This window comes from Brevibacillus soli, assembly GCF_044759095.2.
Lineage (GTDB): Bacteria > Bacillota > Bacilli > Brevibacillales > Brevibacillaceae > JBIYSM02.
In genome coordinates this window covers 1-57671 of record NZ_JBIYSM020000018.1, presented here as the reverse complement: position 1 = coordinate 57671, position 57671 = coordinate 1, and the positions used below count along the sequence as shown (strand labels likewise).

Annotated in this window: 49 protein-coding genes and 2 pseudogenes (1 of these 51 running past the window's edge); 11 read left to right on the top strand and 40 right to left on the bottom strand. The window is 54.5% G+C overall.

Features of this window, described 5'->3' with window-relative positions; translation table 11 throughout:
- From ACE99V_RS09525 to ACE99V_RS09490, 8 genes and pseudogenes are all read right to left on the bottom strand, one after another.
- Positions 1-169, bottom strand: the 5' end (the start) of a protein-coding gene (locus ACE99V_RS09525) for an alpha/beta hydrolase family protein (RefSeq protein ID WP_400490861.1). 671 nt of this gene lie to the left of the window's left edge; only the first 169 of its 840 coding nucleotides appear in the window; the start codon lies at positions 167-169; its stop codon lies off the left edge, out of view.
- A gap of 233 nt (positions 170-402) precedes the next feature.
- A complete protein-coding gene (locus ACE99V_RS09520) occupies positions 403-816 on the bottom strand; it encodes a S1 RNA-binding domain-containing protein (protein ID WP_400490843.1) in 414 nt (137 codons plus the stop codon).
- Positions 817-938: 122 nt separating this feature from the next.
- Positions 939-2078, bottom strand: a complete 1140-nt coding sequence (locus tag ACE99V_RS09515) for an acetate/propionate family kinase (RefSeq protein WP_400490860.1) — start codon at positions 2076-2078, stop codon at positions 939-941.
- 99 nt (positions 2079-2177) lie between these two features.
- Positions 2178-2675, bottom strand: a pseudogene (gene pduL, locus ACE99V_RS09510) (phosphate propanoyltransferase); the annotation flags it as partial.
- 40 nt (positions 2676-2715) lie between these two features.
- Positions 2716-3243, bottom strand: coding sequence for a VanZ family protein (locus tag ACE99V_RS09505; protein WP_400490842.1), 528 nt, complete (start codon positions 3241-3243; stop codon positions 2716-2718).
- Between the two features lie 66 nt (positions 3244-3309).
- Positions 3310-6561, bottom strand: coding sequence for an efflux RND transporter permease subunit (locus ACE99V_RS09500; protein ID WP_400490841.1), 3252 nt, complete (start codon positions 6559-6561; stop codon positions 3310-3312).
- Positions 6554-7795 (bottom strand): efflux RND transporter periplasmic adaptor subunit, encoded by a 1242-nt coding sequence (locus tag ACE99V_RS09495; protein ID WP_400490840.1) that lies wholly within the window; start codon positions 7793-7795, stop codon positions 6554-6556. The genes ACE99V_RS09500 and ACE99V_RS09495 overlap by 8 nt, the downstream gene beginning before the upstream one ends.
- A gap of 150 nt (positions 7796-7945) precedes the next feature.
- A pseudogene (locus ACE99V_RS09490) lies at positions 7946-8056 on the bottom strand (IS200/IS605 family element RNA-guided endonuclease TnpB); the annotation flags it as partial.
- Between the two features lie 281 nt (positions 8057-8337).
- Between ACE99V_RS09490 and ACE99V_RS09485 the strand changes: the two are divergent.
- The 3 genes from ACE99V_RS09485 to ACE99V_RS09475 all read left to right on the top strand — a co-directional run bounded on the left by ACE99V_RS09485 (position 8338) and on the right by ACE99V_RS09475 (position 10994).
- Positions 8338-9030: a CoA transferase subunit A gene (locus ACE99V_RS09485; protein WP_400490839.1), complete on the top strand. Its 693-nt coding sequence runs from the start codon at positions 8338-8340 to the stop codon at positions 9028-9030.
- A gap of 32 nt (positions 9031-9062) precedes the next feature.
- Positions 9063-9719, top strand: coding sequence for a CoA transferase subunit B (locus tag ACE99V_RS09480; protein ID WP_400490838.1), 657 nt, complete (start codon positions 9063-9065; stop codon positions 9717-9719).
- Positions 9720-10313: 594 nt separating this feature from the next.
- On the top strand, positions 10314-10994 hold the full coding sequence (locus ACE99V_RS09475) for an alpha/beta hydrolase (protein WP_400490837.1): 681 nt from the start codon (positions 10314-10316) through the stop codon (positions 10992-10994).
- On the opposite strand, the gene ACE99V_RS09470 is transcribed toward ACE99V_RS09475, so the two are convergent.
- Positions 10995-12182, bottom strand: coding sequence for an MFS transporter (locus tag ACE99V_RS09470; RefSeq protein WP_400490836.1), 1188 nt, complete (start codon positions 12180-12182; stop codon positions 10995-10997).
- A gap of 116 nt (positions 12183-12298) precedes the next feature.
- Between ACE99V_RS09470 and ACE99V_RS09465 the strand changes: the two genes are divergently transcribed.
- Complete coding sequence (locus ACE99V_RS09465; protein WP_400490835.1) at positions 12299-13186, top strand: LysR substrate-binding domain-containing protein; 888 nt, start codon at positions 12299-12301, stop codon at positions 13184-13186.
- Positions 13187-13234: 48 nt separating this feature from the next.
- Here the strand turns inward: ACE99V_RS09465 and purU are convergent, their stop codons facing one another.
- On the bottom strand, positions 13235-14134 hold the full coding sequence (purU, locus tag ACE99V_RS09460; protein ID WP_400490834.1) for a formyltetrahydrofolate deformylase: 900 nt from the start codon (positions 14132-14134) through the stop codon (positions 13235-13237).
- Positions 14135-14319: 185 nt separating this feature from the next.
- Here purU and ACE99V_RS09455 point away from each other — a divergent pair, with 185 nt between their 5' ends.
- Entirely contained in the window at positions 14320-14886 is a 567-nt protein-coding gene (locus ACE99V_RS09455) for an RNA polymerase sigma factor (protein WP_400490833.1), read from the top strand.
- Positions 14887-14889: 3 nt separating this feature from the next.
- The gene (locus ACE99V_RS09450) at positions 14890-15621 is read left to right on the top strand and encodes an anti-sigma factor (protein ID WP_400490832.1); all 732 of its coding nucleotides are present in this window, start codon (positions 14890-14892) and stop codon (positions 15619-15621) included.
- Positions 15622-15633: 12 nt separating this feature from the next.
- On the opposite strand, the gene ACE99V_RS09445 is transcribed toward ACE99V_RS09450, so the two are convergent.
- The 4 genes from ACE99V_RS09445 to ACE99V_RS09430 are packed head-to-tail and all read right to left on the bottom strand — an operon-like array spanning position 15634 to position 19423.
- Positions 15634-16314 (bottom strand): TetR/AcrR family transcriptional regulator, encoded by a 681-nt coding sequence (locus ACE99V_RS09445; protein WP_400490831.1) that lies wholly within the window; start codon positions 16312-16314, stop codon positions 15634-15636.
- 27 nt (positions 16315-16341) lie between these two features.
- Positions 16342-17481, bottom strand: coding sequence for an ABC transporter permease (locus ACE99V_RS09440; RefSeq protein WP_400490830.1), 1140 nt, complete (start codon positions 17479-17481; stop codon positions 16342-16344).
- On the bottom strand, positions 17478-18233 hold the full coding sequence (locus ACE99V_RS09435; protein ID WP_400490829.1) for an ABC transporter ATP-binding protein: 756 nt from the start codon (positions 18231-18233) through the stop codon (positions 17478-17480). The genes ACE99V_RS09440 and ACE99V_RS09435 overlap by 4 nt, the downstream gene beginning before the upstream one ends.
- Complete coding sequence (locus ACE99V_RS09430; RefSeq protein WP_400490828.1) at positions 18230-19423, bottom strand: HlyD family secretion protein; 1194 nt, start codon at positions 19421-19423, stop codon at positions 18230-18232. Before ACE99V_RS09430 ends, ACE99V_RS09435 begins: the two co-directional genes overlap by 4 nt.
- A 170-nt stretch (positions 19424-19593) precedes the next feature.
- Between ACE99V_RS09430 and ACE99V_RS09425 the strand changes: the two genes are divergently transcribed.
- Positions 19594-20634 (top strand): stalk domain-containing protein, encoded by a 1041-nt coding sequence (locus tag ACE99V_RS09425; RefSeq protein WP_400490827.1) that lies wholly within the window; start codon positions 19594-19596, stop codon positions 20632-20634.
- 84 nt (positions 20635-20718) lie between these two features.
- On the opposite strand, the gene pyrH is transcribed toward ACE99V_RS09425, so the two are convergent.
- Positions 20719-21468 carry a UMP kinase gene (gene pyrH, locus ACE99V_RS09420; protein ID WP_400490826.1) on the bottom strand — a complete coding sequence of 250 codons (750 nt, stop codon included), beginning with the start codon at positions 21466-21468 and terminating at the stop codon, positions 20719-20721.
- 341 nt (positions 21469-21809) lie between these two features.
- On the opposite strand from pyrH, the gene ACE99V_RS09415 reads away from it, so the two are divergent.
- A complete protein-coding gene (locus tag ACE99V_RS09415; RefSeq protein WP_400490825.1) occupies positions 21810-22232 on the top strand; it encodes a DUF4362 domain-containing protein in 423 nt (140 codons plus the stop codon).
- A gap of 53 nt (positions 22233-22285) precedes the next feature.
- Here the strand turns inward: ACE99V_RS09415 and bcaP are convergent, their stop codons facing one another.
- The 21 genes from bcaP to coxB form a co-directional block, all read right to left on the bottom strand.
- A complete protein-coding gene (gene bcaP, locus ACE99V_RS09410; protein ID WP_400490824.1) occupies positions 22286-23695 on the bottom strand; it encodes a branched-chain amino acid transporter BcaP in 1410 nt (469 codons plus the stop codon).
- A gap of 228 nt (positions 23696-23923) precedes the next feature.
- Positions 23924-24343, bottom strand: coding sequence for a VOC family protein (locus ACE99V_RS09405; RefSeq protein ID WP_400490823.1), 420 nt, complete (start codon positions 24341-24343; stop codon positions 23924-23926).
- 242 nt (positions 24344-24585) lie between these two features.
- On the bottom strand, positions 24586-28380 hold the full coding sequence (gene addA / locus ACE99V_RS09400; RefSeq protein ID WP_400490821.1) for a helicase-exonuclease AddAB subunit AddA: 3795 nt from the start codon (positions 28378-28380) through the stop codon (positions 24586-24588).
- On the bottom strand, positions 28377-31835 hold the full coding sequence (addB, locus tag ACE99V_RS09395) for a helicase-exonuclease AddAB subunit AddB (RefSeq protein ID WP_400490820.1): 3459 nt from the start codon (positions 31833-31835) through the stop codon (positions 28377-28379). Before addB ends, addA begins: the two co-directional genes overlap by 4 nt.
- A gap of 15 nt (positions 31836-31850) precedes the next feature.
- On the bottom strand, positions 31851-35501 hold the full coding sequence (locus tag ACE99V_RS09390; RefSeq protein ID WP_400490819.1) for an SbcC/MukB-like Walker B domain-containing protein: 3651 nt from the start codon (positions 35499-35501) through the stop codon (positions 31851-31853).
- Positions 35498-36745 (bottom strand): exonuclease SbcCD subunit D, encoded by a 1248-nt coding sequence (locus ACE99V_RS09385; RefSeq protein ID WP_400490818.1) that lies wholly within the window; start codon positions 36743-36745, stop codon positions 35498-35500. The genes ACE99V_RS09390 and ACE99V_RS09385 overlap by 4 nt, the downstream gene beginning before the upstream one ends.
- A gap of 245 nt (positions 36746-36990) precedes the next feature.
- Complete coding sequence (locus tag ACE99V_RS09380) at positions 36991-37905, bottom strand: COX15/CtaA family protein (protein WP_400490817.1); 915 nt, start codon at positions 37903-37905, stop codon at positions 36991-36993.
- Positions 37906-38009: 104 nt separating this feature from the next.
- Positions 38010-38945, bottom strand: coding sequence for a heme o synthase (gene cyoE / locus ACE99V_RS09375; RefSeq protein ID WP_400490816.1), 936 nt, complete (start codon positions 38943-38945; stop codon positions 38010-38012).
- A 282-nt stretch (positions 38946-39227) separates the two neighbouring features.
- The gene (locus tag ACE99V_RS09370; RefSeq protein ID WP_400490815.1) at positions 39228-39686 is read right to left on the bottom strand and encodes a DUF420 domain-containing protein; all 459 of its coding nucleotides are present in this window, start codon (positions 39684-39686) and stop codon (positions 39228-39230) included.
- Positions 39687-39729: 43 nt separating this feature from the next.
- Complete coding sequence (locus ACE99V_RS09365; protein ID WP_400490814.1) at positions 39730-40632, bottom strand: cytochrome c oxidase assembly protein; 903 nt, start codon at positions 40630-40632, stop codon at positions 39730-39732.
- Between the two features lie 124 nt (positions 40633-40756).
- Positions 40757-41497 (bottom strand): LutC/YkgG family protein, encoded by a 741-nt coding sequence (locus ACE99V_RS09360; RefSeq protein ID WP_400490813.1) that lies wholly within the window; start codon positions 41495-41497, stop codon positions 40757-40759.
- Positions 41494-42909 carry a LutB/LldF family L-lactate oxidation iron-sulfur protein gene (locus tag ACE99V_RS09355; RefSeq protein WP_400490812.1) on the bottom strand — a complete coding sequence of 472 codons (1416 nt, stop codon included), beginning with the start codon at positions 42907-42909 and terminating at the stop codon, positions 41494-41496. The genes ACE99V_RS09360 and ACE99V_RS09355 overlap by 4 nt, the downstream gene beginning before the upstream one ends.
- Complete coding sequence (locus ACE99V_RS09350) at positions 42906-43634, bottom strand: (Fe-S)-binding protein (protein ID WP_400490811.1); 729 nt, start codon at positions 43632-43634, stop codon at positions 42906-42908. The genes ACE99V_RS09355 and ACE99V_RS09350 overlap by 4 nt, the downstream gene beginning before the upstream one ends.
- A 66-nt stretch (positions 43635-43700) precedes the next feature.
- Complete coding sequence (locus ACE99V_RS09345) at positions 43701-44765, bottom strand: ABC transporter substrate-binding protein (RefSeq protein ID WP_400490810.1); 1065 nt, start codon at positions 44763-44765, stop codon at positions 43701-43703.
- A 35-nt stretch (positions 44766-44800) separates the two neighbouring features.
- Positions 44801-46159 carry an FAD-binding oxidoreductase gene (locus tag ACE99V_RS09340; RefSeq protein WP_400490809.1) on the bottom strand — a complete coding sequence of 453 codons (1359 nt, stop codon included), beginning with the start codon at positions 46157-46159 and terminating at the stop codon, positions 44801-44803.
- Positions 46160-46189: 30 nt separating this feature from the next.
- On the bottom strand, positions 46190-46984 hold the full coding sequence (locus ACE99V_RS09335; RefSeq protein ID WP_400490808.1) for an ABC transporter ATP-binding protein: 795 nt from the start codon (positions 46982-46984) through the stop codon (positions 46190-46192).
- Positions 46971-47933: an ABC transporter permease gene (locus ACE99V_RS09330; RefSeq protein ID WP_400490807.1), complete on the bottom strand. Its 963-nt coding sequence runs from the start codon at positions 47931-47933 to the stop codon at positions 46971-46973. The genes ACE99V_RS09335 and ACE99V_RS09330 overlap by 14 nt, the downstream gene beginning before the upstream one ends.
- A gap of 212 nt (positions 47934-48145) precedes the next feature.
- Entirely contained in the window at positions 48146-48463 is a 318-nt protein-coding gene (locus ACE99V_RS09325) for a cytochrome C oxidase subunit IV family protein (RefSeq protein WP_400490806.1), read from the bottom strand.
- Complete coding sequence (locus tag ACE99V_RS09320) at positions 48463-49092, bottom strand: cytochrome (ubi)quinol oxidase subunit III (protein ID WP_400490805.1); 630 nt, start codon at positions 49090-49092, stop codon at positions 48463-48465. Before ACE99V_RS09320 ends, ACE99V_RS09325 begins: the two co-directional genes overlap by 1 nt.
- On the bottom strand, positions 49092-50936 hold the full coding sequence (ctaD, locus tag ACE99V_RS09315; RefSeq protein WP_400490804.1) for a cytochrome c oxidase subunit I: 1845 nt from the start codon (positions 50934-50936) through the stop codon (positions 49092-49094). The genes ACE99V_RS09320 and ctaD overlap by 1 nt, the downstream gene beginning before the upstream one ends.
- A gap of 44 nt (positions 50937-50980) precedes the next feature.
- Positions 50981-51991 (bottom strand): cytochrome c oxidase subunit II, encoded by a 1011-nt coding sequence (coxB, locus tag ACE99V_RS09310; protein WP_400490803.1) that lies wholly within the window; start codon positions 51989-51991, stop codon positions 50981-50983.
- Between the two features lie 330 nt (positions 51992-52321).
- Here coxB and ACE99V_RS09305 point away from each other — a divergent pair, with 330 nt between their 5' ends.
- The gene (locus tag ACE99V_RS09305; RefSeq protein WP_400490859.1) at positions 52322-53182 is read left to right on the top strand and encodes an oxidoreductase; all 861 of its coding nucleotides are present in this window, start codon (positions 52322-52324) and stop codon (positions 53180-53182) included.
- Here ACE99V_RS09305 and ACE99V_RS09300 read toward each other — a convergent pair.
- Positions 53168-54112 (bottom strand): DMT family transporter, encoded by a 945-nt coding sequence (locus tag ACE99V_RS09300; RefSeq protein WP_400490802.1) that lies wholly within the window; start codon positions 54110-54112, stop codon positions 53168-53170. The genes ACE99V_RS09305 and ACE99V_RS09300 overlap by 15 nt on opposite strands.
- Positions 54113-54251: 139 nt before the next feature.
- Between ACE99V_RS09300 and ACE99V_RS09295 the strand changes: the two genes are divergently transcribed.
- Positions 54252-54416 (top strand): Spo0E family sporulation regulatory protein-aspartic acid phosphatase, encoded by a 165-nt coding sequence (locus ACE99V_RS09295; protein ID WP_400490801.1) that lies wholly within the window; start codon positions 54252-54254, stop codon positions 54414-54416.
- A 179-nt stretch (positions 54417-54595) separates the two neighbouring features.
- Complete coding sequence (locus ACE99V_RS09290) at positions 54596-54904, top strand: magnetosome magnetite crystal formation protein family (protein ID WP_400490800.1); 309 nt, start codon at positions 54596-54598, stop codon at positions 54902-54904.
- A 152-nt stretch (positions 54905-55056) separates the two neighbouring features.
- On the opposite strand, the gene ACE99V_RS09285 is transcribed toward ACE99V_RS09290, so the two are convergent.
- The 3 genes from ACE99V_RS09285 to ACE99V_RS09275 form a co-directional block, all read right to left on the bottom strand.
- The gene (locus tag ACE99V_RS09285) at positions 55057-56517 is read right to left on the bottom strand and encodes an MDR family MFS transporter (protein ID WP_400490799.1); all 1461 of its coding nucleotides are present in this window, start codon (positions 56515-56517) and stop codon (positions 55057-55059) included.
- A gap of 44 nt (positions 56518-56561) precedes the next feature.
- On the bottom strand, positions 56562-56783 hold the full coding sequence (locus ACE99V_RS09280) for a hypothetical protein (protein WP_400490798.1): 222 nt from the start codon (positions 56781-56783) through the stop codon (positions 56562-56564).
- 154 nt (positions 56784-56937) lie between these two features.
- Entirely contained in the window at positions 56938-57390 is a 453-nt protein-coding gene (locus tag ACE99V_RS09275; protein WP_400490797.1) for a hypothetical protein, read from the bottom strand.
- Between the last annotated feature and the right edge of the window lie 281 nt (positions 57391-57671).

The window sequence follows — 57671 nt, the reverse complement described above, 5'->3', positions numbered from 1 at the left end:
GGCAATACAAAAGAGCAGGGAGCGGTCCGCTTCTCTGCACCGGCACGGCCAAAGCCGCTTTCACGCGATATCCCTGGCTGTAATAGGTCACGGTATACAACGATACCCCGTCCGCAACGAAGGGTTCCGGTACAACATCAAGAAAGTAATGAGTCCATTCCATATCCATATCGCTCACTCTGCTCCCCCCTTTCCTTACGATTCCCCAACAACCTGTGGATTTTCAGACTAAGAAAACCCACCCGGCATTAGCTAACACTTCGCCGGGCGGGGCCCCGAACACTTTTCTAGCGACTGTATGGGATGTCCAAATTTATAAATTCTTATACACCAAAAAAGGAAGAAGAACCGGTTTGTTCCCGGTCACTTCTTCCTGAAGTTCATCCGCTCGTATGTGTAGGCTTAGTAGCCGCGTTTTGCCTGTTTTTTGTTAATGGTAGCGAGGTTCTCTTCGCTGTGCTTCAGCCATTTCTTCAGTTTGTCTTCGAAGGATGCTGCGCTGTCGCGTTTTCCGTATCCTCCACGGTCGCCACCGCGATTTCCACCGCCACGGCGCTCATCGCGCCCTTCACGCTCCGGCGCAGGCAGTGCGGCACGAACCGAAAGCGAGATCTTGCCTGCATCATCAATCGAGAGTACCTTTACTTTCACTTCGTCTCCCACGGAAAAGTGCTCGTTGATATCCTTCACGAAACCGTTCGCCACTTGGGAAATGTGTACAAGCCCCTGCTGGGTCTCGTTGATCGCTACGAACATCCCAAACGGTTTGATCGCTGTCACTTTTCCCTCGATGATGCTTCCCACTTGTACTGCCATTCAGTTTGCACTCCTTTTATCTTTTCACAAGAATGTCGAGAACCTCTACCAGAAGGCTCATTACATAAGTATAGCAGACAATACAAAATTATGAAAAGCCTAATCTTGCTAGTTTCAGCACCTCACGCCATCACTGGCTGCGGGGTGGAGAGGTAGAGTTGGAAGGCGTCCGTAGCCATCACCAGCTCTTCGTTGGTGGGGATGACCATTACCTTCACCGGCGAGTAAGGACTGTTGATGAACCCTTCTCCCTTGATGTTGAGGTTGGCCTCCCGATCGATGATGACACCGGCAAACTCCAAACCGTTGCACACCAGTTGACGAACCTCCGGACTGTTCTCTCCGACACCGGCAGTAAAGATGATGCCATCCACACCGTTCAGGCGGGCGAGATAAAGACCGATGTGCTTGTGCAAATGGGTGGTGAACAGTTCCAGCGCCAGCTGGCAGCGAAGGTTTCCTTCCTCAGCCTTGGCCATGACGTCCCGCAAGTCGTTGGAGACGCCGGAGACGCCCAACAGACCGCTTTTCTTGTTGAGGATCTCTATGGCGCCCGCCGTATCCGTCTTTTCGATTTCTTCAATGTACGGAATAATGGCGGGATCGATATTGCCGCTGCGGGTTCCCATGGACAAACCGGCCAACGGTGTCATGCCCATCGAGGTATCCAGCGACTCTCCAAAACGGATCGCCGTGATGCTTACCCCGCTGCCGATATGGCAGCTGATCAGGCGCAGCTTTTCCTTTGGCATCTCCATCATTTGCTGGGCGCGGTTCATCACGTAACGGTGAGAAGTGCCGTGAAACCCGTACTTGCGGATACCGTATTTCTCGTAGTATTCGTAGGGAAGCGCATACAGGTAGGAAGACGGCGGCATCGTTTGATGAAACGCCGTGTCAAATACGGCGACATGCATCACGTCAGGCCGAATGCTCTGAGCGATCTCAATCCCAAGCAAATTGATCGGATTATGCAGCGGCGCAAACCGCGAAAGTTCCCGAATCTGTTCCTTGACCCGGTCATCGATGGGAACGGAGTGTTTGAACGATTCTCCGCCATGTACGACGCGGTGTGAGATCATGTTGATTTCGAAGGAAGAGAGTTTGTCAAACACGGATCGAATCGTCGACTCGTACTGATCCCGCTTAATCTGCTGCAGGTAGTCGGATGTGAGGAGCTTCTTGGTTGGCATCTCGTACAGCTTGTATTTTACCGAGGAGCTGCCGCAATTGAGCACGAGCACGTTCTGCTTCTCCTGCAGGCGGAGGTGCTGATAGCTCTCTTCATTTTGCTCCACGATCACTTCCACTAACATGTCGTTTTTCAATCCGGCGGCGTTCGCTTCATCCGTGTCGATGTGGAACTCCAACCGATAATCCTTGTGCACGCGGCACAGGACGTTCTCCAAAATCAACGAGCGGGTTCCTTCCACTTCCACTTTCACGAGCTGTTTGTCCTTTACTCCGAAGCGCTTTGCGTCTTCCAGGGAAAAGTGAATGTGGCGAAAGGCGAGAATCACCCCTTCGTCAATCGCAACCTGCCCCCGCGGCCCCTGGATTGTGATGCCTTCGCTCCCTTTCAGGTCGCCGGAGTCGCGAATCGGCGGATCGACGCCCAACAGGTAGCTGTCCGTACGGGAGATTTCCACCTGTGTCTGCTTGCGGAGCGGACCCAAAATGCGAACGTTGCTGATTTTTCCTTTCGGGCCGATCAGCGTGACCGTTTCCTCCGCCGCAAATTGACCGTACTGTTTCAGTTCGCGCAGTTTGCGCAGTTGATAGCCGGGACCGAACAGCTGCTCCAGATGCTCTTGACTTAGATGAATATGCCGATTGGATACGCCGACAGGTACCTTCATGAAGAATCCACATCCCATCTCAACTATGGTTTTCTTCCTGTTAGGATGGTTGTCCCAGCCGTATTTTATCACGCTTTTTTCGAGGCCCCCGGCGCAGAATGCGTCGAAACACGATCAAGATCATCATGGTGACGATTCCTGTGGTATCGAGCAGTACATCGGTCAGCATGCCGGTGCGGTCAGGCGTGAACGTCTGATGCCACTCATCCAACAGCGCGGTCAACACACTGAGAAATCCGCTCCACGGAAGCGCCGTTGAGTAGGCAGTGAAACGGGCAAGCAAGCGGTAGAACATGAAGGCAAGAACAGCAAACGTGACAAAATGAGTCGCCTTGCGGATAAAAAACTCGATAAGCCCGGCCGCTCCGGAATCTTCGACGCTGATTTCCTTGTGGGCGTACTGAAACGAGACATGCTGCCACTTTTGCTCCAAAAAGTCGGCGTCGACGTAGCGGGAAATCGTCCCGCGCAAGTCCTGTTTGTAATAGGGCTGGGAAGAGGAATAAAACAAGCCGAGCAGCAGTCCCAGCAGTATCACTGTATCCAAAAACAGTCCCAGTCTCTTCATATCTGCGATCTCCTTCACATTCTGACTCGTCTATCATCATATCCCAAAAAGAAAGACGCCAACAGGTTAATTGTTGGCGTCGTTTGCCGAAGAGAAACGGCCAAGCGGGAGGAAGTCGTCATCGGACAAATCGCCGTGACGCGGTGTAGCCGCGGCGGCGTTGTTTCCCTGAAGTTCCTGGCGCTTTTGCTTCTCCCGTTTTTTCCATTCGCGAAGATCCTTGCGGCGCACCCGTTCATTTTCCCACCAGCTTACGATCCGCTGTCTTATCATCGGCAGCGAAAACTCGGACTGATACACTTTCTTCCGTTCGGCCGCCTGGTACATCGCCGGAACCAGAACGGTGACAACGTACCAACCGAGCAGCGCACCTGCCAAAAGTGCAGCGGCAAACGAAGCGTGAAAGTCGATTCCGTCTGCTGCGCCTGCCGCCAACGGCAAGCTGGCTGCGACCAGAGCCGCAAACAGAATAGATACACTGTGGATGCAAGCACCCGTGCCTCGACGCACTCCCTCTAGTATGGACGGCGACGTTTTCTGCGCGCGTACCAGCGAATCCAGATGCACCAGCGTTTGCTGGATGATCAACGCCGCCGCCGCAGCAATGCCGTAAAAACCCAGCACGTTGAGCGGGCGGTCCAGCGCCAAGAGACCAAGCAGGACGGCACCGGCCAGAGTGGGAAGCACGAGCAGCACGGTGGCACCGTCCCGGACCCGCCGCAGCAGGAGCACACTTGCAAGCATGACAGTAACCAGCACCACAGCGGCAACCACAACGCGGGTTCCCACATCTGTCTCATCCGACTCTTCCTTTTCCAGCTTGCGGACCTGATCCGCATTGAGAATGGTGTATCCATCCGGAATCGTCATACTCTTCTGCATGGTCAGCGGCAAATAGTAGTAAAGACTGCTAATTCTACCCGGCTGGGATACAGCGCTGCTCACCTTGAAAACGTATAGTCCGTCTTCCTTTTGATAGGTAGCCGGCGCGGTGCCGATGCGCCAGTCCACCAGATCGACCAGACGCACGGTTCCCTTTGGCGTGCGAATCAAGATGTTTTTCACCTGATCCGGGTGTTCCATCAGTGGTTCCGGATAGCGAACCACAATCGGCACGGTTCGGTCGCTCCAAAATGCGCTTCCGGCCTGCTGCTCACCCAGGTAGCTCTGCAGCTGGCTTTTCACGTCCGCTTCCGATACCTGGTAGCGGGCAAGCATTCCCGGCTTGGGCTTGATTGTTATGTACGTGCGGTCGTCGGTGGCACTGGATTTCTCGTCGGTGATGATCTCCCGCCCATCGTCGTCCCGCCATCTCAGATTGGTAAGGAAGCTGACCATCTGATTGGCAATGTCCCGGGTCGTATTGAGCGATGGTCCTTTGATCGTAAACTCCATGCGGGATCCCCTGTCTTCTCCTACCACGAGGGCAAACGGGTCAGTCCCCGGGATGTCCTGCAACTGTTTGTCCAGCTCCTTTTCCAGATCGGCCCTGCTGCGGGTCCAGTCGTATTTGTCCTTTAAAATGAGCTGGAAGATGAGTTCCTGTTTGGTGGCGACGGTGTAAAGGTCGGCGACTTCCGCCACCTTTCGCAGTTTCTCCTCGGCGGCTTTCGCGGCCTGCACGGCATCATCCACTGTACGATCCTGCAGCATCTTTAGGGAGATGGTCATTTCGTTGGAATTCGTCTTATTGTACGGATCTGCGATGACAAACGAGCTTAAGAGCGCGACGGTTAGCACCGAGATCGTCAGAATCATACCGTACGGCAGATACCCCTGTTCCGTGAGACGCTCCCACCGCTTTACCAAATAGGCGATCATTTTTCCGCGAGGCGATGGCTGCCTGTGCCGCAGCGGTTCCGTCAGCCACATCGCCGCCAGCGTCGGTGCAATGAAGCCGTAAACGAGCAGCAGCGCAAGCGTTCCCCAGCCGATGACCGGCAGTGCTTCATAAAGCGTCGGCTTGTCGGACCCTTTCAGGAAGTCCGTGCAGAGCACGCCTCCGTACAAAATGGAAAACACGACCACAGAGAGAAGCAGCGGCTTGATCAGCTGCTTTGCTTCCCGGTCAAAAGCGGTCAAAGAGTACTCCTCTACCCGCACCATCCGGTTAAACAGGGCGGTTCCTGCCCCAATAAACAAAAGGGCAAACAAAGTGATCGGTCCGAGCGAGGCTAGGTTCAGCGACGTGCCGCTCAACCATAATCCGCCGAGCAGCGCCCCTGTCGCCAGCACGACGGACAACAGGGCAATGACGGCAACTGCGGCGCTTCTCCACCAAACCCCCATCAAAACGGAGGAGACTACGGCAGCAAGACCGACCAGCACCCCCATGTCCCGCAGGGAAAAGGACAAAACAGCCTGCCGATCCGCAAACAGGTCGATGACGTAACGGGTCTGGGCAGCTTCATTCAGTTCCTCGATCGCCTGCATCACATCGGCCCTGACAGAGGGGATCTGTCCCGCTTCCTGGGCAAACACGCGGACGCCGACAGCCGGCTCCCCGCGGTAGACCGGAACCGCTTCCCCTTTGCTTCCGCGCAGATCGCGGATATCGGCCAGTACCTTTAATGCGACATATCCCTTGTCAGAGGCAATAAGCTGCTTGCCCAACTCCTGGGGGCTGGACGCCTGGCTTATCCACTGAAAGCCTGTCTGTTCCTTCCCTTCGCCGACGGTTCCCAGCTGTTCGACGGAGGAATCCCCCTGCAGCTGCCGAATTACGTCTCCTGGCGTCAAGGCATACGCCTGCAGCATGGACGGGCGAAACAGTACTTCCACCTTGTTTTGGACGCCCTCTGTGTCCATCTCTACGCGAGACACGCCCGGAATGTTGATCAGTTTTTCATAGACGGTGTACCTGGCTACGTCTGAAAGCGTCTGCAGATCGGTTCCATGCAAGAATAAATGGCCGATCTCATTGACTTTCAGGTTCTCCTGCTCCACCTGAACGGCGCCTGTGGGCAGCCGTTTCGACAATTCCGCCAATTTTTCCGAGAGGCGATCCTTATAATCGGAGCCGATTGATTCCTGTACGGTTACCGAGACCTGTGCGGAGCCGGTACGGGACGTCGAGGCGAGCTTTTCCACACCGCCCAGCTCGCGAACAGCCTCTTCCACCGGCCGGGTGACGGTTTCATCCACCCGTTCCGGAATCATCCCCGGAACAGAGACGCGGATGGTGTACAAGGGCACGTTTTGATTGGGAAAGGCCTGCACATCCATCTTGACCGCCGCTCCCGCGCCCAAGATAACGAAGAGCAGCGCCAGCAAACAGACGAGAGAACTGCGGAAAGAGCTTACGGTTTTGCTATTCATCCGCCACCTTCACCGCCTCGCCGTCGATCACGTAGGAAAGCCCCGTACGGACAATCTGTTCTCCGGCCTCCAAGCCTTCCACGACTTCGTAATACTGTCCGTAAAGTGCTCCAACCTTCACCGGTTCCTTTTTGAGCGTATTGTTGTCGATTTTCATCACGTAATAGGATTCTTCCGAAATGCCGACACTGGTTACCGGCACCAGCAGCGCATTGGCAGACTTTACCAGATACTGACAGATCACGGTCATCCCGCCCCTCCAGGTGGCGACATCTCCCTGTACGGCCACTTCCACGGGATAGGTTCCTGTCTGCTGATCCATGACGGGAGCCACAAAGTGTACCGTCCCTTCCGCCTGAGTACCGTCGGAAGAGCGCACGGTAACCGGTTTGCCCACCTGCCAGTTTCCGATCTGATCGCTTTCCACCTGCAGTTGCACCAGCCACTGTGTGGTATCGACCAACCGGATGACTTCGCTGCCTGGACCCGTCTGTTCCGATTCCGTCTGCGTGACGGCTGCGACTACACCTGTAAACGGCGCCGTCAACCTGGCGTCTTTCGCCTCCTGCTGTGCCCGCAGCAGTTGAACGGTAGCCTGCTTCACTTCAGCATTGGCCTCCTCCACGTCCAGTCTGTCGGCGCCTTCCAGAAGCTTGCCGTAACGCAGCTCCTGCTCCTGAAGATCCAGTTTCGTCTGTTTTTCCCGCAGTGCCAGTTGATCCAACTCATCCTTGGAGATGGCGCCGTTCTGGTACAGCAATTTTCCTTGCGCGTATTCCTCTGCAGCCTTGTTCGCGGTTTGTCTCGCTTTTTCCACCTGCAGCTTCTGCGTATTCACTTCGTGCTGATCAGCACCCTGCAGAGCTTTGGCACGGCGAATGTTGGCACTGGCGACCTGCCCTTGAGCGGCAGTGACTTCCTGCTGCCAAACGGATGTATCCAAGGAGGCCAACAGGGTGCCTGCCTGGACCACACTTCCTTTTTTCACGTATATCTTGTCAATCTTGCCGGAGCGCCCGAAGGAAAGCGACAGTTCCTTACGGGGCGCAACCACGCCGGAAATCTCCTGTATCAAGCCGTCCTGCTGGTTTTCCACGGTGAACGCACTGACCGATTTTACCTTGATCACGGTTTCTTCCTCTTTTTTCTTCAACTGTTCCACTTCGGCATCCAACTTCTCACAGCCTGTTGCCAGTAAAAGAGCGGCCAACGAGAGTCCGATCCATATTTTCATTCCATCAGCTCCTACGATAAGTCCATAATGATCATAAAAAAAGACAAATTGACAAAATATATTTTATACACAGAACTATCTAAATTTGTACTACTTTTCTTCGACACTCCCCATGCCTCCCCTAAAGGCGACCTTGTGCCGGCAGGGGATCCATTTCGCCTTATACTCCAGCATCGTACGAAAAGTTGCCCATGAAGCATCTGCAATCGATTTTGCCAACTTGTGGTTTCTGATCATGTTTTGCACTTGTAAGTCCTCCAAACTCCGATTACTTCGGACAAAATACAACGTGATAGTTACAGTCAAATGTGATATTTTGATAACTTTTGGCCAATCTTCTTAAAACCGCCATCTATGATTAATTATACCAGGTTCTAAATCGCGAAAGGCTTGTTTGTAACTCACACCGTTATAATGTTCAGAAGAGACGGATATTACCTACTGTTCCCACCCTTCTGCCTTTGATAAGATGTAGGTAAGATCGCTTTGACAGCGCTTTCACACGCGTATCCACATTAATCTTGATTGCGGGAGTGAACTTCATGGCAAAAATCTACACGTCTTATTCGGAAATTGTTGCGGACATCCATGACGGCGCCACCTTGCTCGTCGGCGGGTTTGGTCTGGTGGGGATTCCGGAGAATCTGATCATCGCCCTGCGCGACAAAGGCGTAAAAAACCTGACCGTAGTTTCCAACAACTGCGGTGTCGACGACTGGGGATTGGGGCTTTTGCTCCGCGAAAAGCAGATTAAAAAAATGGTCGCCTCGTACGTAGGTGAAAACAAGGAGTTTGAGCGACAATTCCTCTCGGGAGAGCTGGAAGTCGAACTGAATCCGCAAGGGACGCTGGCGGAGCGAATTCGCGCAGGCGGCGCAGGCATCCCAGCGTTTTACACGCCGGCCGGTGTGGGCACCCCGATTGCCGAAGGGCGCGAAACACGCGTTTTCGACGGCAAGGAGTACCTGCTGGAGCATGGCATCACGGGCGACTTTGCGCTGATCAAGGCGTGGAAGGCGGACAAGATGGGCAACCTTGTCTACCGCAAAACAGCCCGCAACTTCAACCCGATGATGGCCGCTGCCGGCAAGATCACCATTGTGGAAGTGGAGGAAATCGTCGAAACAGGCGAACTGGATCCCGATCACATCCATACGCCCAGCGTGTACGTACAACGTCTGATCCAGGCGCCGAAATTTGAAAAACGCATCGAACGACGTACGGTTCGTTCCTAATTCCATCATTCCATCGCAAGGAGGATCCACACATGTCTCTGACTCGTGAACAAGTCGCAATGCGCGCCGCTCAAGAAATTGAGGACGGCTTTTACGTAAACCTAGGGATCGGCATGCCTACGCTGGTGGCCAACTACATCCCGGAAGGAAAAACCGTCGTGCTCCAGTCGGAAAACGGTCTTTTGGGGATCGGTCCCTATCCGACCGAGGACGAGATCGACCCCGATCTGATCAACGCCGGCAAGGAAACGGTTACGGCCATTCCGGGCGCGGCATATTTCTCCAGCGCCGAGTCGTTTGCCATGATTCGCGGTGGCCACATTGACCTGGCCATCCTCGGGGCCATGGAAGTGTCGGCAGGCGGCGATCTGGCCAACTGGATGATCCCCGGCAAAATGGTAAAAGGCATGGGCGGCGCCATGGATCTGGTGCACGGCGCGAAAAAGATCGTCGTCATCATGGAGCATGTCAACAAGCACGGTGAAACGAAGATCCTGAACGAATGCGCCCTGCCGCTGACCGGCAAACAGGTAGTGAACCGCATCATCACGGACCGGGCGGTATTGGACGTGACGGCGGAAGGACTGGTCCTGGTGGAAGTGGCGGAAGGCTATACCGCCGAGGACATCCAGGCCTGCACGCAGCCGAAGCTGATCGTCTCCCCGGATTTGAAGACGATTTCGGTGTAACTTCAACAGATCAATTTGAAGGGGGGCATTTTTAGCCCCCCTTCAGACTTGAAGACAATGTATCTATATATTAAGGGGCCGTTTTTCCGACTGTCGCTCGGCCCTCCTCCCAGCAAAGAAGTAATAACTGTCCGCTTGCGACGATTCGCGGGGGCAGCGTCAAAAGTGGCGGCGCTACGATGATTTGTCAAGTTGACGCTGCGGATCCCCGCGCCCACCTCGCTTCGCTGGGCAGGTCGTCACAGCTCGCGTACGGCTGGAACAAACGGCCCCTTCTCTCGTTAGCAACAGTTTGTCTACAAACGGAAGGGGGCATTTTTAGCCTCCCTCCATATTGAAATACCATTATTTCCCCTGGATTTTACACGATATTCCCCTATAGAATTTAGGGAGCATATCACTGTGTAATGTCGAAATTTTTAGTGTCTGTTTCTTTGGGGATTGACCACAGGCACCCAAGCAAAATTATGTTTGCTTTTTCGACGAGTGACAGGCACCAAAACCACTCCGGTCCACGCCCTGCAGACACGATTTTTTTGCAGGGCCTATTTATGTTATGTTAGTCTTTGTACCTCGCCCGAAAGGAGACTCATCATGACAGATACAATCGGTTGTCTGGTCATTCACGGCTTTGCCGGCGATATTCGCGACGTGCTGCCGCTCGCCAAGGCGCTGCGTGAGGAAGGCTACCACGTCGAGTGTCCGACGCTGGAGGGACACGGCCTGGGCCGCCGCCATCTGGGCCGAAGCACGCGGCACGACTGGCTGCGTTCCGCCGAAGAAGCCTACAAGCGGCTCTCCATGCGGTCCGATCGCATCGTCGTCATCGGCTTTTCCATGGGCGGGCTGCTTGCGTTTCACATCGCCAGCCGCTATCCGGTCAGCCTGCTTGTCACCCTGAATACCCCCTACTATTACTGGGATTTACGTCAGGCTATCAACTACCTGCAGGAAGACTTCGCCGTCCACTCCCGCCGGTATTTGCGCAGCATGGTGAAAATCCCCGTCCGCAGCATGCTCCAGTTTCGCCGCCTGTTGGCAGAGACGAAACCGGTTCTCGCCCAGGTGTCCTGCCCGTACGTGCTGCTGCAAGCCAAACGGGACGATACGGTTCGATCCATCAGCGCGGAGCAGCTGGCCAAAAGCGTCAAAAGCCTCTCTCCCCGCATCGCTTACTACGACCGCTCCGGCCACATGCTGCTGCACGGCCCCGAAAGAGACGACGTGATTGCCTACGTGCTGGACACCATTCGGGAGCACTGTACTGCCGATTGATCACAGACGCCGCATGGACCATCCGATCGCGATCACCAGCAGGGTCGCGGCCATTCCTCCATACAGCACATCGAGACCGAAGCATCCGTCTATCCAAAAGGCGAAAAGCGGCCCCAATGCGGCACCCAGATCGGTTGCGACGGAATAAAGTGTCATCAGCACGGTGCCGTTTGTCAGTTTCGAGGCCTCGTCTGCGGCCAGCGTGTCCGTGACCGTGGTCAGAATCGTTGCCGTCATCTGGATTCCCAGAAGAAGGCACAACCAGATGGCAAAGGACAACGGGGCATGCAGCAGCCCAAACAGCGCGGATGCCGCAAACAAAAACAAGACAAACATCGTTCTTCGCTCGTAACGGTCCGAGATTTTGCCAAACCAGGGAGCTGCCCAAGGTTCCCAGCCCCAGCGAACCCCCTGTACCAGACTTGCTACGACGGCGGCGCCGAAAGCCATTTCCCCCATGACCGCAAGCGGCTGACCGATCTCGATCAAGCGACTCAACGTGGCGGTAAACATGCCCTGATACACCATGGCGATCAACAGTCCCGTACCCATCGTGAACAGGACACTCCTCCTCTTCCACAAAGCTCTCGGGTCATCGCCCAAAACCCTGTCGATGATCCGTTTCGGAAAGGAGGGACGGATATAGACAAAGACAAGAAGGAACGCGAGCAGGGAGAAAGCCGCCAAAAGAAACGACGCTGTCCGCAAACCGGACCAGGCAGCAAGCATCGCGCCTGCCAGCATTCCGCCCAAACTGCCCAGCCGGTACAAGCCGTTGTACAAGCCCATCAGATGCCCGCGGTTGGTTTCTTCGGATACACCCACGATCAGTGCATAAGCCCCCAATCGCAAAAACGTCCATGACACGCCCCACAGACACCTCATCCCCAGCCACAGCCAAAACCCCTGAAAGCCATAGGACAGAGTAGTCACGAATGCCAGCGCGACAGCGATGATCAATCCTTTGCGGCCACCGGTTTGCTCATACCATTTCCCGACGGGGGGTCCCAGCGGCACCCGTACCAATCGATTCACCGAAAGCAAAATGCCCACTTCCCACAGGGAATGGAGTCCCGCCTCTCTCCAATAGATGGGCAAAACGACGTACAGCATGGAATCACCCAGCATACACAACGCAGTCACAAGGGCAACTGCTATGACTTGTGTCTTTCCGCTCTTTTCCCTCATCGTTTACTCCTTTGCACGATTCGCTTTCTATGCTATACAGTACAAAGAAGACCAAAGCAGATCCAATACATCTTTGTGCCGAACTCATAAGCAATTCTTATGAATGGGGAGAAATTATGAACCTGCACGCCTTGCGTATATTCGTGGAGGTAGCCTCGCGAGGAAGCGTCACCACAGCAGCAGATGCGTTGTCCATCAGCCAGCCGGCTGTCACGGCTCAAATCCGGAAGCTGGAGCAGGAACTGGGAATCAGACTGGTTTACCCGGAAGGACGGGGCATAGCGCTTACCCATGTGGGTCGGTTTTTGTATGAAAAAGCCCGGCGGATCTATGACTGGGAAAAGGAAATCGAATTGCAGCTGGCAGAGATCATGGAGGGCAAACGGGGAAAACTGCGGGTCGCTTCCACCTATCTTCCCTCCCATTATCTGCTGCCCGCGTGGCTTGCTTCCTACAAGCGGCAGTATGAACAGGTTGAGGTGGAAATTCGTACGGGAAACTCTCAGCAATGCATGGAGCGGCTTCTTCAGTACCAGGCCGACCTGGCCGTGATTGCCAATGAGTCGTGGGACGAACGTCCGATTCGGCGTTATCACATTGCGGGTGTGGCATACTGGTTCATCGTTCCCCCCGGGCATCCGTTCGCGGGCCAGGAGGTTTCCCTGGAACAGCTGATGCGTGAGCCCTTTCTGTTAAGAGAGCAAGGAAGCTCCACCCGGGAACGCCTGTATTCGCTCTGCCGGGAACACGGTGTGAGTCCGCCGAGAGTAGGATTGCAATACCACGGACTGATCGAGTCCATTCAATCCGTCCGCGCGGGCTACGGAACCATGCTGGCACCCGAGCCGGCCGTCCGCGAGATGGTAGCCAGAGGAGAAGTCGGGCGCGTCCGCCTGTCCGGCATCGAGATCAAACGTCCCGTCTATCTCTGTACACGGGAAGATGAGAGCGACCAGCGGCCGACCGTCGCCCGGTTTCTCGACATGGTTCTTGGCATGTTTTAAAGTTACAAGACGCACGAAGGCCCTTGCCACAGGAAAGGGCCATTTTCATCATGGAAAGACAATCGTTTTGTTTTCATACACCAGCACCCGGTCCTCCAGATGCCAACCGACGGCACGAGCCAGCACCGTCCGTTCCACCTGGCGGCCCAACTGCTTCAGCGCCTCTACGTCCTCCTGATGACTGACGCGTTGGACGTCCTGTTCGATAATCGGACCGGCATCCAGCTCCTCGGTTACGTAGTGGGCGGTAGCCCCGATCAGCTTTACGCCGCGCCGATACGCCTGCTCGTAGGGCTTCGCTCCCACGAAGGCCGGCAGAAACGAGTGGTGGATATTGATGATCCGGTTCGCGTACGCATGTAAAAAGTCAGGCGACAGAATCTGCATGTAACGCGCCAGCACGATCACGTCCACACCCCGCTCCAGCACGGCCAGCTGCTTTGCCTCGGCCTCTGCTTTCGTCTCCTTCGTGACCGGGATATGGTGGTACGGAATGCCGAATGATTCCACTGTCTCCCGCATGTCGGGATGGTTGCTGATCACCATTTCGATATCGGTATGCAGGGCTCCCGATTTCCACTGCCACAAGAGCTCCAACAGGCAGTGATCCTCCTTGGACACGAAAATGGCCATCTTCTTCCGCTTTTTCGCCTCCACCAGTGACCAATTCATATCGAAGCTCTCCGCTACGGGACGAAACGCCTCCTTGAGCTCCTCGCATCTTTCCTCCAGGTTCACCAGGTCAAACTCAATTCGCATAAAAAAGCGGCCCGTTTCGGGATCCGTCGTATACTGGTCCGACTGAACGATGTTTGCCCCCTGCTGAAACAAGATGTGGGACACGGCGGCGACGATCCCCGCGCGGTCCGGGCAGGATATCAGCATACGGGCGCGATCTTTGTTTTTTTGCCGGTATGCCAGCCATTCTCTCTCTGACAGACGGTGCATGATTTCTCTCCTCCAACTGCAAATAAATAAATTTTCTAGCATTATATCATTCTCATCTAGCTTGTCCCATTTAAAAAATTTTTTTGCTCGCCCAGCTCTTTTTCATTTGTAGTATCATGAACCAAAAGACGGTTATGTTCGTTACCATCGATAGGGATGAGGAAAAGACGAGGTGTGCCTGTCTCATGCAATCAAAAAGCGATGCAGAATTGATGCGGTTGGTTATGCAAAAGCACCGTCCGGCACTGGAAGAACTGTACGACCGATATGGAAAACTGGTGTACTCGTTTGCGATCAAGTCCATGAAAGACGATGGCAAGGCTCGTGTGATCGTGCAGTCCGTCTTCACTCGCCTGTGGACGACGCAGACCGGATTTGACGAAGAAAAAGGAAACTTCGTCAACTGGCTGTTTATGATTACCCGCAACATTACCATCGACCACTTGCGAAAAGAAAAGAGAGACCGCGTGATGACGACGATGAACCCGGAACGCTGGGAGCAAATCCCCGATTCACCGGGCAACCATCCCTACGCCGTGGTATCACGCCGCATGATCCGGGAGCAGATCACGCAAGCCTATCGCCATCTGTCCGAAAGCCAGATTGAGCTCATCCAATCCCTCTACTGGGAAGGCTATTCCCTTCGTGAAATCGCCCGTATGAGGGAAGAGCCCATCGGAACGATCAAAAGCAGACTGCACCAAACCTTGAAAGTCCTACGAAACCACTTAACGCCGGAGATGGAGGAATAATCAGTGGGAAGCAACTGCTGTCCATATGACGATCTCATTGCCGCCTACGTAGTTGGGGAAACCACTCCAGAGGAAACGGAACTTCTGCAAAAACATATCGCCGCGTGCCCATCCTGCCGCAAGGAGGCGGAGTCCTTGAGACAGTCCTGGCAGATGATCCCGTTCCAGCTGGAAGAGGTGGAACCCCCTGCCGACCTGAAAGCTGAGGTCATGCGGGGAATATTTGAAGCGGAGCAATCGAAGGAAAGGCCGGGTGCAACACGCAGTCGGAAAAGCTGGTTTCAACCCTCATACAAGCTGGCAAGCGCTGCCCTGCTTCTCCTGCTGGCCGGCACGCTGTGGCAGAACTTCGAGCTGCGCCAACGACTGAGTCTGGCGGAAGCACAGTCGGCGGTACCGGCCGCTGTCGTTCGCGAATACAGCCTGAAGCCCGCAGACACCGCCGTGGCATCCGCTAAAGGGATGGTCTGGCTCTATGAGCAAGGAGGCCGAAAAACGCTGGTGTTCCGTCTGGAGGGCCTGCCGGCCACACGAGGAACAGAGGCGTACCAGGTGTGGCTCATACGTGACGGGCAGCGCAGCAGCGCCGGTGTTTTCCGTGTCGACTCCAGAGGAAACGGTGTCCTTACCTGCGAATTGTCCGAGCAGACGGCGTCGTTCCAGGCCATCGGCATCACGTTGGAGCCGGATGCCAACGGGGTTCAGCCGCGCGGCAAGCGAATGTTGAAAATGTAAAGAGAGCAACCCTCACTCTTGCCGGCGATTGGCCATGCCGTTCAGCAATATGTCGACGGTCAGGGCGATGTGCTCCTCATCGGAGCGCTGGTTGTATTCCTCCGGGGTAAATACGTATTTGAAAAGGACCAGGCTGAAGATGGAGGAGAAGATCATGCGAAACATCTCTTCCGATGGCAGCGGCCGCAGCTCCCCTGAAGCTATTCTGGCCTCGATCAGCGGGATCGCCATTTTTCTCGTCTCTTGAAAAATGTTCGCCAAGAGCGCCTCCCGAATTTCCTCATGGAAAAACGCTTCCTGCAGGAGGATGCGGGCGTGCTTCCTGTTTGCTTCTACCAGTTCAAGCCGGTTCCGGTACAGTTCCGTCAATATCTGCTCAAACGTCTTGCTCTCCTGCGCGTTCATAATGGCGCGAATGTCCCTTAAGATAAACGGAGCGGCAAATTTAAACAGGACGGGGGCGACCACGGCCAGCAGAATGTCCTTCTTGGACTTGTAATGGCGGAAAATGGTCCCCTCCGCTACACCCGCTTCCTTGGCGATCTCGGCAGTCGAAGTGGCGTGAAAGCCTTTTTCCGCAAACAGCTTGATGGATGCCAGCAGGATGCTGCGCTGTTTTTCCGTCATTTGCTCTTCGTCTTTCAGTTCTTCGACAAACTTCAGCAAGCTCTCTTCAAATGATGGTTTGCTCATATCCCTTGCAAACGCTCCTTTGCCACGTTACTCGATCCTCTTGCGGAAACGCAGGATTGCTACGCTGATAATCAGCACGAAAAAGGAAAGCATCCCCAATGTATCTTTCCAAAGCGCATCGAGACCGACACCCTTGAGGAAAATCCCGCGCAGAATCTCCAGAAAGTACGTTAACGGGACAATCCCGCCTAACCATTGTATCACGACCGGCATCGTATCGCGCGGGAACATGAAACCGGACAAAAGCACGCTGGGAAGGATGAAGGCAAACGCCATCTGCATGGCCTGCAGCTGCGTCTTGGCGATGGTGGAGATAAAGATGCCAAGCGTCAAGGTAGAGATGAGGAACAAAACGGACAGACAGACGAGCAGCCACAGGCTTCCTTTCAACGGAACGCCAAACCAGTACGTCCCCAGCGAAAGCACGACGCAAAACGAAGCGAACCCGATAAACACGTACGGAGTGATTTTGCCGAGCATTAATTCCAGCGGCCGAATCGGTGTAACGATCAGCTGCTCCATCGTTCCCCGCTCTTTTTCCCGCACCAGCGAAAATGCCGTCAGGATCATGGTCACGTTCTGCATGATCAGCCCGATCAAGCCGGGGATGTTAAACACGATGCTCTTCATGTTGGGGTTAAACAACACGCGCGTCCTCAATTCCAGCGGCAGCTCCAGTTCTCCAAGCCCCTGCTTTTCCAGCCTCGTTTCCTGAATGGAAAACGCCTTGCTCTGCACGATCAGTTGCGCGTTGGCCGCAGCGGTGCGGGCGATGTTGGGATCGGACCCGTTGATCAGCATCTGTACGGACACCGGCTGATCATTGTCCCGCTTGTTAGCGTAGTCCGGCGGGATGACGATCGCCACATCAGCTCTTCCGTCGTCGATCATTTGTTCGATTTCCCTATAGCTGTTGGCGTACGAAATGACCTCAAAATACTCCGTATTCACAAAGTTTCGGATCAATTCCCTGCTTTCCGACGTTTGGCTCTGGTCCCACACCGTGGTGGCTATGTGATCGACGTCCGTATTCACCGCATACCCGAACAGAACCAGAAGCAGGATGGGCATGAGCAGCGCGATTCTCAGACTGGGTTTATCCCGTTTCAATTGGATGATTTCCTTTTTTACCACGGACAGATATCGGGAAAGACGGAAGCGCTTCATCGGCTTACCCCCGCTTTCTGACGAGCCTCTTCCTGCTGCACCAACGTAATGAATACATCTTCCAGGTTATGGACACCCAACTCCTCGATCAGTTCTCCGGGTGTGCCTTGGGCCAGCAGGGTTCCGTAGAAAATAAAGCCGATCCAGTCGCACGTCTGCGCCTCATCCATGTAGTGAGTAGTGACCAGCACGGTAATCCCCTCCTTGGCCAGACCGTGAATCACGTCCCAGAAGATTCTCCGCGACACGGGGTCTACTCCGGCAGTCGGTTCGTCCAGAATCAGCAGTTCCGGCCGGTGCAGCAGTGCGCAGGAAAGGGCGAGCCGCTGCTTCCATCCCCCCGACAGCGAACCGGCCAACTGTTTTTCCCGACCGGTAAGCCCTGCCATGTCAATCAACTCCGCTTTTCGCTGTTTCCGTACCTCCCCGCTTATTTCATACACTCCGGCGTAAAAATCGAGGTTTTCCTCCACCGTCAGGTCTTCATAGAGGCTGAATTTTTGCGACATGTAGCCAATCCGCTGTTTGATCGCTTCGCTCTCCGTCATCACGTCATAGCCCAGCACGGTCCCCGAGCCGGAGGTGGGCACCAGGAGTCCGCACAGCATCCGGATGGTCGTCGATTTGCCCGAGCCGTTTGGACCGAGAAAGCCGTAGATGGAGCCTTTCTTGATGGAGAGGGAAAGATTGTTTACAGCGACGCGGTCCTGAAACCGTTTGGTGAGATTTTCGCATTGGATCGCCCAGGTCATTTGCCCTCCCCTCCCTGGCTGAGGAGAACGTCCGCAGGCATGCCCGGTTTCAGTTTATCCAGCCCGTCCTGAATTCGGATGGTGACAGCGAAGACCAGCTTGGTCCGCTCATCCTTGGTCTGTACGTTTTTCGGCGTAAACTCCGCCTTGTCGGAAATGGCAGAGATGACGCCGGTGAAGGTTTCCCCAGGGTAGGCATCCACTTGTATACCGACGCGCTGACCTGTCTTGATGGAGCCCAGCTCTGCTTCAGGAATATAGACCTTCACTTTCAGCTGGTCTTTTTTCATCATGGTGAAAAGCGTTGCCCCCGTTTTGGCTACCTCGCCCTGGGAGACGTTCTTACGCAGGAGAATCCCGTCTTCCGGAGCCAAAATCACCGCTTTTTCCAGCTGCAGCTTTGCCAGATCCCGTTTTGCCATCGCTTGCTGTCGGGCGGCAAGCAAGGCGCGAATTGCGTAATCCGTGCTCCCTTCCTGCAGCAGATCAAGCTCTGCCGAAGCGCTTGCCAGCTGCGCCCTCGCCGTTTCCGTTTGCGCTTTGGCAGCCGTCACGTCTTCCTTCGCGCTCGCAAACTGGGAGCGACTGGCCGCTGCCTGCGCCGTCAGTTGATTCACCTGGGTTTGTGCCACGTTTACCGCTTCCTGCTGCGCTTCGTAATCCTTTTTGGAAATGGCGCCGCGTTCAAAGAGTTGTGCCGCTTCCTTCAGGCGCGATTGCTGGTAGGCGAGTGTCTGCCTCGCGCCGGTCAGCTGCGACTCCGTTTGTGCAAGCTGCTCCTTGGCTCTGTTGAGGTTTGCCTCTGCCTGCTTTTCGCGAGCCTGTGCCAGCTGAATGTTGGCATCCGCCTGCTGCATGGCCGCAATTCCCTTTTTTACCGTCTGGTTTCGGGCACCTGCCTTTGCTTCCTCCAATTTTGCCTCCGCCTGCGCAACAAGCGCCTCTGCCTCGTTTACCCCGATTTGATAAGATCGTTTGTCCAGTTCGGCAAGAACTTGATTCTTATGCAGCACCGCGCCTTCCTCCACATGAACGGATTGGATGGCTCCCCCCACTTCCGCCACGATGGGCAGTTCTTCTGCCTCGATTGTGCCGGACAGCGTCACATCGGTTGGTTGAAAGAACGTGCAGCCCGCCAGGACCGACAGAAGCAAACAGACACTTGCGAGCAGCCTAGATCGATTCAGCATTTTCCATCACCCCAAGGATATAGATAGTGAGTACTCACTCATTTTTCAAGATCATTATACGTTTCTTTTCTGCCTTCTGTAAATCCTTTTCTTGTCAAAAATCAAACCCGTTTGCGTATTCCTTCGTTTACTTGAGGGAAAGGATCTGACAGAAAAAGGAGGAATTGAAAATGAAGAGACGTTTCCTATCCCTGCTGGCATCCAGCCTTCTCGGTGCGATGCTGGCCGTTTCACCTGCAGCCGCAGCGGGTCAGGTGCAATCAGCCGTTACCGTGAAGCTGGACGGAAAACTGCTGTCATTCACGCAGGCACCGCAATTGGAGAACGGCCGACTGCTTGTCCCCTATCGCGCAATAGCGGAAGCGATCGGCGCCGGCGTGCAGTATGAGGCTGCGAGCAAAACCGTCATCGTCACCAAGGGAGACAATACATACCGTCTGCCCATCAACGCGAAGACGGCCACCCTGAACGGCGTGCCCGTGGCACTGGACACTCCCGCCAGACTTGTCAACAACACGACACTTGTGCCGCTCCGTTTTGTGTCGGAGTACCTCGGCATGACGGTTAGCTACGATCAGGCCACCCGAACCGTATCCCTGCAGTCCGCAAGCAAACCGGGTTTTGCCGTCATCTCTCTCTCCCAGGGTGCTGTACTGCACGGTGACAAGGTGACTGTGGGAGTTGCCGTCTTCAACCATGATCTGGCAGACTTTACGACCCATAAAGAGAAAAAGGACGGTCAGGGACATGTCCATCTCTGGCTGGATACCGACCCAACCGATCCGAAGGTGGCTTACAAACTGATTAAGGGAGAACCCGTCGTCTTTGACAACGTAAAACCAGGTTCCCACACCCTGACGGTTCAGCTCGTCGGCAACGATCACAAACCGGTGCAGCCGGAGGTAAAACAAGTGATTGCCTTCACAACCATGGACAGCCATGATGCCGCTGTCCCCGCAGTTACCAGCTACCACGTCGACATTCACAACTTTGCCTTTGCCCCCGGCGAGCTGACCGTCGAAGCCGGCTCCAAAATCATCTTCACCAACAAGGATGACGTCGTCCACACGGTCACGGCTGTTGACGGTTCCTTTCACAGCGGCGCGCTGGAAAAGGGCAAAACCTACGAGATGACGTTTGCCAAACCAGGTGTGTACAAGATTTATTGCAAGCCGCACACCTTCATGACAGGCACGATCACCGTCAAGTAACCCACCCGGCCATCGATCAAGCTGCGCCGGGCGGGACCCATCGACCGCCCCAGCCTTTTTAGGTTTGGGGCGGTTGTTCATGTGTCAGGTCTCCACTCGCTCCACCAGTCGTGTCGCCACCTGATGGTCGATGTGCGTCCCCACGTTTTCTCCTTGGCAAATTCGTCTCATGGAGCCGGGCTGGTCGAAGTTGAATACGTGAAGCGGGAGACGAAAATCCCGCGCCAGGATGATCGCCGACTGATCCATGATGCGCAGGTCGTGCTGGATTACGTCGTCGTAGGAAACGGTTTCGTATCGTCTGGCCGACGGATCTCTTTGCGGATCCCCTGTAAACACCCCGTCCACGCCGTGCTTTGCTGCCAAAATAGCGTCTGCCTCCACCTCAAGCGCTCTCTGTACGGCCGGATAATCGGTCGTCACGTAAGGCTGACCGTTTCCGCCGGCAAAGATCACGACGTATCCTTTTTCCAGATGATGAATGGCGCGAAGGCGAATATACGGTTCTGCCACGGCGTTGATCGGCACGGCTGTCATCACGCGCACTTCTTTGGATGTTTTTGATTTGAGGACCCCCCGCAGCATCAAACTGTTGATCACCGTGGCAAGGGTGCCGATATTGTCCGCCTCCACCCGGTCAATGCCCCAGGCGGTGGCCATATTCCCGCGAAAAATGTTCCCGCCGCCGATGACGATTGCCACTTCGATACCCATCTCCAGCACGGAGAGAATTTCATTGGCGATATGCTCCAACTGCTTGTGACTGAACCCGAATTCACTTTCCCCCGCAACAGCGCCGCCGCTCAGTTTGACGAGAACCCGCTTATACCTCATCCCCGCATCCTCCCTTTTATCACGTTACGTTCCCCTGCGCAGCCACACCAGGTTCATGCAAAAAAAGAACGAAAGCAGCAACGGCTTTCGTTCTTTTCAAAAAACGGCGGGAATCACGCATGTGGTTTTGTTGATCGACTGTACATTCCAACGCTTCACGCCGCTCACCTCTTTGGTCGGTTGTAATCGTCAAATCTACGTTATTTTATTCAATACCGTCAGGAAAGTCAAATCCTTTTCGCTCCCCCGTTTCCTAGCTTGTTGGAAAATTTTTTCCCGTAACATTTTTGGAACTCCATCGTCAGAAAAGCGAATACAGATATACAGAAACGGGGGGCAACATGATGAAATGGAAAGGATTTCTTCTGTTGCTGATTGGCTTTGCGTTGCTCTACGCGGTTCAGTACGGAAACATCGCAACAGGTTCGTATGTCGACGCTGGCAAAACGGAATACATTCACACAAAAGTGGTAAACGGCGAAAACAAGCAGCGCTTTTTCAGCGAAGTCCACAACGGTTCTTCTGTCCGCTGGAACTACGACGTATACACGACTGAAGGCGATCCCATACACTGCACGCTGGAATATGACGCCAATCGGCACGAGTATCAGATCACGATTGACACAAGGGATGACAAATTCGGCCATCCTTCCGTCACCGTGATCAACTGCAAGGGATACAGCTACGAGGAAGATCAACTGACAAGCTGCGACCAGCCGCCCGGAATTGTACCGCTGGAAGGCGAAACGGTTCATCCAAAATGAACAAACAGGCACGCTCCCACAAATGGGCGTGCCTGTATCACGATTGTCGATCGTTATGGCTCGGAACGGAAGCGCCCCTGGTTTAGCTTGCTGTGATTTCGTCCGTACATGAAGTAAATGACGGAACCGATCAGCAGCCAAATGAGGAAGCCGATTTTCGTGCTGGCCGGCAGGCTTATTACCAGATAGCCGCAGAAGATGACGGCCAGGATGGGAATCAGCGGTACCAGCGGAACGCGGAAAGCGCGGCGAAGCTCAGGATTGGTACGGCGCAGAATGACTACCCCGATGGATACGAGAATAAAGGCGAACAGCGTCCCGATATTGGTCAGTTCAGCCAGCTTGCCCAGTGGAACAAGACCGCTGAAAATCGCGGCCAGGGCACCTACGATCCAGGTGCTTTGTCTGGGCACCTGCTTTTTCTCGCTGACGCGGGAAAAGATCCCCGGCAGCAGACCGTCTCGACTCATGGCGTAGAAGAGTCGAGTCTGTCCGTACATCATGACGAGCAGTACAGTCGTGATCCCTGTGATTGCCCCGAGTGAGATGAAACCGGCTACCCAGTCCTGTTGAACATAAGAGAGAGCGAACGCGACCGGATTTTTTACATTCAATTCTGTGTATGGCACAATCCCCGTAAGAACCAGAGAGACTGCAATATACAGAGACGTACAAATCAAGAGAGAGGCAATGATACCGATCGGCATGCTCCGCTGCGGATTGCGCACTTCTTCCGCAGCCGTGGAGACCGCATCAAAGCCGATAAAGGCGAAGAACACCGTTGCGGCGCCCGCAGCTACACCGGAGAATCCAAACGGCATGAACGGCGTCCAGTTTTCCGGTTTGACATAGCCGATACCGACGACAAGAAAGAGCAGAATCACGGTTACTTTGATCAACACCATGAGGTTGTTAAAGCGAGCCGATTCCCGCGTTCCCTGCGTCAGCAGCATGGTGATGACAAAAATGATCAACACGGCAGGCAAGTCAATAAAGGTGCCTTTTTCCGGATTCCAGGCGCTGGTCAGTGCAGTTGGCAAAGAAATGTCAAAGCCGGCCAACAGTCCCTGGGCATAGCCGGACCAACCGCTTGCAACCGCAGCCGATGCCACCCCGTACTCCAGGATCAAATCCCATCCCAAAATCCACGCGACAAGCTCCCCGAACGCAGCATAGCTGTAGGTGTATGCACTTCCGGAAACAGGTACGGTAGAGGCGAACTCCGCATAGCACAACGCCGCAAATACGCATGCCAGTCCGGAAAGAATAAAAGACAGCACCAATGCCGGACCTGCGTGCTCGGCGGCAGCCACTCCGGTCAGAACGAAAACGCCCGTTCCGATGATGGCCCCGATCCCCAACATGGTTAAATCAAATGCGCCCAACGCCTTTCGAAGCGCTCCCTGTTTCCCGGAGGCTTGTTCCAGCAGCTCTGAAATTGGTTTTTTTCTCAACAAACTCATGCAAGCGAACCCCCGGTGTCAAATAGATCTGTTCGTGTTTAGTTTGATAGAAGACAGGCCAAAATATCAAACATGATAGCCATTATACATTGTCATATTTATCAGAACAATATAGTAAAATATAAAAGAATTGATAAAATATTTTTCATTTAAATTTATTTATCAATAAATTAAAGGGCGCAGCCTTTGGTGAAGTAACAAGAAACGATAGCTTGGGGAAGAGTTGAGTTAGACCTGTAAACCTGAAGTATTTTGCAACACAACTCTCCAACCGTCAGGATCTTCGATCGTAATGCCATTCCTTTTCCAATACGGGTTTTCAGGCTCAACAGGGTAATAACCCATCCTGTTTAATCTCTCGACAATTTTGTCTCTAGCTTGTTTGTCAGGGAGATAAAACACAAGTAAATTGTCTTTCGATGGAGGCAAACATGGAACGCCATCTTCCTGTTGGGTAAACTCCAAATGATATTCTACCCCCGGCAAACCAAACATAACACCGTCATATCCATCGTGACCGGTGAATCCTCCGACTTGAGTTAATCCCATTCCGTCACGATAGAATTCGATTATTTTTTCTAACTGGTGGGTGGGACGCGCAATCCTAAATTGCACTACGGGCAGAGATTCCGTCCAATCATTTTGCATATGTATGCCCCCTACAATATTTTGTGAAAATGTGGAGTGCCGTCTGAATGGCGTACTCCGCTTGAGAATTATTTTATGGCAATTCCGCAAATGGAAGCTATTGCTCAAAAGACGTAGGACCACATTCAGTCCGTGGACCGAGGCAAAACAGATACATTGACAAATCCAACGGTTTAAGATGACCAAAAAAAGAAGCAGGATACAACCTTTATGGTTACATCTTGCTTCTTACCATTTTTTACTTAGATCTCTATGGGAATGGCAAACCCACCGGCAAACAGGTAGAGATAGCTCTCCGCCACCTGACGCGACGGCCAAATTTGTTCAATCGCCCGAACGTAAAGGCGGATCTGCCCGGCGTATCTTTCCCTCAGTTCGGCGATGACGCTCGGTGACGGCTCCGCGGCAATCCAGTCCGTCTTAAAGTCGATCAGTATCAGCTTGCCGTCCGCCTCTTCCAGCAGACAGTCGATAACCCCCTGCACGATGATGCGCTCTTCGCTCTGTTCACCGATTTTCTGTTCCACCTCATAGGCCGGGATGGCCATGGTAAACGGCAGCTCCCGGTGAACCGCTTTGGCTCGCTTCATTCTCTGTCCCAGCGGTGAAGCGAAAAACCGGGCGATTTGTGCCGCATCGACAGCCTGCGCCTGCTCCTGTGTCATAAACTGGCGGGCTGCCAGAGAGGCGATTTGCTCCTGCACGTCAGCCTCGTCAAGCGACCGGGTCAGGTCCACGTGCTGCATGACCGTATGCATCATGGTTCCCACTTCCGCACGGGTGAAGCGGTGCGACTTCCGTTCGGCCAGAAAGCGCGGCTTTTGTGTGATGACAGGGAGCTTCATCCTGCTTCCGCCCTTCAGTGCAGCCCGCTGTTTCAGGTCGCTGACGCTCCATTTGGCCGCCACCAGAGAGGTATACGGCTGTGGGTCGCGCCAGTTTAACCGACGTTCCACCAGGTTACGGTATTGCGGGTCTGTCGGGCGGTCCGCGACGGCTTCACGTCTGACCAACCGCTCCCAGACGTCTCGTTCCTCCCTCTGCCGCTCCGCTTCCTTTTGCAGCTCATCCGCCTGGTAAAAGTGAAAGGACCAGCGGGAGTCGTCCAAAACGGTGCGCACGCGAACCGGTTTGGCCTGCGCCATGCGCTTCAACGGGTACTCCCGCAGCGGCGCTGCTAGCGGATGGCGCAAAAGCGAGCGTCCGATCCAGTCCAGATAGCCTTTTGCCTGGGCCAGATCTTCGTCGCTCAACCGATCATCCGCATCCGTTTGATTCCCCCATTGCTCCACGCTTTTGCTCAAATCCCGGGCCGTTCCCACGAGAATCAGCTTCTCCCGGGCCCGTGTCAGCGCCACGTAAAGGACGCGCATCTCTTCCGCCAGCATTTCCCTGCGCAGCTGATGCTTGATCCCGAGCGCAGCCAGGCTGGGGTAGCGGAGGCGCAGCTGTGGATCGACCGCCAGCGGACCGAAGCCGAGATCCTTGTGCAGCAGGAACGAGCTTTTCATATCCAGCGTGTTGAACTGTTTCCCCAATCCGGCAACAAAAACGACGGGGAATTCAAGGCCTTTGCTTTTGTGGATCGTCATGATGCGGACGACATCTTCGTTCTCTCCAATGGTGCGCGCTTCACCCAGGTCGCTGCCCGCCTGCTGCAGCCGGTCCACCAGTCGCAGGAAGCGGAACAGGCCGCGGTACGACGCTGCTTCATATTGCCGCGCACGGTCGTATAAAGCACGGAGATTCGCCTGCCGCTGTTGACCGTTTTCAAAAGCGGCGACGTAGTCCAGATACCCTGTCTCCCGATACACCGAAGCGATCAGCTCGGCCAGGGAACCCTGTCTGGCCTGCGTCCGCCACGCCTCCAAACGACGGTAGAAAATCTGCAGCTTCTGCTGCCACGCTTCCTCGCAGGGCTGCTCGGCCTGATATTGACGCACCGCCTGGTAAAACGGTCCCGCCGGATAGTGAATGCGAATTTGCGCCAGCTGCTCTTCCCGAATGCCGACGATGGGTGAGCGGAGCACGGCCGCGAGCGGAATATCCTGCAGCGGATTGTCGATGAGGCGCAGCAGGGACAGCATGACCTCTACTTCCGTGGCCGCGAAATAGCCATCGTTCTGCTCCGCGTAGACGGGGATGCCAGCCGCACGCAGCTCCTCCATCATCGTCTGCCCCCAGCCGGCCGTAGCCCGGACCAGAATGACGATATCCCGGTAGGAAAGCGGTCGCATGCCTCCCTCCTTTTTATCGAAAACAAGCAGCGGCGCTTCTCCCTCGCCGGGCTGCATCCACCTGCGGATACGACTGGCGATCAGCCGCGCTTCCAGCTGCGCGACGCTTGCTTCCTCGGCCAGCTCCGCTCCGCTTGCGGGCACCCCGTTTTCCTCGCTCTCCGATGGTTCCTCCTCAACGCCTGCCTCAGCAGAACTTCTGTCGATCAAATGAACTTCCGCCTGCAGCCTCTCCGCCTCTGCCTCCGGATAGCTGGCCCGGCCGATCAGCTCAGCAGCGCGGTCGTAGTCGATTTCTCCCACGCCCGGAGACATGATCTGCCGGAACAGGTAGTTTACCGCGTCCACTACTTCCCGCCGGCTGCGGAAGTTGGCCGCCAAATCGATGCGCATGCCTTCTGTCGAATCTTCCGCCGTTTTGCCGTACGTCAGATATTTCTCCATAAAAAGCTTTGGTTCCGCCAGGCGAAAACGGTAAATGCTCTGTTTGACATCTCCCACCATAAAGCGGTTGGAAGCCCCGTTCGTAAGCGCGTCGCGGGACACCATCCGCAATATCGTCTCCTGGACCAGGTTGATATCCTGATACTCGTCCACCAGCACCTCGGCAAACTGTTCCCGCAGCTGGCGTGCAATGGCAGATGGAACAATCGCCCCGTGCTCGTCCCGCTCCGTCAACAGCAGCAGGGCGAGGTGTTCCAGGTCGCTGAAATCGACCAGCGAACGAAAGCGTTTTTCCTGCCGGAAGGCGTCATCGTACTCCGCTACCAGCCGTGCCAGCGTAGCCATGTAGGGAGCAAGCCGCCGCAAGTCAGCCAGATACTGATCAGCAGCCGTGGAAAAGTACTCTTCGCAGATGTCGCTCAATCGCTTTTTCACTTCGTTGCGCAGATCCTGTACCTGCTTTTTCAGCAGATCATCCACATCTTTTACCGGCGGGAGCCTTTGAAACGCAACGTTTTTCACGGCTTCTTCCACCGCCTCCCACCCTGTTTCACAGGCGGCTCGTGCGCGAGAGACGGCAGCCGCTTCCGCTTCCAAAAGCGGCAGATACGCTTGGGGACCCTCCGGCGAGGCAGCAAGGCTGACTGCCCGTTTGGCGCGGGACTCCAGCGCCTGCAATTCAAGCTGAAGGGAACGCAGAACGCTGCTTGTCCAGGCCAGTGAATCCAGCCGCGTGCCTTCCTCCACGGCAAACATCGCCGCTGCTTCTTCCAGCCAACGATTCGGCTCGGGATGACTGCGGGAAAAGTCATACAGGCGCATCAACAGCCCGGCGATCGCCTGATCGTCCTGCCCGTCCAGCAGGATGTCGGCCAAGGCGTGAAAATCAGGATCCTGGGCATACCACTCCTCCAGTTTCCCTTCCAGCACATCCTGCCTCAACAGTTCCGTCTCCGTCTGGTCGGCGATGCGAAAGTCCGGGTCCAGGTCAACCAGATAGTAATACTGGCGAAGCAGTCCCAAACAAAACGAATGAAGAGTGGTGATCGTCGCCCGTTGCAAGAGGGCCAGCTGCCGGCGAAGATGGGCGGAATGCGGCTCCGCCTTCAACGCTTTGCGAAGGGCATCCCCGATGCGGTGTCGCATTTCCGCTGCAGCCGCATTGGTAAAGGTGACGACGAGCAACTGGTCGACGCCGACCGGTTCAGCCGTATCGGTAATTCGCCGGATGATCCGCTCCACCAGGACCGACGTTTTTCCCGAACCGGCAGCAGCTGCCACCAGCACATTTTGTCCCCGCTGGGTAATCGCCTGCCATTGTTCGTCTGTCCATTGATCAGGCTTTGCCTGCGTCATGACCCATCTCCCCTCTCTTGCCGTTCCTGCAGCATGCTCCAGATCTCCGGGTTTTTCCACTTGTTGATGATTCTCGGTTCGTTTCCTTCCATGGCGGCGTCGTACTGACAGACCGGCTTGTAAACGCAGCGGTCGCAGGCGAGAGACGTCCCCTGCGTATAAGGTGCGATTTGAATGTCACCACTCGTCATGCGCAGGGTGATGTCTTTCACCGTCTCGCGTACGTATGTCTGAAGCCACTGGAACTGGTCAGAGGTGGCGACCGATGAGTGTGCCGTAAAGCCGCCGTCCTTTTTCAGCCCGAACGGCAGCAGCTCGGATGAGCCCTGCTCCACCTGGCTGTCCATCATGCGGGCCAGTTCCGGGTCAGCGAGCATCAGCCCTTTCATCCGCAGCTTTTTCGCACGCTCTCTCGCTGCTTCGTCAGGCGTAAGCAGGCGCTTGGCCGTGACGAACGGATCGGCCACCTGGTAGTAGAAGACCCCGCCAACCTCCGCTTTTCTGCCCAACCACGCTTCCGCATTGGTGACGACCACGTCCAGATAGACGAGCAGCTGCAGATTCAGTCCGTTCCAGACGTCGGACAACGCCAGCTGTTTCGGACTGGACTTGTAGTCAATCACGCGCAGATAGGGAACCTCGCCGTCGAGCGATTGATCCACCCGGTCGATCCTCCCGATCAACTGCAGGCGTACGTCGTTGGGCAGCACGAGCGACAGTCCCGGCAGCTCTCCGCCCGGTCCAAACGAAACCTCCAAACCCACAGGGGCAAACCGGCTGCGCTTGGCGTGCTCGCCCAGCACGTAAATCGCCCTGCCTACCGCCCGCTTTAATTTTCCTGTCAAATAGCGATAGCGTGCAGTCCGGGTCAAAATACTGCTGCGCGTGGCGGGAACCAGTTCGTCAACGACTTCGTGGGCCAGCTCCATGCTGTTCGATTCGGTCAGGCGCCCCCATTCCAGGTTCTCCTGGTTCATCTTTTCCACAGCGCGCTTCAGCGAGGCGTGAAACAGCTCCCCCACGTCAAACCGTTCCAGCTTGTACAGCTTCCGTTCCGACAGCTTCAGCCCATGCGAGGAAAAGTGGGAGAACGGACAAGACTGGAACCTCTCCAAACGGGAGACACTCATGCGCAGCTGCTTTCCGTATAGCTCCATACTGGTTTGTCCGGATAGCGGACGCGGCCGGTTGGAATAGGCAAGCCCGGAGAGCAGCCAGCGCTCCCGCCGCCCATCGGCTGAGTTGTGCAGAAACCAGTCGTACACCTCCCACCAGAAGACCGGCAAAGTACCTCCCTTTTTCACCTGGCGAAGCAGTGTCAGGAGATGGCGAAACACCTGATGGGGTCTGCCGAGCAAAAAGGCATCTGCCTGCGGCTCACCGGTCGGTTCGTTGTGGAAGAAGCGATGTTGCACATCCGGAATCACCTCTTTTATGCGCGTGAAAGCAGCGGACGGCAGCAGCGCCTTCCCTTCCTCGTCTGCGAGCGCGCAACTCAGGTACAACCGCTCGGATGGGCGGGTCATCGCCTGATACAGCAGATACTGTTCGGCCATGAGACGCTGCTTGGCGGTCGGAGCCAGCTCAAGCCCCAGCTCAGCCAGGCGTTCCCGTTCCGCCTCGTCCAATATGCCGTCTTCCTTGGGGCGAAGCGGAATCACCCCGTCGTTTACCCCCAGGATAAACAAGGCTTTCACATCCGGTTGTCGCGAACGCTCCATGGACCCGACCAGCACCTGGTCAAGCGCCGGCGGAACAAGTCCCAGCTGGATGCTTTCCAGGCCGCTTTCAAGAATGCGGGCGAAAGTAGGAATGTCCATCGTCTCATCGCCCATCACTTCCACGATCTGGTCAAACAGCTCCATCAATCCGTTCCACACCTGGCTGTGTTCACGAGCCGCCTCCAAATCGCCCAGTTCTTCCGCCACCTGCTGCCATACTTCCAGCTTCTGCGCCGCGTTTACCTCGGCGACAAATTGATAGAGCGCAGCAGTCATTTCCCTCACGTTTTGTTCCGACGCTTTCCTGATCGACTCCCCAAAGGCCAGCAACGGACGGGCATAACGCCGCCTGATATCGTCGATGCGGGAAAAGTCTCCCTCCGCTTGCCCGTGAAATTCCCATGCCGCTTCGTCCGCCCAGTGGGAACCGTAAACGCCGTAAGCCAGCACGTAGTTTTCCAGGAGGTCTACTTCGTGACGGGACGTGTACGTATCAACTTCCTCCGGTACGATCAGGTCCGTTTTCAGACAGCGAAATACTGCTTCGTACCGCCAGTTCGTCGCAACCGCATCCAGAGCGGAGCGGACCAATTCGATGAGAGGATGGTGCAATACCGTCCGCTTCTGATCCAGAAAGAAGGGAATTCCGTAATCGGTGAACACATTGGCGATCTCATCCGCATACGTTCCGATCTCACGAAGCAGAATCGCCATGTCTCTCCAGCGGTAGCCTTCTTCCCGGGCCAGGGTCAGGATCTGCAGCGCGACCGCCTCTACTTCGGCTCGCCGGTTTGCTGCCGTAAAGAGGACCACCTCGTCAGTGCGAGCAGGGGCCGGCGGATCGCCTGGGTCGCCCCATTGAAAATAATGCGATTCAATCTGCCCAAGCCATGGACTGTCGGCAAACCGGCGAGGTTCATCCAGGAGAATCGGTTTATCCACTTCCACCCCTGTTTCCCGTGCCATCGTCAACAGTGCCTGATAGGTTTTCTGCGTCGGGTAGAAAAGGTTGAGCTCATCCGGCGAAGAGTTCCGCTCCTGCGGGTCGAGGCAGAGCCCGATCGTCAACCGTTTGGCGTGAACCATCAGCTGTTCGATGATGCGGTACTCCTGATTGGTAAAGCCGCTAAAGCCGTCCATATAGATTTCCGCCTGGCGGATGTAGGCCGACTGTCCGATCATGACCGCCACTCTGGTCAACATGTCGTCCACGTCGTAGTACGTATCCGTGAGATACCCCTCGTAGGCGTTCATGATCAGGTGAAGGTCGTGAATCTTTTGGTTGAGTGCGGCGCTGCCCCAATCCAGGTTTTCCAGGTGGGTAAAGGTGATCCCGTACGATTTGCATTCGCTGATCATCCGCCCCAGCTGTGCGGCAAAACCGGGCTGCACAGCGCTGCGGTGAAACGCCTGCAGCTCGCCCTTGTGCCGTTCCAGCAGCATGCGCAGCACCATGTGCTTGCCCCGTTCATCCACCGGCAGAAGCGTCAGACCGCCCAGCTCCTGCAGCAGTCGGTAGGCCAGACGGCCAAAGCTGAGCACTTGTGTTCCGATCACACCCCCCAATCCGGGCAGAGTGGCCAATGCGTATTCCGCCTGAAACGTGGCCTGTTCGGGAACCAGAAAGATAAACGGCGTCCCTGCCGGGTCTGCCGACAGACGTTTCCGCATCTGTTCCAGCATGTAGCTCGTCTTCCCTGTCCCCGCTCGTCCAAGGACAAATTGGACCGCCATCGGTCTTCCCCCTTTCTATTCCATTTCCAGTTGGATTCGGCTGCCCGCTCCCAAAGGCTCAGCGGGCGTCACGACCAGTCGACGCGGCATTCGCACGCGCATCTCCGGCACGTGGCTGATGACACCGATGGTGAAGTCGCTCATGCGCAGGCGTTCCAGCGCATCCAGCACCACCTCAAGCAAGTCGGGGTCGAGTGTCCCGAAGCCTTCGTCCAGGAAAAAGAACTCCAACCGTCCGCCGCGCATCTGAATCTCCACCGACAAGGCGAGTGCCAGCGAAAGCGAGGTCAAAAACGTCTCTCCTCCGGACAAGGTGCCGACCGGGCGCCGCATTCCGCCTGCTCCCTCGTCGCGCAGCACAAATTCTCCTTCGTCCCCGATCTCCAAAGCGTACCGGTTCTTGGTCATCCGCCTCAGGTGATAGGAGGCGTCACGGGCAATGGAGGCCAGCTTTTCCTCCGCGATAAACTGGACAAAGGCCTTTCCTTCAAACAGTTTCTTCAACTCTTCGAGGCGGCTCTGTTCATCCGATTGTTCCGCCAGTCTTTCCTGAAGCTGCTGCCATTTTTCATGATTGCTTTCAATTCGGGTAAGTGTCTGTCTGGCGACGGCCACCTGGTCTTTGACGACCTGGAAGGTCTGCTCCAGCTCATCCCACGTCTGCATGGCTGCGCTCCACTGCTCTTCGCTGACAAATCTTCCAGCCAACGCCTGGGACAGTCGCTGCTCGTCGTAACGGGCTTGCTTCAGAGCCTCTTCGTACTCCGTCACCTGTTTCCTGTAGGCGGGGAGACGATCCCTCTCGCCGTACAGCTGATCGATTCGTTCAGCCGATCCGATGCCGCTCTGCATCATCGCTTCCTGCAGCGCCGCCTCCGCATCTGCCCGCTGGCGCGTCAATCCGGCGTATGCCTCGGAGTTTTTCACCAGGTCTTCCTGCACCTGCTGCCGCACCGCCAAAGTCTGCTTGCGCTCTTCCTCCGCTTCCTGTACCGCCGCGCGCAGCTTGGCCAGCGCCTCCTCCACTGCGATCATCCGCTGATTCGCAGGTTCACCGCCCGTACGCTCCAGCCACAAGCGGTACCTCTGCTCAAAGAGACGCTTCTTTTCTTCCTTCCGCTCGCGCAAAGTCTCCTGCCTCAGCAACAGCTCCGTGCGCTTCGCTTTGGCCGCTTCCCAGCCGGCAAGAAACTGCTTTTTCCGCGCTTCCCGCTCCGCTCTCGCATGCTGCAGCTGCTCCAGCTTTCGGTCCAATTCCCCGATCGCTTCGTAGCGGGCCTCGATCTCGTCGACCCGCAGTTCGCCCCGCAATTTGTGCAGCGCTTCCTCTGCAAGTTTCGTCTGTTCCTGCGCGGTTTTCAGTCGAACGTTCAGCTCGGTCAGCTTCTCCTCCCGCTGCTCCAGCAGGATGGCCTGGCGCTCGTACAGGCTTTTCTGCTCGATCTCCCGCTCCCGCAGCTGACTGCACTGCTGCTGCAGCTGCTCCAGAGCGGCTTTCGCCCGTTCACGCTCTTCCAGCTGCATCCGCAGGTGCCCGTCCGCCCGCTGATACGCCTCCAGCAGCTGCCCGATCTCGGCGGCCTCCCAGTCTGAGCCGAGATTCCCGCACTCCTGGCGAATCTCTTCCACTCGGCGGTGAATCGCCTCCCGTTCTTCTTCGAGGACGTTTTTCCGCTGGACAAGGGCTGCCTGCTCCAGTTTTGCGGCCTGCAGCAGCTCTAAAGCAGCCTGCACCTGTCGTTCGGCAGCCTGCAGCGCTTCTTCGGCCGCCTTTGCCTCCTTGCGCAGCTGTTCCCCTGCTTTTTCATGCTCGCTGTCACTGTCGGAAGCAGCAGTCTGACGGGGATGATGGGTGGAGCCGCATACCGGACACTCTTCACCGTCCACCAGCGTGCCGCGCAGGACGCGGGCCATATTGGCCTGCTGCCAGTCGTTCCACGCGTGCCGCACCGCTTCCAAAGCCAGCCGTTGTTCATCCCGCTTGGCTTCCTCCGCTTTCCACGCGGTCTCCAGGCTGGCTGTTCTGGCCTCGGCCTGCTGCCACTCCCGCTCCCACTGCATCCACTTTTCCTGCCGGATTGTCTCCAGAGCAAGCTGCTCCCGCCATTCCTTTCCGAGCTGTTTCACCTGCGCCAGCGTTTCCCGCCTTTTCTCCACATCCGCTTCCGACAAAAGCGGCTTCGTTTCATACTCCGCCAGCTTTTGTTTTGCTTGCTCATGCGCCTGCGCACTTTCCTGCCAAACGATTTTGAGCCGCTCCGCTTCCGCTAAAAGGGCCTGCCGCTCCTTTAGTACCTGCGAGAGTTCCTGTTCCAGCTCCAGCTGTTTCGCCTGTTCACGCTCCCAGTTTCGCTTCGCCTCCCTCGCTTCCGCGATCTGCCTGCGCATTTCCGGCGTTACCGTCGCAGCCTGCATTTGCTCCGACAGCAGGGTGGACTCCCGCTCCAACACCTCCAACTGCTCCTCGTCCTGCTTCAGCCGTTTGGTGACCTGCTCCTGCTCGCCGGCGACAGAGAGGAGCTCCTGTTGGACTGCGGACAATTCCGCTTTGAGCGCCTCCAGTTCCTTCTCCCACTCGATCGCCTGAACCAGCCCGCTCTTTTGTTCAATCAGCAGCGGCTCGTCCATTCGCAGCTGCGCCTGACGCTCTTGGTAAGACTGCTCTGCTGCCTCATGCGCTGCTGCCGCCGATTCCTGCTTCTCCCGCTGCTGCTTCAGTACTTCCGCAGTGGCGCTCCACTCCGCGTCGATTTGCTGCCATTTTTGCTTCAGGGGCCAGAGAACAAGACTGGCTTCCAGCTCCCGGATCCGTTCGGAGAGTTCAGCCATCTCCTCTTGGCGGGCAGCAAGCAGGCTGATCCGCTCTTGAACGGCTGCATGTTCTTTCTGCCACAGGTAGACCTGCTTCATTTCCTCCATCTGCTGCTGCAGCGCCTGCTTTTGCTGACTGTACGCCTGCTCCTGCCCGATGGCGGACTCCAGCGCGCTTCTTGCTTCGAGCAGCGCTTGTGGCCCTACGTCTCCCAACGCCGCCAATTCCAGCTGGAGGCGGTGCATCTCCGCTTTTACCTGTTCAAGGGCTGCGCGTACCCGCTCGTTCAGTTTTTCGCCATAGATATGTAATCCGAACATCCTCTGCAGCATTTCGTTCCGCTCGCTGCCCTTCAGAGTCAGGAATCGGGAGAACTGCCCCTGCGGCAGAACCACCGCCCGGGTAAAGTCCTGCAGGGTCAGGCCAATCAGCGACTCGATCGCCGCCGTGGCTCCGCTTGCCTTTGATTCCAGCACGACATCCGCTTCTCCGGGCGCTCTGCCGCATTGAATGAGACGAACCTCAGGCTGGCGGCGGTTGCCTTTTTTGTCGATGCCAAACTCCCGCTCGATCGTGTATCGGCGGCGCTCCTCCGCCCGGCCGATTTCAAAAGTGAACGAAACGAAAACACGCTGTTCCAGCTGGTTGAGCACGTCTTTCGGATGCGTTCCTCCGCCCAGGCGCACCACCTGCCCGTACAGCGCCAGCGTAATGGCGTCCAGGATGGTGGACTTTCCGCTGCCGGTAGGACCAAAAATGCCGAACAGTCCCGCTTCACAGAGCGTCTCGAAGTCAACCTCCTGCATCTCCCGGTAGCTGTGCAAACCGGCCAGTTTCAAGCGTATCGGCCTCATTCCAGGTCACCTCTCCCTTCCTCATCCACCAGCAGCCGCTCGAACAGCGCCACGACGCGTTCGTCAGGCTGTGTGCCGCGCTTCCGTTCGTAAAAGCGCCGGAACAGCTGTTCCGGCTGCAGTTCCGACAAATCCTTGCGCTCGCCAGCCGCCTCTTCCTCCCGCTCCTCGCGCACCAGGACACGCTGGATTTTGACAAAATCGTCACTCAGCTTGCGCAAGCGTTGAAATTCGGCCGGGTCAATCACGTCTGACACATGCAGCTCCAGCTCGATCCATGCTCCGGCATCCCTGCCCTCATCCAGCCACCGCTCCACCTGGGCGATGCCTTCCGTGGCCTTCCAACGGGCCAGCGGTTTCCCGCTCTGCAGGTAAACGATCTCTTCCTGTACAGGATGTCCCGGCACAATCTCCAGGACGACCACCGCCTTGCTCTGTCCCGCTTCCGAGAAGCTGTACGACAAGGGAGAGCCGCTGTAGCGAATGAGCGGCTTCTCACCCAATTTCTGCAGGCGGTGCAGGTGTCCGAGCGCTACGTAGTGCGCTTTTTCCGGGAAAGCAGACGGGGATACGGTCAATGCTCCGCCGATCTGAATGGGACGCTCTGAATCGGTCTCCTTTCCCCCCATGACAAACAGGTGGCTGGTTACCAGATTCACGGTATCGTCGCGAAACTTTTCGGAAAGCTCGGCAAAGAGCATTGCAATCCGCTCGGAAAACGCCTGCTGCATCTGCTCCTGGGTAAAGCTCTCGCTGATCAGCTCCTTTAAGCGCGATTCCGAAGGGTACGGCAATGCCAACACGACGGCGTGATGCTCCACGCCAGGGATGGCGATCTCAAACCATGACGGTCCGGCCGCCACGATACGCACCTGCTCCCCGTCAACATCCGAGCTGCTGATTTGCGGCGCTTCCTTCGGCAATCCCAGCAGCACAATACCGTGCTTGTATGCCAGCGGCGCCGCCGCCCGAACGCGCTCCGGCTGGTCGTGATTCCCGGCAATCACGACGACCCCACGCTTTCCTCCTGCCGCCAACCGCTCCAACGCCTCGTAGAACAGTTCCTCCGCCCAGGCAGGCGGGTTGACCGAGTCGTACACGTCCCCTGCGATCAGGACCAGGTCAATCTTCCGTTCGTCGGCAATCCGGCACAACTCGTCCACAAACGCCGCCTGCTCGCTCCGGCGGTCCCGCCCCTCCAGCTGCCTGCCGAAATGCCAGTCGGCTGTATGTAAAATACGCATCCTTCCACCATCCATCGATCATTTGTTTGCCTTATTATTGTAGCAGAAGACAGTGCCGGCAGCCGATGAAAAATGTGCCGGATGTAAGAAAACCCACCCGGCATTCGCTATTCTCACCCCACTCGGCGGTAGCTATCGCTAAGCCGAGTGGGGTCCCTTTTTTCGCCGGGCGGGGCCCCGAACACTTTTCTAGCAAATTCTTATACACCAAAAAAGCCGCAACCGGAACAACCCGGAAGCGGCTTTTATTTTCGCAGTTTCAAAGAATGCGGTGTCTTCAGCGACTGCACGCACATGTAGCACATGACACCGAACAGACAGGTAATCACAGCGGAGTGAAGCAAGGTCGCATAGAGATGGAGTTTGAAGTGAACCACCAGCCCGCCGCTCAGTACCTGAACGGTTACCAAACCAAAGGCAAGAATGCTGGCTTTGTAGAGATCACGACGTCCCTGTTTAAAATGGCGCACGGCATACAGCATTGCCGCAAGCAGCAGGAAAAACAGCAGCGCCGCTCCCACCCGATGGATAAACTGAATGCCGGCCTGACCGGCGAGATCGGGAATGAGCTTGCCCTGACACAGCGGCCAGTCTGTACATCCCATACTGGAACCCGTGTGCCGTACGTACGCTCCCAGGTAAACGACCCCGTAAGCGTAGGCCGTCACCGCCCAGATGTAGTTGCGAAAGCGGACAGAGACCGGCGCCTGCACGAGGCTCTCCATCCTTTCGCGCTGCAGGACAAAGATCGTCAGCAGCAGCACCCCCGTAAACGCCAGCAGCGAGAATCCGAAATGAAGCGCCAGTACAGGAGAGGACTGGGGCCAAATAACCGCCGACGCTCCCAAGAGCGATTCCAGCACAATGAAGAAAAGGCCGAAGATCGCCAGGCCGCGCACTTCCCGGTTTCCTCTGTAACGGCGCCATGCCCACACGGAGAAAACGATGACGACAATCCCCGCAATTCCCGTAACCACCCGGTGCAGATATTCAATTATGGACTCCAGCGTGTACTCCGGCACCCATTTTCCGTTGCACAGCGGCCAGTCGTTTCCGCATCCCAAGGCCGACTCGGTCTTGGTGACGAGGGATCCGGCAATCATCACCAGGAACATCACGACAGTGGCCGTTATGGCGAGCCATTTCAGCATTTTATCCATGTGTAAAAACACCTAGCTTACGAAAGTATTTGCTCCCTACTCAAAATACAGAAACATCCCTTGCGATGCAAGAGATGTTCATTGGCAAATGTGAGCGTTGCGTGTCAAATGTTTTCTACAAGCGTGCTCACAACGACGGCGGCACAGAAAATGGTCAGGTAGAGAATCGAATAGCCAAACATCTTTTTCGCCCAGGCGATGTCATCATCGGTGTGAAAACCCTGATAAAGCAACACCAGATAAATCAGTCCCGTCACGGCAGCTACTGCCAGGTAGATGTATCCTACGTTCCCATGGAAAAAAAGCAGCAGGGACGCCGGGAGCAGCACAGCACCCCACAGGAACATCTGCCGTTTTGTTTCAGCAAAGCCTTTTACGACAGGCAGCATGGGCAGGTTGCCAGCCCGGTAATCCTCCACTTTCAGCATGGCCAGCGCCAGGAAGTGGGGCGGCTGCCAGAGGAACAGGATCAAAAAGAGAAGCCATGCGCTCATGTCCATGTTGTTCGTGACAGCCACCCAGCCGATCACGGGGGGCGCCGCTCCGGAGATACCGCCAATCACCGTGTTCAGGGAGGTGACCCGCTTCATTGGCGTGTAGATCAAGACGTAAAAGATATGCCCGATCAAGCCCCATACGGCAGCAAGCGGGTTGGCAAACACAGCGAGAACGACCAAACCTGCCAACAGCAGGGTAATCCCGAACAACAGGGCATTGCGGGGATGAATGCGTCCCGCCGCAATCCCGCGGTTCTTTGTACGCTTCATTTTCTGGTCCAGCTCGCGGTCGTAGTAGTTGTTCAACGCAGCACCAGAGGCGATCACCAGGGCGGTGCCGAGCATCGTCCACAACGCCAGTGCCCAATCAGGGGAGCCCGAGGAGGCCAGCCAAAACCCTGTAAACGTGGTCATCAAATTGGATATGGTAATGCCAGGCTTGGTCAAGTGCAGATAGTCGCTCCACGTAGCCGGTTGTGTCGATTGAGCCTGCATGGCGGAATCGGTCTCCAGCGATTCCTGCAGCGTAACTTGCTGATCCACGGATTACCCTCCTGTCCGATCATTTTTCCCTACACACATACTTACCACTTCGGGGTTGAAGTGGTAAGCGGCCGATTCTCTCTATCTTCCATATAAACAATCGCCAATATTCGTGAACTAGCTATCATTGTAGCGAATTGGCGCAAGTGAAGTCAACCAATACACTGCTGCTAAAAAGTGCTTGCGGCAGACACAGCTACTCATACTTTATCAGATGATCAGGCTGTATTACGCTGTGAATCGTGACGATTTTTCAACACATCTGAAAACCCAGCCGACCACTTACCAGCCGAAAATCACGTCGAGCACCGGCGCAGTGGAACCCCCGGGGTAAATGACGTACAGCAGTGTGTACACAGTGACACCGGTGATGGCGGAACCGAACCAGACGATGGACGTCCACGGACCGATTCGCTTGTGCTTGGCGAATTGCTTCTTGTAGCCGTAATACAGCGTAACCAGGCCCATCACCCCGCCTACCGTTGCAAGAACGATGTGGAACAGGAGGAAGATCTGATAAAAGACGCGCACATTGTCCGGACCGCCAAACAGCGTATTGCCGACGAACAGGGTCCGCGACAAATACGTAAGGAAAAACACCGTGGCAAAAACAGCGGCCCACTTCATTACTCTCATGTGGGTCTCCACTTTTCTCTGGCTGATGTAATACCAGCCGAACGCCACCAGAATACCGCTCATGGCAATAAACGACGTACTAATTGTAGGCAAAATGATTGACATTCTATCACACCTCAATCTCCATCACAAATTCTCTACGCCTGTTTCAGGCTCTGTTTTTACTGTCCGCCATGGCCGGCGCCAGCACCCCCGCTTGCGGAAGCTCCGGCTGCTGATCCATCGGCAAGTCGGTTTGTCTTTCATTCTGGTACCAGTGGTAAAAGACGTAAGCCAAAATGGAACCGTACACAAACTCTTGGATCAGCTTCATCAGGATACCGCCCAGGCGCTGATCGACAAGAGCCGTGTGTCCGGCCAACACTTCCGGCACTTGGCTGTAGGTGCTGTACAACAGGTCGTTGGCAAAGATAATGAGAGCGCATGCCGGAGTAATCAGCACCCCGTTGGCGAAGATGTAGGCAACCTTGCGCAAACCGGCCAGCTGTCCCACCTCCGAAATCGGGCTGACGATCGGCCACCACATCATAAAGGCGGCGATGATCAAAACCATGTGGTAAACGGACATCCAAACGTGGTTCTCGGCAGCCGCATCAAAGATAAACGGGATATGATAGAACGAGAACAGCGCGTTGAACGTCAACGCAGCGATTACCGGCTGTGTAAAGGCCCGCAGCAGTTTTTTCATGAAAACGGGACGGAATACGAAGTGCAGGAACCACTCCGGCAGCCCGATCAGGATCATCGGGGGCACGATGAAATACAGCAGAGACTGCTGAAACATGTGAGCACTAAACAGGTATTCGTGTCCATAATAGTTGATCGGACTGCCCTGAGCCGCGTAGAAGAAAACCAACGCCAGCACAAACACGGCTTTCTGTTTGCCGCTCACGGGAGCTGCATTGGCAAATCGCGAACGCCACGGACCGGTAAGAAGAAAGTACAAAACAGCCAGGAGCAGCGTAAAGAGCAGCACATCCGGGCTCCACATGTCAAAAAACGAATTGAACCCCGTATCGACCGGGCTGTGATGGTTGTGATGTTGATGCATGAGATTCATTTCCTCCTTTCGCAGTTTGAAAGGGCGTCTACCTATACCATCTCCATTATACAAGCGGTTTCATACAATCTCCTAATGCAAAAACTAACAAACTGTGACAAACCAAAAAACACCATCACCCAAGCTGCGGTGATGGCGGATTCTCAGCTCCATTCGCGGTTTTCAGCAAAATGACATGCACCTTGCCCGGACCGTGCACACCAAAGGCCAAATCCATTTCGATGTCACCGGTTCGGCTCGGTCCTGTAATAAAATTGATACAAGCGGGCACATCCTCTTTCTCTTTCATTCGCTGCTGAACATAGGCGGCTCCCTCCGTCAATCGGGGAAGGATGCTGCTCTCCTGCAGAATCACTACATATACAGGGGGAAGCAGGCTGACCAATCGCCCTCTGCCACCGCCGTTAAACAACACAACCGTTCCTGTCTCCGACAGCCCTGCATCGGCAAAGGTGATCCCGATGTCCGCTCTTGCTGCAAAAGAACGCAGGTCCGCTTCATCGCCCGCTACCTGCCAGGCCCGGTGCTCCACCTGCTGTTCCGTCAGCAATTTTGGCACATGCAAGTCAAAGAGCCGCGGATCATCCCAATAAACGGCTGACTTGACTTGAAATTGATGCAGCATGCTGCCAAACACGTCGGGAAACATATCGGCCGGGACTCGGTCCACTTCCGTTCTCAATTCTTTCAGAGATGCGATAAACTGCTGAATCAATTCTTCCTGATCAAGCCCCTGATGAAGCCGTTCATACGGCTTTTGTTCCCAGGCGGGCGGCTTGATCCCAAAACGGCGAGGACGTCCCAGCTTGCTTGCAATCTGATTGAGAAAATCCTCCTGCTGCAACGCACTCCTCATGGTGTTTTCCGCTCCTCTCTTTCCTTCCACCATTCACGAAACGACTGCTTCGCCGGCTGCGGCAAATCTCTAACCTCCGTCCAACCTTCCAACGGCCCAGGACCGCTCGAGATAAAACCGTCTTTGGCGAACAGCCCCGTCCCTTGATGAGCCATTTTTACGGCTGTTTGGTAGGCGGCCGGATGGCTGGTCAAAAATCCGAATCCTTTAAACGCCAGCTTTTCCGCCCAAGAAGCATGTCCTTGCTCCACTTCATCCTTCCGGTGTTCAATCAACAGGTCATGAAGTGGGATTTTTACCGGGCAGACCTCGGTGCATGCCCCACACAAGCTGGAGGCATAGGGCAGCTCTCTCCACTCCTCATACCCTTCCAGCAAAGGGGTAAGCACAGCGCCAATCGGACCGCTGTAGACGCCGCCATACGCATGGCCGCCAATGTGGCGATACACCGGGCACACATTCAGACAGGCCCCGCAGCGAATGCATTTCAGCACTTCCTGATAAGCGGTGCCAAGAATGTCTGAGCGTCCGTTATCGAGTATGATCAAATGAAACTCCTCCGGTCCGTCCAGATCCTCGGCACGACGCGGACCGTTAATCGCTGTCATGTAAACGCTCAGCTTTTGTCCGGTTGCGCTCCGGGTCAGCATGGAAACGATGATATCCAGCTCCGTCCACGTAGGAACTATGCGCTCCAGTCCCATAATCGCGATATGGACTTTCGGGAGCGTCGTGGTTAAACGCGCATTGCCCTCATTGCTGATCAACACGACCGACCCTGTATCCGCTACGGCAAAATTACAGCCGGAAATACCGATATCCGCTTCCAAAAACTCCTTGCGAAGCTGTTCGCGGGCGAACTGGCACAATTCCGTCGTATCATCTGACAGCTCTCGCTTGGCAACCTCTGAAAACAGTTGTGCGACCTGCGCTCTGGACTTGTGAATCGCAGGTGCAATCAGATGGGAGGGGGTTTCACCGGCAAGCTGAATAATGTACTCGCCAAGATCCGATTCGACGACACGGAATCCCGACTCTTCCAAGTGTTTGTTCAAGTGAATTTCTTCCGAGACCATTGACTTCGATTTAATCAGGGACTTTGCGTTTTTTGCTTTCGCCACCTGCTTGACATAATCGACGGCATCCGCCGCCTCGGCGGCAAAGTAAACGTGCCCGCCATTGTTGCGAACATTTTCTGCCAGCTGCTCCAGATAGCTGTCCAGATATTCAATCGTATGCATGCGGATGGAAGAAGCCAGCTCACGCCATTCCTCGATGTTCCCGAGCGCGTCGGCAGCCTGCATCCGCCCGGAACGAAGACGGTCTTGCGTGAACGGGACGGCCCTCTTCATCTGTTCATCGTGAAGCGCTTTTTCCACCCGATCAGAAAACGCAGTTGACGGCGCGCTCATGATTTCCCTCCCTTCGCCAGAACCTCAGCGACGTGCATCACTTGAATTTCCTTGCCCATTCGGCGCATACGTCCGGCAATATTCATCAAACAGCCCATATCGGATCCAAGCAGGAGATTTGCTCCGGTCGATTCGATATGCCCTACCTTCTCATCCACCATCGCCTGGGATATTTCGCTCATCTTGACCGCAAAGGTTCCGCCAAATCCACAACAGTCCTGCGCATATGGCAGTTCCTGCAGCTCCAGCCCTTCAATCTGGGAAATCAGCTTGGTCGGCTCTTCTTTGATTCCCAGTCCTCTCCTCATGTGACAGGAATGGTGATACGTACAGGTTCCCGCCCATTTGGCCGGCACGTGATCTACACCCAGCACATGTGTCAAAAACTCGGAAAATTCATAGGTTTTGGCAGCCAAGGCCTGTGCCTTGCCGTGCCATTCCGGATCATCCTTAAACATCTCGGGATAATAGTGACGGATCATCGCGACACAGGAGCCGGAAGGACCTACTACATATTGACTCGCTTCAAACTGCCTGATCATGTGTTTCGCCGCTTCCCTGGCTTCCCGGTGATAGCCGCTGTTGTAAGCCGGCTGGCCGCAGCAGGTTTGTCCCGGCGGGAAATCAACCTCAACACCAAATCGTTCCAATATCTCTACGACGCTCTTGCCTACCTCCGGAAAAAACACATCGGACAAACAGGTGATAAACAACGATGCTTTCATGGCGCTCGTCCCTCTCTGCAATAAAAAGGAGAGTCGTATCGTGATACGCACCCTCCCTTTCCCTCGTTATTTTTTTTCGATCTGATCAAAATAGGTCGGGTTGTATTTTTCCAGTACAGCCTTCAGCTTCTCCAGATCAATTCCTTGATTTTTGGCTGCTTCCTTGTTTACCGCCAAACGCAGCTCTTTCGGGAATTGAACAGGCATATCTCCCGCTTTTGCTTCCCCTTTTAATACTTTTACCGCCATCAGGCCGGTTTCGTAGCCCAGTTCCTTATAGTCGATGCCAAAGCCGGCAAAACCGCCGTTGCGAACAGAATCCATCTCACCTACGAACATCGGCAATTTATTGTCCTGCGCTACCTTTACAATCGATTTCAACGCAGCTACGGCTGTATTGTCTTTCGGAATGTACAACGCATCGACTCGTCCGATCAACGATTCGGCCGCCTGCTTCACTTCCGTCGCATTGCTGGCGTTTACTTCAACAGGTTCCAGGCCATTTTCGGCAAGGGCTTTTTTTGCATTCTCCACGTTCACTACCGAGTTGGCTTCACCGGAATTGTAGATGATTCCTACTTTTTTCGACTCTGGGAAAAACTCTTTGATGGAACGGATCGAACTCTTGATGGATTCAGGATGGGTATCAGAGGTGCCTGTTACGTTTTTGCCCGGCTTTTCCAGATTGTCCACCAGCTTTGCCTTGAGAGGATCGGTAATCGCGGTAAAAAAGACCGGAATATCCGTTCCTTCCGTCGCCTTTACAATCGACTGCGCACTCGGGGTGGAAATGGCCAGAATCGCATCCTTCTTGTCACTGACAAACTTCTGAGCGATTGAGGTAACCGTACTTGGGTCCCCTTGAGCAGATTGGAAGTCGATTTCGATGTTTTTTCCGTCTTCAAATCCATTATCCTTCAATGCCGCAATAAATCCTTCACGAGACGCATCGAGGGCTGAGTGTTCAATAATTTGCGTAATCCCAATCTTTAACTTTTTCTCTGCATTGCTGCCGGTTTGCTGTGCTGATCCGGAAGATGCTTGCTCTGCCGCTGGTTGATTGCCGCATGCCGCCAAGAACAAACAAAGCATGAGCGCCAGCCCTTTTGCCAAATGTTTTCCACGTTTCATTTTCCATTCCCCTTTTCTTTTCCTCTTCTCTATTTTTAAAAAATTTTACCCGGATTCAAAATTCCATTCGGGTCCAGCAGCTCTTTGATTGCAAGCATGACGTCGAACGCTTCCCCGTGTTCCGCCCGTTGATATTTCCGTTTCCCGATACCTACTCCGTGTTCGCCGGTACAGGTTCCCCCCCGGCTAAGCGCATAGGTGACGATCTGGTTGTTTACCTCGTCGGCACGCTGCAAATCCAACGGGTTGTTCGGATCGATCATCACCAGCGTATGAAAATTGCCGTCGCCTACATGACCGACAATCGCGCCTGTCATCCCGGATGCATCGATCGCCCGGTGTGCTTCTCGGATCGCGCCGGCAAGCTCGGAGATCGGGAGACAAACATCCGTGGACATCATTTTCCTGCCCGGATACCCGTGCAAAAAGGCATACGCCAGGTTGTGACGGGCTTTCCATAACTCTGCGCGCTTTTTTGAATCGGTTTCAGACTCAAACGCAGCACATCCTGCGGTCATGGCAAGTTCTCTGGCAAATTGCATATCGTGAAGGAGTCCGTCTTCGTTTCCGTGAAATTCCAAAAAAAGCGTCGGCTTTTCGGGAAAAGCAGTGGAAGCGTATTGATTCACTTGTTTCATCGCACGATCATCGACAAGTTCCATTCTCGCTACCGGGATCCCTGCCGACAAAATGGAGACGGCGGCGTTCACCGCATCCTCAATGCCGGGAAAGCTGGCTTTTACCACAGCAGTTGCTTCCGGAATGCCATACACGCGAAGCGTCAGCTCGGTAAACACTCCCAACGTTCCCTCCGAACCTGCAAACAGGCCGGTGAGATGATAGCCGGAAGAGGATTTGGCGGCCATGCCTCCCGTGTGAATCACTCTCCCGTCCGCCAATACGACTTCCAAATCCCTAATCTGGTCACGCATCACTCCATACCGAACGGATGTGGTGCCGCTGGCATTGGTAGACGCCATTCCACCCAGTGTGGCATCCGCCCCCGGATCAACAGAAAAAAACAGTCCGTATTTCTTCAATTCATTGTTCAATTGGGTTCTGGTTACTCCCGGTTGAACTCTTACCAAAAAATCATTGGGCCGAACCTCCACAATGCGATTCATGAACTGGAAGTCAATCGAGATACCGCCATGGATCGGGATCGCGTGACCTTCCAGGCTGGAGCCGACCCCAAACGGCACCACTGGAATGCGGTGCTCGTTGGCAAATCGCAAGACTGCGCTTACTTCCTGTGTGCTGACAGGAAATACGACTACGTCGGGGAGATGGGGCGTATGGTACGATTCATCCTTGCTGTGGTGCTCAAGAACAGTGATGTTCGTGCTTACCCGATCCTCCGCTATCAGCTTTTTCAGTGCTTCTGCCACATTCATGGTTCGATCCTCCTCCCCCCTTTTCTTTCGTTACGCCAGCATGATCCGGTCGCTGGCCAGTTTTTCACCGCGCAAACGTTCGAACTCCTGCAGCAGCCGCTCGATCGTCAGCTGTTTCTTCTCCTCTTCGGCAATATCGAGAATAATTCGGCCTTTGTCCATCATGATCAACCGGTTTCCCAATTCCAAAGCTTGCTGCATGTTATGGGTTACCATCAGCGTAGTCAATTTTGAACGTTCCACGATTTCTTTCGTCAACTGCGTGATCAACTGGGCGCGCGCCGGATCCAGTGCTGCGGTATGCTCGTCCAAAAGCAAAACCTTCGGCTGGGTAAACGTGGCCATGAGCAAGCTTAGTGCCTGCCTTTCACCGCCGGAGAGAAGCCCCACCTTTGCCGTTAAGCGATTTTCCAGACCGAGATGCAGGGTCGCGAGCGATTCGCGAAAAAATTCTCTCCTCTGCCGATTTACCCCCTTGCGCAGCCCGCGTTTTTTGTCCCGTGAGAAGGCCAACGCCAAATTTTCCTCGATGGTCATGGTTGGCGCCGTACCGGCCATTGGATCTTGAAAGACCCGGCCAATCATGGGGGCCCGCTGGTGTTCCAGGAACCCGTTCACAACCCGGCCATCGATTTCAATGATTCCAGTGTCCGGCAGAAACACGCCCGAAATCATATTCATCAACGTCGATTTGCCTGCGCCATTGCTTCCGATGACGGTTACAAAATCTCCCGGTTTCAAAAACAGGTTAAGATCGGCGAGGGCATGTTTCTCATCCACTTTGCCGCGATTAAATATTTTGCTGACCTGTTTAACCTTTAACATGATGATCACCTCTTACCGCGTCCGCTGTGCTTTCCCCTGCAGATGTAAGGAATTTCGCCCGTTCACGTTTTTCTTTCCAGGATTCTATGAGTCGCGGTGAGATCAGCGCTCCCATGACAATCAAGGCCGTGACCAATTTCATATCGGACGGGTCGAGACCGACTCGCAAGGAAAGCGCCACGATAATCCGATAGACAATCGCGCCGCCGATTACGGCCAAAGTGGCTCTGCGAATGGTCGAATGGCCAAAAATCGCTTCCCCGATAATAACGGAGGCCAATCCGATAATGATCATTCCAATCCCCATCGAAACATCGGCAAAACCTTGGTATTGTGCGATTAACGCTCCGGATAAGGCAACGAGACCGTTGGAGAGGCTCAATCCAAGGATCTTCGTGTGATCCGTATTGGCGGAGAAACTTCGAATCATCTTTTCGTTGTCGCCAGTCGCCCGCATCGCCAGCCCGATTTCGGTGTCAAGAAACCAGTTGAGCGCCCATTTCCCGATCAGCACAATGATCGCCATGGCGACTACGATGCTGAAATGTTCTCCAAAAGAAAAAAGCTCTTCAGACCAACCGGCGATTTGGGTAAACAGCGTCTCTTCCCCCAGAAGAGGGACATTCGCCTTGCCCATAATTCGCAAATTGATGGAGTACAAGGCGATCATCGATAAGATACCGGAGAGCAGCGCGTTAATTTTCCCCTTTGTATGTAAAATTCCGGTTAGGCTTCCGGTCAGACAGCCGAGCAGCATCGCTGCCACGGTCGCAAGCAGGGGTTGGTAGCCGGATGCAATCATCGTTGCTGCCAGGGCTCCGCCGGTCGTAAAACTTCCGTCCACGGTTAAATCAGGAAAATCGAGAATTCGAAATGTCAAATAGACTCCCAAGGCCATTAATGCGAAAATAATCCCTGACTCTAAAGAACCAACCAGTGCGGTACCCATTCTCTCTCCCCTTTTTATAAATCTAATCATAATTTTTCAATAACAATAATTATATAGGGAATTCTGAATGATGTAAATTTATATCCATACATAAAAAAAGAGGCTATCCCAAAACGTTTGGGATATGCCCCCTATTTTTTCATACAAGTATTCTTTTTGGGTGTCGAAAAGGTAGTCTTATCTACTTTCGGGACACCCTCTTTTTCCCGATCTTAGACCCATACCCAGTAAATAAATACGAATACGGTAACCAACACGATGAAAGCCCCGGAGAAGATACCCACGCGCGGAAATTCGTGTCCTTTTTGGTCCAGGTGCATCCATACAAACAGTTGGAAGGCTGCCTGAACCACGGCCAATCCGATGATAAAGGGAACCGTGAAGCCAATCGGAATGACCTCATAGGCTACCGCCAAAAACGCCAGAGCAGTGAGCACGAGGGAAACGACGAAAGCGACGATATGAACCTTTGGACCGTCTTTTTTCACTTTCGGCTTGCGTACATTTTCATTGTGTGAATGTGCTCCCATTAATGCCCCACCTTTCCACCGATCATACCCATCAGGTATACCACGGTAAAGATGAATACCCACACGACGTCAACAAAGTGCCAGTACAGGCTGGCTACGTAAAACTTCGGAGCTGTAACTACAGTCAGGCCTTTCTTCACAGCTTGCATCATGAGGATCGAGATCCAGAGAACCCCGAACAACACGTGACCACCGTGAAAACCTACCAGCGTATAGAATGCGGAACCGAAGGCACTGGAGGAAATTTTATGACCTTCATGCACATAGTGCACGAACTCGTAAATCTCCAAGCCCAAAAAGCCAATGCCCAGCAGGACGGTAATGCCGAACCACAGCTGCATTTTAGCCAGATTGTGTTTGTGCATCGCGAGGATACCCAGAACACTGGTCAAGGAACTGGTCAACAGCAATACGGTTGCCCAGGCCACAAGCTGCATGTCAAACAACTGCTGAGAGGTCGGGCCACCGTTTGTCTGATCGCGCAGGGCCAGGAAGGTGGCGAACAAGGTTCCGAAGAGAACGGTTTCCCCGCCCAGGAAGAGCCAAAAACCGAGAATTTTATTCTTTCCTTCAAGGGTGGCTTTTTCCGGTTCGTCAGGCAGAACCGCATGTGCGTGATGAGTAGCCATTAAGCCTTAACCCCCTTCTCCTCAATTTCCTCTGGTTCAATGTGATAGCCGTGATCATCCTTGAGCGAACGCAGCAGCATGCAGAAAAGCGTAATCCCCAGACCGATCACGGACACCAGATAGACGTGATACATGAAGCCATAACCGGCAATGAACAAGCCGACAGACATTACAAACGGGAGGATCGACGGCGACGGCATGTGAATGGAACCCAGCGGCTCGGCAGGAGTCATCCCCTTGTTGCCTGCCATTTTTTCAACCCACAAGGCATCCAGTCCACGTACCAGCGGAGTTTGTGCAAAGTTGTACTCTGGCGGCGGAGAAGGAATGGACCACTCCAGTGTGCGTGCATCCCACGGATCGGCAGGAGCGCGCTTGCCGCTCTTCGCAGTCACCACTACGTTCACCAGGAACAGAATGGTACTGATCGTCATTCCGAATACACCAATGGTACTGATAAAGTTACCCAAATCCAGGTTTTGATCCTTCAGGTAGGTGAATACGCGGCGAGGCATACCCATCAGACCCAGGAAGTGCTGCGGGAAGAAGGTCAGGTGGAACCCGATGAAGAAGGTCCAGAAGCCCCACTTACCGAGCGTTTCATTCAGCATTTTACCGAACATTTTTGGCCACCAGTAGAAGAGGCCGGCAAACAGACCGAATACCAGACCCCCTACGATTACGTAGTGGAAGTGCGCTACGACGAAGTAGCTGTCATGATACTGATAGTCTGCTGGCGGAACCGCGAGCATAACCCCGGTCATACCGCCGATAACGAAAGTCGGAATGAAACCTACTGCCCACAGGTTGGCGGTAGTGAAGCGAATTTGACCGCCCCACATCGTGAACAGCCAGTTGAAGATCTTGATACCGGTAGGCACCGCAATCAACATGGTCGCGATACCAAACAGTGTGTTGGCGATTGGACCCATACCCGCTGTAAACATGTGGTGAGCCCACACCATGAAGCCCAGGAACGCGATCAGTACGGTTGCAAACACCATGGAACTGTAACCGAACAGACGCTTCTTGGAGAAAGTGGAAACAATCTCAGAGATAATACCGAACGCTGGAAGAATCAAAATGTACACTTCCGGGTGACCGAAGATCCAGAAGATGTGCTGCCAGATAATCACGTTACCGCCGGCATCCGGGTTGAAGAAGTTCCCGCCGAACAAGCGGTCAAACATCAAAAGAACCAGACCAACTGTAATCGCTGGGAATGCGAACAGAATCAGAGCGGACGTAACGAAAGACGTCCAGGTGAACATCGGCATGCGCATGAAGGTCATGCCTGGCGCTCGCATGTTGATGATGGTTACCAGGAAGTTGATACCACCGATCAGCGTACCGATACCGGCAATCTGCAGACCCAGTACGTAGAAGTCTACACCGATACCGGAGTACTTGTTGGATGCCAGCGTAACATAGGATGTCCAACCGGCATCAGGAGCACCGCCCATGAACCAACTGGTGTTCAGGAGCACGCCTCCGAAGAAAAAGAGCCAGAAGCCGAGTGCGTTTACAAACGGGAACGCAACGTCGCGTGCACCGATTTGAAGCGGAACAACCGCGTTCATCAAGGCAAAGATGATCGGCATGACTGCAAGGAAGATCATCGTGGTACCGTGCATGGTGATCAATTCGTTAAACGTCTGAGCACCGACAAAGGAACTTTCCGGATACATTAACTGCAAGCGAATCAATAGGGCCTCGAGACCGCCAGCGAGGAAGAAAAGAGCGCCGGCAATCAGATAGAGAATCCCAATTTTCTTATGGTCCACTGTTGTGAGCCAATCCCACAGCCCTGATCGCTTGTGTGCGTGAGATGCATGAGCAGACACGGTTTTACCTCCCTTTTAATAGCATCACATGGTTGCAAAGACTTTTACTTTTTCACGCTGAGAGTGGATATGTACTCCACCAGCGCGTTGACTTGATCATCAGTGAGGTTCAGGTTTGGCATGTTGTTGCCCGGTTTAATCTTTTGCGGGTCTTTCAGCCATGCTGCCAATTCCTCGGCATTATTCGGACGGATACCTGCCACTTTTTGACGGTCAGCGAAGTTGGTCAGGTTTGGACCCAACTTACCGCCTTCACCGGCAACTGCGTGGCAACCTAAACAGCTTTTCTTGAAGATCTCTTGACCTTTTGCCGCAGCAGATGCAGCAGCAGGTTGAGCCTGTACTTCCTTCATTTTCTTGGCCCAAGCGTCAAACTCTTCCGGAGTGACTGCTTCCACTTTGAAGTCCATCAAAGCGTGGGAAGCGCCGCACAGCTCCGCGCACTTACCGTAGTAGATGCCTGGTTTGTCGGCTTGAAGCCACATTTTGTTGTCCAGACCAGGGTTGGTGTCAATCTTACCGCCCAGGGCCGGGATCCAGAAAGAGTGCATAACATCAGCCGATGTTACGTCAAATTGAATCTTTTTACCTGCTGGGATGACCAGGTCTTGCGCAGTTGCCACGCCGAGATCCGGGTATTCAAACTCCCACCAGAATTGGTGTGCGATTACTTTTACTTGCAGGGCCTCTTTGTTGTCGTACTCTTTGTGAAGAGTAAATCCTGTCGTAACGGTTGGAACAGCCAACACGATCAAGAGAAGGAACGGAATAACCGTCCACAAGATTTCAAGTTTGTGGCTTCCTTCCACTTGTTTCGGAATGCCGTCTTGTCCTGGACGTTTACGATAACGGATGAGGACATACGTAAAGATCAAGATAACCACTACAAAGACGCTGATCATGATCGAGAAGGACAGCTTCATCAGATCGAACTGCATCTCTGCAACCGGACCTTGTGGCTGCAAAGCGGATAGCTCTTGAATGCCACATCCGGTCAGTACGAGCGTCAGCAAGGCAAACAAAACCAGCTGACGCCAGATTTGCCAACTCTTCATACAAAAGAACCCCTCTTTCTTTCTTGTTGTAAACGTTCCGCCTGCAACTCGCAGTCAGAAGTCTATTTATACTCCTTCATTTCACCAAAATTGGCCCCTTCTGTTTACTTTCCATCCTATATCATACCCAAATGGGAAAAGTAATCGCAACCACTCTATTTTGGCAAAATAAAAGAGTAAGGGTTAAAGATGATACTCCTACCCTCAGATAATAACTACTTAAGTATACATAAAATAAACCGCAAGTCACATCGTAATTTGTTATAATTCTGTTAACAATTTTATGAACATTATTTGGTATCTATCGATCGGGAATAGAAAGGTGGACTCATTACGGACAAGCGGCTTGCTTTCATCACCGGAACATCGAGCGGCTTCGGTTTGCACGCGTCCGTCGCGCTGGCGAAGCGCGGTTTTTTCGTCATCGCCACCATGCGTGACCGGCAAAAACAGGCCCCCCTGTTCACCATGGCCGAACAGGAAGGCGTGGCGGACCGCATTGAGGTTGTCTTGCTTGACGTCACTGACCCGCAGACGATTACGGAAGCGGTCAATCAAACGGTTGAGCGGTACGGACGGATCGATCTGTTGGTCAACAACGCCGGATACGCAGCAGGCGGCTTTGTTGAAGAACTGCCTCTGGACGAGTGGCGGCAGCAGTTTGAGACCAACTTTTTCGGTTTGGTTGAAGTCACGCGGGCAGTTCTGCCCCATATGCGCAGCCGTCGCAGCGGCACGATCATCAACATCAGCAGTATCAGCGGCCGGATGGGTTTTCCCGGGCTCGCTCCCTACTCTGCTTCCAAGCATGCGGTGGAAGGATTCAGTGAATCGCTTCGCCTCGAGATGCTGCCCCACGGCATCCACGTCGTGCTGATTGAACCCGGTTCATACCGGACGGACATCTGGAAAAAGGGGCTTGCTCACTTAGAAGAACGCCCCGCTTCACCTTACCGTGAACAGATGATACGGATAGCGGCCATGACCGAACAGATTATGAACAAGGCACCGGAGCCGGACGAAGTGATTGCCGCCATCGTAAAGGCAGCAATCTCGCAACGTCCGCGGCTGCGCTACCCGGTGGGCAGCGGTGTGCGGCTCAGTGTGCTGGCCAAGGAACTGCTTCCCTGGGGATGGGTGGAACGAATCATTCGCAAACGGCTGGGCTCCGCTTTTTCACAGAGCGACTGAATGTTCTCCCGCCTTTCGCTGTGCGTCCCTGTTTCCCGCATGCGAGACGTAGCTGTGCAAGATCATCCCCACAATCACCAGCAGCATGCCAAGGGACGACCAGAGGGCAGGCAAAGGAGCCGACAACAGCAGCATCTCCAACAGAACCGTGAACACCACTGCACCTGCCTGGGTCGCTTCGACGGCCGCCAACTGCGATGCGTTCCCTTTCGTAAGGTCTGTGGCGGAGAAAAACAGCACGGTGGCCACAAGACCCGAAGTGATGGCTACGACGAGTGCCTGCAGCGCCTGATTGCCGCTGGGCATCCCAACCGTGGCCAGGCCGTACACCGAAAGCAGCAGCCAGAATGGCAAACTTGCCAGTGTCATGCCGAGAACCCGCTGGTATACATCCATGCGCCCCTGTGTTACGGCCATCATTTGGCGGTTCCCCAACGGATAGGCAAACGCCGCGACAACTACGGGGCCGATGCCGAGCAGCAGTTCACGAACCGTCAGCACCTCCGCTTGCTGCAGCTGCATAATCGCGACCCCAGCAAGGATGAGAAGCGACATGGAGAGTCCTTTGTACGGAATTTTCTGGCCGAAAAAAGGGACGAGTAGCGATCCGGCGATAATGGTAATCTGCCATGTGCCCGCAATCAGCCAGCCCGGCCCATACGCAGCAGCGAAGCTGAGGGAAGAGTAAAACAGCCCAAATCCGACCGTGCTCCAACCGATCCACGTCCAGGGTCTGGCACGCATTTCATGCAGCAGCGGAACGAGATTGCCCCGGTAAGCAACGATGGCCAGAAGGAACGGAACCATGAACAGGTAACGAAGCGAGGAACTCCAGATCCAGCTTCCTCCCCCCAGATCCATAGCCCGATTCAAGACAAAGGTAAAGGCAAAAAAGAACGAGGCGAAAATCCCCAACACGATAGCGCGCATAACGGTCTCCTTGTTTCAAAAGTGTCGTACAGAAGGCTGGATGTCAAAAATGAGGGATGTACAAATGGCAGACTTTTGTATAAACTGCTAGAATACCCCATATTTTAAATGTACCTACGAAAGAAAGGAGCTGTCTATCTTGAAAGTCGAGTTGGCAGAGCTCTTGCGCAGTATCGAGCAACTGAGAAAACATCTGCACGAACTTGTCAAAGATAGAAGCTTTACCGATCCTGTCGTCCTTCAGGCAAGCCACAGGCTGGATGAGGTGCTCAATCAGTACGAACGGTTGAGTCGTCAAAAGTAGCCTCCCCCGCGCAATTCCTTTCTATCTGTAGAATATCCTCCCCTTTTTTCGTTGTCAAAGACTCTCTCCGTCTGCAGTTGGATTCCCGGTCAATCCCTCGGCTGTTTTAGCAAGATCGTCAACGGGTATATACTGGAACCAGGAAATCACACTAGACATAAAGTGAGGGACTTTCTCTTATGGAAACCAACAAGTTAATCAAAATCATTACCCATGCCAGTACGTTTTTCGCCCCGTTTCTGGTTCCCATCGCCGTCATGCTGCTCATCAAGGAACAAGATGTCAGGCAGACGGCGGTTCAGGCACTGCTGTTTCACATCGGGATCAGCATTTGCCTGGGAATCTCCTGGGTGCTATCCTTTCTTCTCGTCGGAATCCCGTTTCTCATTCTGTTTGGCATTATGGCTCTTTACTACCCGATCAAGGGAATTGTGTATGCCATTTCAGACAAATCCTTCCACTATCCGCTGATGCGCTCACTTTCATAAGAAAACCACCCGGCATGAGCTATCCTCGACCCACTCGGCGTTAGCTATCGCTGTGCCGAGTGGGGTCCCTTTCTTCGCCGGGCGGGGCCCCGAACACTTTCCTAGCGGCTGTATGGGATGTCCCAATGTTATAAATTCAAAAAGCGGGAGGCTTACGCAGCCTCCCGCTCTGTTCGCCGCGGATACCATAGAGTTGCGGCGAGACTGACGACCACCAGCACCGCCAGCACCAAGAACACCTGATGAAGACCTGAGGCCAGCGCCTCCCGCAGCGCATGCAACACCTCCGGCGCCAGCAGCTGTGCCTCCTCCGGATTTAATACCTGGTTCACATCTTCACCCTGCAGTTCATTCGCAACCGTCAGCGAACGGTTGAACAGGGTACCGAAGGCGGCGATCCCCAGTGTTTGTCCGAGGGTGCGAATAAAGGTGTTGGTCGCCATGGCCGTCCCGCGCAGGTTCCAATCGACCGCAGAAAGCACGGCTCCGGTAAAGGACGTAAAGGTGAAGCCAAACCCCAGACCAACCAGAAACATCATGACAAACAGCGACCAATGCGGCGTATTGACTGTGATGACAGCCAGCCAGAACCCGCTGATCACCAGCATGGTCAGACCAATCAGGGAAGTCGTTCGGATCCCGATTCGGGCGAGCAGACGTCCACTCACCGCGGCCCCCAGCGGCCAGCCGATGGCCATCGGGATCATCGTCACCCCGGAGCCCGTTGCCCCTTGTCCGTACACTCCCTGAATCCACAGAGGAATGTAAAAAGAAATGGCTACCAACACGGCTGCCAGCAAGAACCCGGCCAGATTGGCGACGAAGATGGGGCGAATGACGAACAGTTTCAGCGGCAGCATTGGCTCCGGCGACTTGGCCTCAATGTACAAAAATGATGCCAATCCTGTCAGCGCCGCCGCCAGCATCCCCAAAATCAAGGGAGAATTCCACGGGTGTGTCGTCCCTCCGCTCAAAATCGCGTACAGCAGCGCTGACATGCTGACAGTAAAGGTGAATACACCCGGGTAATCGATGTACTTCCGCTTTTTCTCCAAATGTTCGTGCAAAAACTTCCAGATGAGGACAATCGACACGATCCCGAACGGAAGGTTCATGTAGAAAATCCAGTGCCACGACACGTAGTCGACGAGAAACCCGCCTGTCAATGGACCGAGAATGCCTGATATTCCCCAGATGCCGCTCATCCAGCCTTGCACTTTTCCCCGCTCTTCAAACGGGTAGATATCGCCAATGATGGTATAGGTAATGGTAATGATCGACCCTGCACCCAGTCCCTGAAAGGCACGGAACCAGATCAACTGTTCCATCGTCTGCGCCAGTCCGGAGAGCATCGACCCAATCAAAAACAGGGTGGTTCCAACATTGAACACGACTTTTCTCCCGAACAAGTCGGCCAGTTTGCCATAGATCGGGGTGGAGACCGCGGACGTCAGCAGGTAGACGGAAACCACCCAGCTGATCAGGTGAAGTCCCCCCAACTCACTGACGATGGTGGGCATCGCCGTACTCACGATCGTTCCTTCGATGGCCGCCAGGAAGGTGGCAATCATGACGGCAATCGTCACGTTTCGTTTATTAGCGTTTTGCTGCATGTGATTTGTCCTCCAGACTCCCCAAGAAAAAATTCCACTCTCTTTTATTTACGGTATTTCTCTCGCTGGAAAAAGTCAATGTCTCTCGCACGAACCCACGCGACGATCAGCAGCACTAGCGGTATCCCTGCATTCTTCTTCACCTGTAATAAATCGGCAACGCCCTTCACCGCGGCATAAAAAAACAGCGCGATTTTGAAAAAACCGCCGATGATTAAGCGTCGCCACGGCAATGCTGTCCATTCGTTGAATAAAGCCGCCGACATCGATCTTCCCAACCGTTTTCAACAGCGGAAACGTCGCATTCGCCGCAATATGGGGACCGAGCGGCAATGTCAATCGCTATGGTTTCCACCATTTTTTCCCATACCATCTTCTAGTATTCGCGCAAATAAAAACGCTCCTAGGAAGAGCGTGTGGTTACAACAAGAACTTGAAAAACACTGTCGTCAGAACAGAAGCGATGACAGGGCCCAGGATTGCCCATATTTGCAAAAAGCGCTCCTGCTTTCGCCCCTTTTCCCCTTCGATCAGCTGTGTCAAATGTTCTTTCGCGCTCTTATCGTTCTCCAGCAGCTGAAGAATAATCTCTTTGTTGTCCTGGCTGCTTTGGACTTCCGTTTCCAGATTGCGCTGCAGTTGTTCCGTCGCCAAGCGGCTGTGTTCCAGCTCCACTTGCAGCTTTGCGATCGCCTGCAAAATCAGCGGCTGCGACCTCTCCTCGTTTTCCAGACGCAGTTCAATTTTCTCCAGCCACTTGGCCGCCACCGACCCCTGCTGTTCCAGCTTGTTAATCCGCTCTTCAAACAAATCCAATCGATGATGGATGCGCTGTAATGTTTCGTGAATATAATCATGTTGGTTCGGCGTCATCTGCTGCCTCCCACCTTCTTTGCCGCCTTCCCTACCATAATATGAGCGAGCCGTTTCCATTGCTTGTACCGTTATCCCTACCAAGAGCATCTGCGACATAATGTGCGTTTGCCCAAGAAAATCCACCCGGCATTAGCTAGTTACTCCTGAAAAAATCGTTTTTTGGCAGAAGCATCTCATTGTGGTGAATCTCAGGGGGCTACCGTGTAACTGTATCCGTTAATCGTTGCTTATTTGGCCATTTGGGCTGCTCTTCTGAGGTTATGAGCCCAGATTCCGAA

Excerpts from the sequence above, each read along its gene's own strand:
- ACE99V_RS09520 (WP_400490843.1), bottom strand. The coding sequence starts at position 816 with ATGGCAGTACAAGTGGGAAGCATCATCGAGGGAAAAGTGACAGCGATC.
- ACE99V_RS09505 (WP_400490842.1), bottom strand. The coding sequence starts at position 3,243 with ATGAAGAGACTGGGACTGTTTTTGGATACAGTGATACTGCTGGGACTG.
- ACE99V_RS09500 (WP_400490841.1), bottom strand. The coding sequence starts at position 6,561 with ATGAATAGCAAAACCGTAAGCTCTTTCCGCAGTTCTCTCGTCTGTTTG.
- ACE99V_RS09495 (WP_400490840.1), bottom strand. The coding sequence starts at position 7,795 with ATGAAAATATGGATCGGACTCTCGTTGGCCGCTCTTTTACTGGCAACA.
- ACE99V_RS09485 (WP_400490839.1), top strand. The coding sequence starts at position 8,338 with ATGGCAAAAATCTACACGTCTTATTCGGAAATTGTTGCGGACATCCAT.
- ACE99V_RS09480 (WP_400490838.1), top strand. The coding sequence starts at position 9,063 with ATGTCTCTGACTCGTGAACAAGTCGCAATGCGCGCCGCTCAAGAAATT.
- ACE99V_RS09475 (WP_400490837.1), top strand. The coding sequence starts at position 10,314 with ATGACAGATACAATCGGTTGTCTGGTCATTCACGGCTTTGCCGGCGAT.
- ACE99V_RS09470 (WP_400490836.1), bottom strand. The coding sequence starts at position 12,182 with ATGAGGGAAAAGAGCGGAAAGACACAAGTCATAGCAGTTGCCCTTGTG.
- ACE99V_RS09465 (WP_400490835.1), top strand. The coding sequence starts at position 12,299 with ATGAACCTGCACGCCTTGCGTATATTCGTGGAGGTAGCCTCGCGAGGA.
- purU (WP_400490834.1), bottom strand. The coding sequence starts at position 14,134 with ATGCACCGTCTGTCAGAGAGAGAATGGCTGGCATACCGGCAAAAAAAC.
- ACE99V_RS09455 (WP_400490833.1), top strand. The coding sequence starts at position 14,320 with ATGCAATCAAAAAGCGATGCAGAATTGATGCGGTTGGTTATGCAAAAG.
- ACE99V_RS09445 (WP_400490831.1), bottom strand. The coding sequence starts at position 16,314 with ATGAGCAAACCATCATTTGAAGAGAGCTTGCTGAAGTTTGTCGAAGAA.
- ACE99V_RS09440 (WP_400490830.1), bottom strand. The coding sequence starts at position 17,481 with ATGAAGCGCTTCCGTCTTTCCCGATATCTGTCCGTGGTAAAAAAGGAA.
- ACE99V_RS09435 (WP_400490829.1), bottom strand. The coding sequence starts at position 18,233 with ATGACCTGGGCGATCCAATGCGAAAATCTCACCAAACGGTTTCAGGAC.
- ACE99V_RS09430 (WP_400490828.1), bottom strand. The coding sequence starts at position 19,423 with ATGCTGAATCGATCTAGGCTGCTCGCAAGTGTCTGTTTGCTTCTGTCG.
- ACE99V_RS09425 (WP_400490827.1), top strand. The coding sequence starts at position 19,594 with ATGAAGAGACGTTTCCTATCCCTGCTGGCATCCAGCCTTCTCGGTGCG.
- pyrH (WP_400490826.1), bottom strand. The coding sequence starts at position 21,468 with ATGAGGTATAAGCGGGTTCTCGTCAAACTGAGCGGCGGCGCTGTTGCG.
- ACE99V_RS09415 (WP_400490825.1), top strand. The coding sequence starts at position 21,810 with ATGATGAAATGGAAAGGATTTCTTCTGTTGCTGATTGGCTTTGCGTTG.
- bcaP (WP_400490824.1), bottom strand. The coding sequence starts at position 23,695 with ATGAGTTTGTTGAGAAAAAAACCAATTTCAGAGCTGCTGGAACAAGCC.
- ACE99V_RS09405 (WP_400490823.1), bottom strand. The coding sequence starts at position 24,343 with ATGCAAAATGATTGGACGGAATCTCTGCCCGTAGTGCAATTTAGGATT.
- addA (WP_400490821.1), bottom strand. The coding sequence starts at position 28,380 with ATGACGCAGGCAAAGCCTGATCAATGGACAGACGAACAATGGCAGGCG.
- addB (WP_400490820.1), bottom strand. The coding sequence starts at position 31,835 with ATGGCGGTCCAATTTGTCCTTGGACGAGCGGGGACAGGGAAGACGAGC.
- ACE99V_RS09390 (WP_400490819.1), bottom strand. The coding sequence starts at position 35,501 with ATGAGGCCGATACGCTTGAAACTGGCCGGTTTGCACAGCTACCGGGAG.
- ACE99V_RS09385 (WP_400490818.1), bottom strand. The coding sequence starts at position 36,745 with ATGCGTATTTTACATACAGCCGACTGGCATTTCGGCAGGCAGCTGGAG.
- ACE99V_RS09380 (WP_400490817.1), bottom strand. The coding sequence starts at position 37,905 with ATGGATAAAATGCTGAAATGGCTCGCCATAACGGCCACTGTCGTGATG.
- ACE99V_RS09370 (WP_400490815.1), bottom strand. The coding sequence starts at position 39,686 with ATGTCAATCATTTTGCCTACAATTAGTACGTCGTTTATTGCCATGAGC.
- ACE99V_RS09365 (WP_400490814.1), bottom strand. The coding sequence starts at position 40,632 with ATGCATCAACATCACAACCATCACAGCCCGGTCGATACGGGGTTCAAT.
- ACE99V_RS09360 (WP_400490813.1), bottom strand. The coding sequence starts at position 41,497 with ATGAGGAGTGCGTTGCAGCAGGAGGATTTTCTCAATCAGATTGCAAGC.
- ACE99V_RS09355 (WP_400490812.1), bottom strand. The coding sequence starts at position 42,909 with ATGAGCGCGCCGTCAACTGCGTTTTCTGATCGGGTGGAAAAAGCGCTT.
- ACE99V_RS09350 (WP_400490811.1), bottom strand. The coding sequence starts at position 43,634 with ATGAAAGCATCGTTGTTTATCACCTGTTTGTCCGATGTGTTTTTTCCG.
- ACE99V_RS09345 (WP_400490810.1), bottom strand. The coding sequence starts at position 44,765 with ATGAAACGTGGAAAACATTTGGCAAAAGGGCTGGCGCTCATGCTTTGT.
- ACE99V_RS09340 (WP_400490809.1), bottom strand. The coding sequence starts at position 46,159 with ATGAATGTGGCAGAAGCACTGAAAAAGCTGATAGCGGAGGATCGGGTA.
- ACE99V_RS09335 (WP_400490808.1), bottom strand. The coding sequence starts at position 46,984 with ATGTTAAAGGTTAAACAGGTCAGCAAAATATTTAATCGCGGCAAAGTG.
- ACE99V_RS09330 (WP_400490807.1), bottom strand. The coding sequence starts at position 47,933 with ATGGGTACCGCACTGGTTGGTTCTTTAGAGTCAGGGATTATTTTCGCA.
- ACE99V_RS09325 (WP_400490806.1), bottom strand. The coding sequence starts at position 48,463 with ATGGGAGCACATTCACACAATGAAAATGTACGCAAGCCGAAAGTGAAA.
- ACE99V_RS09320 (WP_400490805.1), bottom strand. The coding sequence starts at position 49,092 with ATGGCTACTCATCACGCACATGCGGTTCTGCCTGACGAACCGGAAAAA.
- coxB (WP_400490803.1), bottom strand. The coding sequence starts at position 51,991 with ATGAAGAGTTGGCAAATCTGGCGTCAGCTGGTTTTGTTTGCCTTGCTG.
- ACE99V_RS09300 (WP_400490802.1), bottom strand. The coding sequence starts at position 54,112 with ATGCGCGCTATCGTGTTGGGGATTTTCGCCTCGTTCTTTTTTGCCTTT.
- ACE99V_RS09290 (WP_400490800.1), top strand. The coding sequence starts at position 54,596 with ATGGAAACCAACAAGTTAATCAAAATCATTACCCATGCCAGTACGTTT.
- ACE99V_RS09285 (WP_400490799.1), bottom strand. The coding sequence starts at position 56,517 with ATGCAGCAAAACGCTAATAAACGAAACGTGACGATTGCCGTCATGATT.
- ACE99V_RS09280 (WP_400490798.1), bottom strand. The coding sequence starts at position 56,783 with ATGTCGGCGGCTTTATTCAACGAATGGACAGCATTGCCGTGGCGACGC.
- ACE99V_RS09275 (WP_400490797.1), bottom strand. The coding sequence starts at position 57,390 with ATGACGCCGAACCAACATGATTATATTCACGAAACATTACAGCGCATC.